51 protein-coding genes are annotated in these 56809 nt (G+C 68.5%); 30 read left to right on the top strand and 21 right to left on the bottom strand.

What is annotated here, in order from left to right:
- Positions 1-43 precede the first annotated feature (43 nt).
- From ACMV5O_RS11415 to dnaA, 12 genes are all read right to left on the bottom strand, one after another.
- Positions 44-1573 (bottom strand): N-6 DNA methylase, encoded by a 1530-nt coding sequence (locus tag ACMV5O_RS11415; RefSeq protein WP_416163588.1) that lies wholly within the window; start codon positions 1571-1573, stop codon positions 44-46.
- Positions 1574-1683: 110 nt separating this feature from the next.
- On the bottom strand, positions 1684-2352 hold the full coding sequence (locus ACMV5O_RS11410) for a hypothetical protein (protein ID WP_416163587.1): 669 nt from the start codon (positions 2350-2352) through the stop codon (positions 1684-1686).
- A gap of 2 nt (positions 2353-2354) precedes the next feature.
- Positions 2355-3749, bottom strand: coding sequence for an AAA family ATPase (locus tag ACMV5O_RS11405; protein ID WP_416163586.1), 1395 nt, complete (start codon positions 3747-3749; stop codon positions 2355-2357).
- Positions 3750-3842: 93 nt separating this feature from the next.
- A complete protein-coding gene (locus tag ACMV5O_RS11400; protein WP_416163585.1) occupies positions 3843-5051 on the bottom strand; it encodes a DUF3322 domain-containing protein in 1209 nt (402 codons plus the stop codon).
- Positions 5048-8476: an ATP-binding protein gene (locus ACMV5O_RS11395; RefSeq protein WP_416163584.1), complete on the bottom strand. Its 3429-nt coding sequence runs from the start codon at positions 8474-8476 to the stop codon at positions 5048-5050. Before ACMV5O_RS11395 ends, ACMV5O_RS11400 begins: the two co-directional genes overlap by 4 nt.
- Positions 8469-9137 carry a DUF4194 domain-containing protein gene (locus ACMV5O_RS11390; RefSeq protein ID WP_416163583.1) on the bottom strand — a complete coding sequence of 223 codons (669 nt, stop codon included), beginning with the start codon at positions 9135-9137 and terminating at the stop codon, positions 8469-8471. Before ACMV5O_RS11390 ends, ACMV5O_RS11395 begins: the two co-directional genes overlap by 8 nt.
- 23 nt (positions 9138-9160) lie before the next feature.
- Positions 9161-10615: a DUF3375 domain-containing protein gene (locus tag ACMV5O_RS11385; RefSeq protein WP_416163582.1), complete on the bottom strand. Its 1455-nt coding sequence runs from the start codon at positions 10613-10615 to the stop codon at positions 9161-9163.
- Between the two features lie 36 nt (positions 10616-10651).
- On the bottom strand, positions 10652-11038 hold the full coding sequence (locus ACMV5O_RS11380; protein WP_416163581.1) for a type II toxin-antitoxin system VapC family toxin: 387 nt from the start codon (positions 11036-11038) through the stop codon (positions 10652-10654).
- Positions 11035-11262 (bottom strand): DUF2281 domain-containing protein, encoded by a 228-nt coding sequence (locus ACMV5O_RS11375; protein WP_416163580.1) that lies wholly within the window; start codon positions 11260-11262, stop codon positions 11035-11037. The genes ACMV5O_RS11380 and ACMV5O_RS11375 overlap by 4 nt, the downstream gene beginning before the upstream one ends.
- A gap of 100 nt (positions 11263-11362) precedes the next feature.
- Positions 11363-13858, bottom strand: coding sequence for a DNA topoisomerase (ATP-hydrolyzing) subunit B (gene gyrB, locus ACMV5O_RS11370; RefSeq protein WP_416163579.1), 2496 nt, complete (start codon positions 13856-13858; stop codon positions 11363-11365).
- A gap of 53 nt (positions 13859-13911) precedes the next feature.
- Entirely contained in the window at positions 13912-15021 is a 1110-nt protein-coding gene (gene dnaN, locus ACMV5O_RS11365; protein ID WP_416163578.1) for a DNA polymerase III subunit beta, read from the bottom strand.
- Positions 15022-15066: 45 nt separating this feature from the next.
- Positions 15067-16587, bottom strand: a complete 1521-nt coding sequence (gene dnaA / locus ACMV5O_RS11360) for a chromosomal replication initiator protein DnaA (protein ID WP_416163577.1) — start codon at positions 16585-16587, stop codon at positions 15067-15069.
- A gap of 327 nt (positions 16588-16914) precedes the next feature.
- On the opposite strand from dnaA, the gene rpmH reads away from it, so the two are divergent.
- The 17 genes from rpmH to ACMV5O_RS11275 all read left to right on the top strand — a co-directional run bounded on the left by rpmH (position 16915) and on the right by ACMV5O_RS11275 (position 38094).
- A complete protein-coding gene (rpmH, locus tag ACMV5O_RS11355; protein ID WP_002926183.1) occupies positions 16915-17049 on the top strand; it encodes a 50S ribosomal protein L34 in 135 nt (44 codons plus the stop codon).
- 1 nt (position 17050) lies between these two features.
- Positions 17051-17413 (top strand): ribonuclease P protein component, encoded by a 363-nt coding sequence (gene rnpA / locus ACMV5O_RS11350; protein ID WP_416163576.1) that lies wholly within the window; start codon positions 17051-17053, stop codon positions 17411-17413.
- The gene (yidD, locus tag ACMV5O_RS11345; RefSeq protein ID WP_324539247.1) at positions 17410-17619 is read left to right on the top strand and encodes a membrane protein insertion efficiency factor YidD; all 210 of its coding nucleotides are present in this window, start codon (positions 17410-17412) and stop codon (positions 17617-17619) included. The genes rnpA and yidD overlap by 4 nt, the downstream gene beginning before the upstream one ends.
- A 20-nt stretch (positions 17620-17639) precedes the next feature.
- Positions 17640-19298 carry a membrane protein insertase YidC gene (gene yidC, locus ACMV5O_RS11340; RefSeq protein ID WP_416163575.1) on the top strand — a complete coding sequence of 553 codons (1659 nt, stop codon included), beginning with the start codon at positions 17640-17642 and terminating at the stop codon, positions 19296-19298.
- Positions 19270-20622 carry a tRNA uridine-5-carboxymethylaminomethyl(34) synthesis GTPase MnmE gene (mnmE, locus tag ACMV5O_RS11335; protein ID WP_416163574.1) on the top strand — a complete coding sequence of 451 codons (1353 nt, stop codon included), beginning with the start codon at positions 19270-19272 and terminating at the stop codon, positions 20620-20622. The genes yidC and mnmE overlap by 29 nt, the downstream gene beginning before the upstream one ends.
- Before the next feature lie 63 nt (positions 20623-20685).
- The gene (locus tag ACMV5O_RS11330) at positions 20686-21456 is read left to right on the top strand and encodes a sulfite exporter TauE/SafE family protein (RefSeq protein ID WP_416163573.1); all 771 of its coding nucleotides are present in this window, start codon (positions 20686-20688) and stop codon (positions 21454-21456) included.
- A gap of 112 nt (positions 21457-21568) precedes the next feature.
- Entirely contained in the window at positions 21569-21967 is a 399-nt protein-coding gene (speD, locus tag ACMV5O_RS11325; protein WP_416163572.1) for an adenosylmethionine decarboxylase, read from the top strand.
- A complete protein-coding gene (gene speE, locus ACMV5O_RS11320; RefSeq protein ID WP_416163571.1) occupies positions 21964-22848 on the top strand; it encodes a polyamine aminopropyltransferase in 885 nt (294 codons plus the stop codon). Before speD ends, speE begins: the two co-directional genes overlap by 4 nt.
- Positions 22849-23031: 183 nt before the next feature.
- Positions 23032-24282, top strand: coding sequence for a 16S rRNA (cytosine(967)-C(5))-methyltransferase RsmB (gene rsmB, locus ACMV5O_RS11315; RefSeq protein WP_416163570.1), 1251 nt, complete (start codon positions 23032-23034; stop codon positions 24280-24282).
- Positions 24233-24844, top strand: a complete 612-nt coding sequence (locus tag ACMV5O_RS11310; protein WP_416163569.1) for a DUF4390 domain-containing protein — start codon at positions 24233-24235, stop codon at positions 24842-24844. Before rsmB ends, ACMV5O_RS11310 begins: the two co-directional genes overlap by 50 nt.
- Positions 24841-26958: an ATP-binding protein gene (locus ACMV5O_RS11305; protein WP_416163568.1), complete on the top strand. Its 2118-nt coding sequence runs from the start codon at positions 24841-24843 to the stop codon at positions 26956-26958. Before ACMV5O_RS11310 ends, ACMV5O_RS11305 begins: the two co-directional genes overlap by 4 nt.
- Positions 26959-26966: 8 nt before the next feature.
- Entirely contained in the window at positions 26967-28214 is a 1248-nt protein-coding gene (locus tag ACMV5O_RS11300) for a sigma-54-dependent transcriptional regulator (protein WP_416163567.1), read from the top strand.
- Between the two features lie 116 nt (positions 28215-28330).
- Positions 28331-29734 carry a Trk system potassium transporter TrkA gene (gene trkA / locus ACMV5O_RS11295; RefSeq protein WP_416163566.1) on the top strand — a complete coding sequence of 468 codons (1404 nt, stop codon included), beginning with the start codon at positions 28331-28333 and terminating at the stop codon, positions 29732-29734.
- Positions 29735-29750: 16 nt separating this feature from the next.
- Entirely contained in the window at positions 29751-31208 is a 1458-nt protein-coding gene (locus tag ACMV5O_RS11290; RefSeq protein ID WP_416163565.1) for a TrkH family potassium uptake protein, read from the top strand.
- A gap of 87 nt (positions 31209-31295) precedes the next feature.
- The gene (hemE, locus tag ACMV5O_RS11285) at positions 31296-32366 is read left to right on the top strand and encodes a uroporphyrinogen decarboxylase (RefSeq protein ID WP_416163564.1); all 1071 of its coding nucleotides are present in this window, start codon (positions 31296-31298) and stop codon (positions 32364-32366) included.
- Between the two features lie 394 nt (positions 32367-32760).
- Positions 32761-34935 (top strand): primosomal protein N', encoded by a 2175-nt coding sequence (locus ACMV5O_RS11280; RefSeq protein WP_416163563.1) that lies wholly within the window; start codon positions 32761-32763, stop codon positions 34933-34935.
- Positions 34936-35097: 162 nt separating this feature from the next.
- On the top strand, positions 35098-38094 hold the full coding sequence (locus tag ACMV5O_RS11275; protein WP_416163562.1) for an HD domain-containing phosphohydrolase: 2997 nt from the start codon (positions 35098-35100) through the stop codon (positions 38092-38094).
- A 21-nt stretch (positions 38095-38115) separates the two neighbouring features.
- On the opposite strand, the gene can is transcribed toward ACMV5O_RS11275, so the two are convergent.
- Positions 38116-38763 carry a carbonate dehydratase gene (gene can, locus ACMV5O_RS11270; protein WP_416163561.1) on the bottom strand — a complete coding sequence of 216 codons (648 nt, stop codon included), beginning with the start codon at positions 38761-38763 and terminating at the stop codon, positions 38116-38118.
- 198 nt (positions 38764-38961) lie between these two features.
- Between can and ACMV5O_RS11265 the strand changes: the two genes are divergently transcribed.
- The 4 genes from ACMV5O_RS11265 to ACMV5O_RS11250 are packed head-to-tail and all read left to right on the top strand — an operon-like array spanning position 38962 to position 42360.
- Entirely contained in the window at positions 38962-39936 is a 975-nt protein-coding gene (locus tag ACMV5O_RS11265) for a YcjF family protein (protein ID WP_416163560.1), read from the top strand.
- Complete coding sequence (locus ACMV5O_RS11260) at positions 39933-40295, top strand: PepSY domain-containing protein (RefSeq protein ID WP_416163559.1); 363 nt, start codon at positions 39933-39935, stop codon at positions 40293-40295. The genes ACMV5O_RS11265 and ACMV5O_RS11260 overlap by 4 nt, the downstream gene beginning before the upstream one ends.
- Entirely contained in the window at positions 40295-40957 is a 663-nt protein-coding gene (locus ACMV5O_RS11255; RefSeq protein WP_416163558.1) for a response regulator transcription factor, read from the top strand. Before ACMV5O_RS11260 ends, ACMV5O_RS11255 begins: the two co-directional genes overlap by 1 nt.
- Positions 40945-42360 (top strand): sensor histidine kinase, encoded by a 1416-nt coding sequence (locus ACMV5O_RS11250; RefSeq protein ID WP_416163557.1) that lies wholly within the window; start codon positions 40945-40947, stop codon positions 42358-42360. Before ACMV5O_RS11255 ends, ACMV5O_RS11250 begins: the two co-directional genes overlap by 13 nt.
- A gap of 19 nt (positions 42361-42379) precedes the next feature.
- Here the strand turns inward: ACMV5O_RS11250 and ACMV5O_RS11245 are convergent, their stop codons facing one another.
- Genes ACMV5O_RS11245 through ACMV5O_RS11230 form a run of 4 tightly spaced genes read right to left on the bottom strand, consistent with a single transcriptional unit; the run spans position 42380 to position 45510 of the window.
- Positions 42380-43096 carry a uracil-DNA glycosylase family protein gene (locus tag ACMV5O_RS11245; protein WP_416163556.1) on the bottom strand — a complete coding sequence of 239 codons (717 nt, stop codon included), beginning with the start codon at positions 43094-43096 and terminating at the stop codon, positions 42380-42382.
- Positions 43093-43434, bottom strand: a complete 342-nt coding sequence (locus ACMV5O_RS11240) for an AzlD domain-containing protein (RefSeq protein WP_416163555.1) — start codon at positions 43432-43434, stop codon at positions 43093-43095. The genes ACMV5O_RS11245 and ACMV5O_RS11240 overlap by 4 nt, the downstream gene beginning before the upstream one ends.
- Positions 43431-44198: an AzlC family ABC transporter permease gene (locus tag ACMV5O_RS11235; protein WP_416163554.1), complete on the bottom strand. Its 768-nt coding sequence runs from the start codon at positions 44196-44198 to the stop codon at positions 43431-43433. Before ACMV5O_RS11235 ends, ACMV5O_RS11240 begins: the two co-directional genes overlap by 4 nt.
- A 7-nt stretch (positions 44199-44205) precedes the next feature.
- On the bottom strand, positions 44206-45510 hold the full coding sequence (locus tag ACMV5O_RS11230; RefSeq protein WP_416163553.1) for an AmpG family muropeptide MFS transporter: 1305 nt from the start codon (positions 45508-45510) through the stop codon (positions 44206-44208).
- A 150-nt stretch (positions 45511-45660) separates the two neighbouring features.
- On the opposite strand from ACMV5O_RS11230, the gene ACMV5O_RS11225 reads away from it, so the two are divergent.
- A complete protein-coding gene (locus ACMV5O_RS11225; RefSeq protein ID WP_416163552.1) occupies positions 45661-45978 on the top strand; it encodes a hypothetical protein in 318 nt (105 codons plus the stop codon).
- 40 nt (positions 45979-46018) lie between these two features.
- Here the strand turns inward: ACMV5O_RS11225 and ACMV5O_RS11220 are convergent, their stop codons facing one another.
- The 3 genes from ACMV5O_RS11220 to metX all read right to left on the bottom strand — a co-directional run bounded on the left by ACMV5O_RS11220 (position 46019) and on the right by metX (position 48580).
- Positions 46019-46747 carry a hypothetical protein gene (locus tag ACMV5O_RS11220; RefSeq protein WP_416163551.1) on the bottom strand — a complete coding sequence of 243 codons (729 nt, stop codon included), beginning with the start codon at positions 46745-46747 and terminating at the stop codon, positions 46019-46021.
- Positions 46748-46860: 113 nt separating this feature from the next.
- A complete protein-coding gene (metW, locus tag ACMV5O_RS11215; RefSeq protein ID WP_416163550.1) occupies positions 46861-47451 on the bottom strand; it encodes a methionine biosynthesis protein MetW in 591 nt (196 codons plus the stop codon).
- Position 47452: 1 nt separating this feature from the next.
- Positions 47453-48580, bottom strand: a complete 1128-nt coding sequence (metX, locus tag ACMV5O_RS11210) for a homoserine O-succinyltransferase MetX (protein ID WP_416163549.1) — start codon at positions 48578-48580, stop codon at positions 47453-47455.
- Positions 48581-48776: 196 nt separating this feature from the next.
- On the opposite strand from metX, the gene thiS reads away from it, so the two are divergent.
- The 8 genes from thiS (at position 48777) to ACMV5O_RS11170 (ending at position 56250) form a co-directional block, all read left to right on the top strand.
- On the top strand, positions 48777-48980 hold the full coding sequence (gene thiS, locus ACMV5O_RS11205) for a sulfur carrier protein ThiS (RefSeq protein ID WP_324539295.1): 204 nt from the start codon (positions 48777-48779) through the stop codon (positions 48978-48980).
- A gap of 71 nt (positions 48981-49051) precedes the next feature.
- Positions 49052-49837, top strand: a complete 786-nt coding sequence (locus tag ACMV5O_RS11200) for a thiazole synthase (protein WP_416163548.1) — start codon at positions 49052-49054, stop codon at positions 49835-49837.
- Positions 49834-50577, top strand: a complete 744-nt coding sequence (gene trmB, locus ACMV5O_RS11195) for a tRNA (guanosine(46)-N7)-methyltransferase TrmB (protein ID WP_416163547.1) — start codon at positions 49834-49836, stop codon at positions 50575-50577. The genes ACMV5O_RS11200 and trmB overlap by 4 nt, the downstream gene beginning before the upstream one ends.
- A gap of 42 nt (positions 50578-50619) precedes the next feature.
- Positions 50620-52470: a signal peptide peptidase SppA gene (gene sppA / locus ACMV5O_RS11190; RefSeq protein ID WP_416163546.1), complete on the top strand. Its 1851-nt coding sequence runs from the start codon at positions 50620-50622 to the stop codon at positions 52468-52470.
- A gap of 60 nt (positions 52471-52530) precedes the next feature.
- Positions 52531-53160 (top strand): YbhB/YbcL family Raf kinase inhibitor-like protein, encoded by a 630-nt coding sequence (locus ACMV5O_RS11185; protein ID WP_416163545.1) that lies wholly within the window; start codon positions 52531-52533, stop codon positions 53158-53160.
- 49 nt (positions 53161-53209) lie between these two features.
- Positions 53210-54145 carry a cobyrinic acid a,c-diamide synthase gene (locus ACMV5O_RS11180; protein ID WP_416163544.1) on the top strand — a complete coding sequence of 312 codons (936 nt, stop codon included), beginning with the start codon at positions 53210-53212 and terminating at the stop codon, positions 54143-54145.
- Positions 54146-54161: 16 nt separating this feature from the next.
- On the top strand, positions 54162-55319 hold the full coding sequence (locus tag ACMV5O_RS11175; protein WP_416163543.1) for a toxic anion resistance protein: 1158 nt from the start codon (positions 54162-54164) through the stop codon (positions 55317-55319).
- A 124-nt stretch (positions 55320-55443) separates the two neighbouring features.
- Positions 55444-56250, top strand: a complete 807-nt coding sequence (locus tag ACMV5O_RS11170) for an alpha/beta fold hydrolase (protein ID WP_416163542.1) — start codon at positions 55444-55446, stop codon at positions 56248-56250.
- On the opposite strand, the gene ACMV5O_RS11165 is transcribed toward ACMV5O_RS11170, so the two are convergent.
- Positions 56247-56603 (bottom strand): diacylglycerol kinase, encoded by a 357-nt coding sequence (locus tag ACMV5O_RS11165; RefSeq protein WP_416163541.1) that lies wholly within the window; start codon positions 56601-56603, stop codon positions 56247-56249. The two genes, ACMV5O_RS11170 and ACMV5O_RS11165, sit on opposite strands and share 4 nt — an antisense overlap.
- Between the last annotated feature and the right edge of the window lie 206 nt (positions 56604-56809).

Raw genomic sequence — 56809 nt, 5'->3', positions numbered from 1 at the left:
GGCGACCGTGACGTGGGGGCGCGGGACGAAAGTGGTTCCGGCGTTACCCTGACTGAGGATGCCCCCGCTCCTCGAACTTCGGCAATGCCGCCGCCACGTCGCGGAAGGCGGCCAGGGCGGCTTCGAGGTGCTCGATGATCTCCTGCTGCAGCACGTCCGGCGGGGGCAGGTCGTCGAGTTTGTCCAGGCTGTCGTCCTTCAGCCAGAACACGTCGAGGCTGGCCTTGTCGCGGGCGATCAGCTCGTCGTAGGCGAGGTAGCGGAAGCGTTCTGTCTCGGTGCGTTCGTGGCGGTTGTGCGGCTTGTAGCAGGCGACAAAGTCGCGCAGGTCTTCGAGCTTGAGCTGGTGGGTCTTGAGCGTGAAGTGCTGGTTGGTGCGCAGGTCGTAGAACCACACCCCCTTCGTATGCACGCGGCCGTCCTTGGGCGCGGCGTCGAAAAACACCACGTTGGCCTTCACCCCCTGGGCGTAGAAGATGCCGGTGGGCAGGCGCAGGATGGTGTGGACATCGCAGGTTTCCAGCAGCTTGCGGCGGATCTTCTCGCCGGCGCCGCCTTCGAACAGCACGTTGTCGGGCAGCACCACCGCGGCGCGGCCGTCCACCTTGAGCATGCTGACGATGTGCTGCAGGAAGTTGAGCTGCTTGTTCGAGGTCGTGGTCCAGAAGTCCTGGCGCTCGTAGATCAGCGCGTCGCGGTCTTCCTCGCCGTCCTCGTTGGTGAAGGTCATGCTGCTCTTCTTGCCGAAGGGGGGATTGGCCAGCACATAGTCCACCCGCCGCTTCGGTTCGGCGATCAGCGCGTCGGCGCGCTCGACCGAAGGCTCGCCTTCCAGCTCTCCGATGTTGTGCAGGAAGAGGTTCATCAGGCACAGGCGGCGGGTGGCCGCGACGATCTCGTTGCCGTGGAAGGTCTCGTCGCGCAGGAAGGCCTTCTGCGTGCGGGTGAGGCGCTGTGGCTCGTGGCCGAGCCAGTCGCCGTGCCTGCGGATCCATTCGCCGGTGCCGGTCAGCCACTCGTTGGCGGCGAGGAAGAAGCCGCCGGTGCCGCAGGCCGGGTCGGCGATGGTCTTCATCGGCTCGGGCCGCATGCAGGCCACCATGGCCTGGATCAGCGCGCGCGGGGTGAAGTACTGCCCCGCCCCGCTCTTGGTGTCCTCGGCGTTCTTCTGCAGCAGGCCTTCGTAGAGGTCGCCCTTGGCGTCGGTGTCCATGCCGACCCAGTTCTCGGCGTCGATCATCTGCACCAGACGCGCGAGCTTGGCCGGGTCCTGGATCTTGTTATGCGCCTTGAAGAAGATGGCGCCGAGCATGCCGGGCTGCTCGCCCAGCTTGTGCAGCGTGGCCAGGTAGTGCGCCTCCAGCGGTTCGCCTGTCTTGACGCGCAGTGCGGCCCAGTCGTAGCCGCGGGGGATGCGGCTCTCGCGCAGGTAGGGTTCCTGGGCGAACTCGTGCGCCATCTTCAGGAACAGCAGGTAGGTGAGCTGCTCCAAGTAGTCGCCATAGCCCACGCCGTCGTCCTTGAGGGTGTGGCAGAAGTTCCAGACTTTCTGGATGAGGGAGGAGGTGTTCATTTCTTCAGGCGGACTCGGCGCCGATGTGCGTTTATGCGCCGGCGTATAAATCAGGGTCTGGTGGACTCTGGTGGGGTTCAGGGGATTCGATCTTGATGCGAGGGAGCGCATCACCAGAGTATCCCGAGCACCTCCAATCCCTGGCGCAACTCGTGCTCAAGGGCCTGGAATCCCGGAAGAAGTCGAAGCCTCTCCAATGAAACGGACTCGCCGAGTGCGTTAAGCATGGGCGAAGCGCCCTGCCGTCTCTTCCTTGAGGTTGGATTGGTCTTGAGGAACGCGTCGTCCAGCGATTTCTTGGGATCCAGCATGGTTTCCACGCCCGCCGCATTGTGTGGCAAGCCGAGTTCATCATCAGATAGCCGCGTGCCAAACACCCGGCGAATTGCCTCTCCATCTGCAAGCGCCCACGACTCCGTTTCACGTATCGGGACCACCGCGACGCCGATGCCGTCATCGGGCATCTCTTGCGCGAGCCTGTCGATGGCGGGCTGGGTGCAGGTTGCGCGGGCCCGTTCCGCACTGCCCGCGCCATCGGTATGAATGAAAACGATGCGCCAGGCGCCCCGCGCTTCGCGGGCCGCTTCGACGATGCGTTCCTCGCGTGGGCCGCCCTTCATTCGTGCGGGTTCGTTCAGGGAGATGACTTCCTCGCCGAACTCCACGGACTGGTTCGCCTCGTTCAGGCAGATGTCTTCACACAGGCGCAGCAGCAAGGGTCGCAGGAAGTAGTAGTCGGTGGGGCCTTCGGCATACAGCGCCAGTCCGAGGTAATGCATCCTCAGCCCTCCGCCGCTACGGTATCGAGCACTTTGCGAACCTCGAGGTCGGAGACGATGCCTTGCGGATTGGCGTCGTCCCCGAACAGTGACGCCTGCGGTTTGGAGTGAACCGGCCGAAGGCGCGTCTTGCGGCGTTGTTCCTTGCGTTCGGGGTCGGTCACCACGGCCGTGTCGGCGAACAGCACCGCGCCATCAATAGGGCGCAGATTCACGTCGATCAGGGCGGACAAGACCACCGGCGAATGGCTGTTGAGCAGCAACTGGCTGAGCGGCGGGCCGCCCTCCGCTGCGTCGTACTGGGCTGGATCGGTGACGATGTCCCTCAGTTGCTGAACGAGCTGCTTGATGCGCCCGGGATGCACCCCGTTCTCCGGTTCCTCGAAGCAGATCAGGCCTCGATGGCGCGGGTCGTGCAGCAGGGTCAGCAGGGCGAGGATGCGCAGTGTGCCGTCCGAAATGACGCGCGAGGTGAAGGGCAGGCCGTCGCGCATCGTCAGTTCGATCCGGTATTCGCGGCTCGCCTCGTGCAGCTTGGCGTCGAGCTGGGCAATCCCCGGGATCAGGTAGTTCAGCTCCGCAGCGATGTCGCTCAGCACTCCATCCGGCTTGTCGGCACTTGCGGTTTCGGCCTTGAGTTGAGTCAGCACCGCGGCAAGGTTCGAGCCATCCGCATCCAGCATGTCCGATGCCGTCGCCGGGACGGGACGCCGCAGCAGTGCGGGGTCGAGCTGCAGCAGGCGCCAGTGGCGCATTTCCTCTCGCAAAGCGAAAAGGTGGGGAAACTCGGCATTGGTCACGCTGTACAACACGGTTGCTTCGGCCGCGCTTGCGGGTCGATTGCGCCCTTGCTTGCCGTCCTGATGGATGCTGAAAGCCAGACCTTCGTCGGTTTCGTCGGTCGTGAGCCATGGTTTCAGGCGTGTGTACTTCAGATAGGCCGCACGAAAATCCTTGGTCGGATTCACCGCCTTGGCCCAGCGGTCGTCCTTGCGCATGATGGGCGTCACGCACTCCCGCGCCACCTGAATCCGCTCGATCCCGGGCTTGGTCTGACGGCGCTCCAGCGTCACCTCATAGCGGAGCCGCGTGTGTGTGATCTTGACCTCGCTACCCCATGGGTCGCGCACCAGCGGGTCGACGAGCACCTCGGCGGCCATGCGGACTTGGGTGCTGCGGCCCGATGGCGTCAGGCGGAACAGCTCGAGCGGTTCGCCGCGCATGTCCTTGACGGCCTCGGCGACGTCACGCGTGGCGAGCAGCGAGAGCAGCCGAATCGCGTCGAACAGGTTGCTCTTGCCGGCGGCATTGCTGCCCAGTACGACGGTGAAGGGCAGAAAGTCGATGGCAAGGTTCTCGAAGGACTTGAAGCCGTCGATCTCGAGGCGGGTCAGCATGGTGCGGTCCTTCTTGGCGTGGATCTTGATCCGGGCGCTCGGGTGGGTCGTGTTGCGGCTTGTCGCCCGGATCGTAGCAAGAGCGGATGAAAATCAACCATCAGATGGCTGAAAATCATCCACCGCGTGGTCGATTTTCAGCGCCTTCTCCAGCCAGCCGAAGCCGATGTGCTCCTGCTCCAGGCGCAGCAACGGGCGGATGCGATGGTCGCGCAGGTCCTCGTACAGGCTGCACTCGGCGGCGGTGAGGCGGGCGAGGTCGGCCGGGCGCGGGCTGTCTTCCCGGCCCCACAGCGCCTCATGTGCGAGCAGGGTGGCGCGGTCCATCAGCAGGGATTCGACGTGGGCGAAGCGGGTGCGCAACTGGGCGAGGATGGCGAAGCCGTTGGTGTCGATGTCGCCCCAGTAGTGGATCGGGCAGTGTTGCAGCCAGGTGGCGCGCGCGAGCGCTTCCCAGCCGTAGCCGGAGCCGAAGATGACGATGGCCTTGTCGACTTGGGGAAAGGCGAGGAAGTTGGTCTCGTTTTCGGTGATGAAAATGCGCGCCACATTGAGCTGCAGGCGGGCGAAGCTGTCGGCGTCGAGGGCGAGGTCGGGGCAGGGCGCGCCGGGCAGCAGGTGCAGCGCCGGGTCGAGCACGCGCAGGCGCAGCAGCGCGGGCTTGTCGAGGAAGCCGTAGCGGGCGGCGAACTGCTGCGCGCCGGTGCGCGTCGGGTCGATCGCCGCGGCGGGCAGGGCGAGGTCGAGCAGCTCGGCGAGCACCCCGCGCTGGGATTCGATGAACTTGGTGTGGATGCCGGGCAGGTCGACCTGGCGCAGATACACGCCCGGCCGCGGGTGGGCCTGCAGCCAGGCGACCACGTCGAGCAGGCGCGACCAGTCGGCGGCGAGTTCCAGCACGCGCAGCGGGCGCTTTGTGAGCCAGGGCAGCAGCAGAGGCTGGCGGGTCTCGGTCTCGGCGTGCAGCGCGCGAAAGCGCGCCTGTTCGGCGCGCTTGCCGATCCAGGCCAGGGCGTCGTCGAGGCGCTCGACCCAGGCGCTCCCGGGCAGGCGCTGGCTGCCCTGCACGCGGTGGCGGGTTTCCTGCCATTCGAGGCGGACGTGGGGCGTGGCCGAGATCGCCGCGACCCAGGCGCGCACGGCGTCGAAGCGGCGGGTGATGTCGTCCGAGGTGGGTGTCTTCAGGCTGAGACGCAATGGGAAGCGGCTCGCGCCGGAACCCAGCCCCTCACGCAGCAGCTCGCCCCGCTCCCACAGCCGCATCACCTGCGCCCTCAGCTCCGGCGCCGTGCTCCAGCTCATGATGCGCCGCCGCCGCCGCCGCCGCCGCTCCGCGGCGCGGCCTGTGCCGCGGCCCGCATCGCGACCTTCTGCGCTCGGTAGTCCTCGATCGACAGGTTGCGCAGCTTCGAGGCGCTGCCGCCCTCGTTGTGCACGAAGCCGACGCTGGCGACGAAGGGTTCGATGATGTGGATCTTCTGCAGCGGGGTGACGATCAGCAACTGCAGGTTGAGCTGCTCGAACAGGCGCAGGCCGTATTGCGCGGACTCGTCCGAGCCGCGGCCGAAGGCCTCGTCGATGACGACGAAGCGGAACGAGCGCGAGCGCACCGCGCCCCACTCGAGGCCGAACTGGTAGGCGAGGCTGGCGGCGAGGATGGTGTAGGCGAGCTTCTCCTTCTGCCCGCCCGACTTGCCGCCGGAGTCCGAGTAGTGCTCGTGCTCGCTGTCGTCCTCGCGCCAGCGCTCGCTGGCGGCGAACAGGAACCAGTTGCGCACGTCGGTGACCTTGGCGGTCCACCGGCGGTCCTGGTCGGAGAGACCCTCGCGGCCGCGGAAGCGGTCGATGATGCCCTTGACGCGCAGGAACCGGTCTTCGGAATACTGCTCGTCGTCGCCCTCGCCCGCCCCGGTCAGCGCGCCCTCGGTGCAGGCACGCAGCTCCTGCTGGAAGTCGCGGATCTCGGCGTCGGGGCTGGCCTGCGATTCGAGCACGATGTAGCGCCCGGGGTTGTAGTCGATCTCGCCGAGCGACTTGTTGATGTGGGCGATGCGCTCCTTGATGGTCTCGCGCTCGCGTGCGAGCTGGGCGTTGAAGTTGGCGATTTCGTTGATCGTGTTGACGTTGAGCAGCTCCTTGAAGCGCGCGAGGAAGCGCGGCAGGTCGTCGCGATTCAATTGCGTCAGCAGGTTCTCGTACTCGAAACCGGCCTCCAGGCTGGCGTCGATCTCGGCGGTCTCGAGCGCGAACTGCTGCTTGAAGGCGGCCATCGCCTTGATGATCTTCTCGGCCAGACGTGCCAGCCTGCGATCCTCGGCGTCGATCTGCGCCTGCAGCGCGGTGCGCACGTCCTGCTCGCGGTTGTCGCAGGATTCGACCGTGAGCGGGTGCTCGCCGAGCACCTCGGCGCACAGGGCGTCGAGGCGGGGGACGAGCTCCGGGTCGATCGCCGCGGCCTCGACGAGGGCGAGCGTGGTCGCGCGCAGCGCCTCGGCGTCGGTCTGGCGCTGTTCGACCTTGGCGCGGCGTTCGCGCGCGGCGCCGAGCTCGCGCTCGGTGTCGCCGCGGATCTGCTGCAGGTCGGCGAGCTGGCGGTTGAGCGCCTGCAGGAGGTCGGAGGCGGCTTCGAGCGCACGGCGCTCGTCCTCCAGCGTGGCGATCTCGCCGGCGACGCTGTGCCAGTCGAGCTCGTCGAAGGCGGTGAATTCTTCCAGCCGGGTGAGGGCGTCTAGGCGGTCGGCGAGGGTGCGGCGCTCGGTGTCGATGCGGCCGATCTGGTTGCCGACCTCGCCGAGGCGGGCTTCGAGCTGGCGGCGCTGGGCTTCGAGGGCCTCGATCTTGGCGGTGTTGCTCCAGCCCAGCACGTAGCGGCTGCGATCCGCGATGGCGTGGCGGTCGTCCTTCTCGTGGCGGCCGCTGGGGTCCTTGATCTGGCCGGCGCGGGTGATCGCGCGCGTCTCGCGGCGAAACTGCTCCTGGGTGGCGCAGCAGGCGACGTCGAAGCGGTGGGCGAGCTCGCGCTCGAGCCAGTCGTAGTGCGGGCTGTCGGGCCTGATCGCGAGCTTGCGCACCAGCGAGTCGGGGTGCAGCGCGGGCAGCTCGCCGGTGCGCGGCGGGCGGACGTGGAAATACACGAGGCGGCCGCGCAGGTGGTTGCCGTCCACCCACTCGGCCACCGCCTTGTAGTGCGCGTCGGGCACCAGCAGGGCGAGGCCGAAGCCACGCAGCAGGCGCTCGGCAGCGCCTTCCCAGTCGCGCTCGTCCTCGCGCACTTGCAGCAGCTCGCCGGCGAAGGGCATGGCGTCCACATCGATGCCGAGCGCGCCGCACAGCGCGGCGCGGATCTGGATCTGGCGGTCGTCGATGTTGCTGCGCCGGCGCTTGAGGCTGTCGATCTCGGTGCTCAGCGTGTCGTGTTCGAGCTTGCCCTGGCGCAGGGTGACGGTGTGCTCGGTGAGCGTGTTCTGCAGCTCGGCGTCGCGGTTGCGCGCGTCCTCGCGGCCGGCGCCGAACTGCAGGCGCTGGGCGGCGAAGCTCTCGCCGTCGGTGGCGGCGGGGGTGCCGAGCACCGCAGCAAGCTCGGCATAGCGGCGCGACTTGGCCAGGCGCGCGTCGCGCACCTGCCCGAGCTTGCGGATCTCGGCGGCGAGGCGCTCCAGGCGGTCGCCGCCGTTGGCGTTGATCGCGTGCTTGAGCGCGTCGATGCGCACCGCCTGCTCCTCGCGCAGCGCGTCCAGGCGGGTGACCTGGGCGTCGGCGCGCGCCCACTCCTCGGCGGCGAGCGCCAGGCGGTGGTCGAGCAGGGCGAGCTTGCGCGCGGCGAAGTGCGGCTGCAGGGCCTCGCGGCAGCACCGCAGCGCGCCGATGTCGGCGGCGAGCGCGTCGTGGCGGTGGCAGTCGTCCACCAGCGGGGCGAGCAGCGACACCTGGCGCTGGGCTTTGAGCACCGCCTGGTGGGCGCGGTCGAGGTCGTCGAAGTGGCCGATCAGGGCCTGGATGCGCGGCCCGACCTCGAAGGGCTCGAGCATGTGGTGGCGCACGAAGTCGGTGAGGTTGCCGACCGACTTCATCGACACGGTCTGGTGGAAGAGCTCGAGCGCCTGCTCGTTGTCGATGCCGAAGCGGCGGCGGAACCAGGCGGCGTAGGGCGGGAAGCTGTCGAACACCTCCGCTCCCGCGCCGCGCAGGCGCTTGCGCAGCTGGGTGATGTCGGGGCCGAAGCCGGAGAAGTCCGCGGCGATCGACAGCGCATGCTCGGCGCCGAGGTAGAAGCGCGCGGGCTGGCCCTGCGCCTCCTTGAACCAGAACACCTGGGCCAGGCTCACGGTCTGGTCGTAGCCGGCGTTGTGAAACACGCCGAGGATCACCGAATAGCTGCCGGGCTCGCGCAGGCCGATCGGGCGCGCGGCGCCGGTGACCTCGTTGCGCTCGGACTTGTAGTGGCCGAGGACGTAGGAGCGCAGGCTGCGCTCGCGGGTGTCGGCGCCGGCGGCCTTGTTGTAGGCGATGCGGTGGGCGGGGACGAGCAGCGTGGTGATGGCGTCGACCAGGGTGGATTTGCCCGAGCCGATGTCGCCGGTGAGCAGCCCGTTGCGGCCGTCGAGCTGCAGCGTCCACACATGGCGGTCGAAGGTGCCCCAGTTGAGCACCTCCAGGCGCTGCAGGCGAAAGCCGGACAGGGTGTCGTCGGCGACGAAGTCGAGGCCGAGGGACAGGGGCTCATTCATCGCCTGTCTCCTTGCCAGCGGCGAGGGCGGCGCGGTAGCCGGCGAGGCGGGCGTCGAAGTCGGCCAGCCACTGCGCGTCGACGAAGGCCTTGAGGATGCGGCGCACTTCAAAGCTGGCGGGCGCCGCAGCGCTGGCGCTGGCAGGCTTGAGGCGGGCGAGGAAGCCGAGCTCGACGACCTTGTTGATGTGGGTCTCGATCTGGTCGATGAGTCGCGCCTCGTTGGGGCCTTCGGGCAGAAACACCCGAACGAGCTCGACGATGTCGTCGCGCCCGAGCACCAGGCGGGTGTCGCCGCCGCCGGCGTCGAACTCGGCGAGCTTCTTGCGCAGCAGGGCGAGCAGCAGGCTCACCGGGTAGGACAGTGGCCGGCGCGCCACCAGCCGCGGCAGTCGCGGCGCCGGGTCGTCGTCGGCGGGCTCGGGGCGGCCGCGCAGGAAGGCGTAGCCCTCGGCCTCGTCGAGCACCAGCTCGAGGTTGAGCACGGCCACGTATTCGCGCACCCGCGCCTGCAACTGCAGCAGGCTGGACCACTGGCGCTCGTCGGCTTCGCGGTAGAGCACGCCCTTGAGCAGGCCGATCAGCAGCACCGAGAGGTCGGGCGCCGGGGCGGGGGCCGCGGGCTCGGTCGGGCCGGGGGCGAGGTCTTCGTCGTCCATCATTGAGGTGTCCATCGTCTTGACGCTCAGCGCATGAAGATCACTCGCGGCAGGCGCGCCCTGCGGGTGACGGTGCCGCCGTCGGCGGCGCTCGCCTGCCATTCGATCGGCTCGGGCGTGGCCTCGTCGACGGTGGTGGTGAAGGCGTCGCTGCCGAGCTGCAGGTAGGCGATCAGCTCGGCCAGGCCCTGCTCGAGCGGCTGCGCGGCGACCAGTGTGGCGAGCGTGACCTGGGCGCGGTCCTGCAGGGCATGACGGATGTGGCGGGCGAGGCGCGCCTTGTCCACCGTGACCTGCTCGAAGAGCGCGTGCGGGTCGACGTCCTCGTCGCCGGCCTCGATGCGCAGCTCGGCGATCGCCGGCCGCGTGGGCGGGGTGTGCAGCGGGCGCTCCAGCGGCAGCTCGATCGCCGCGCCGGGCAGGGCGATCTCCATCGTCGTGCCCGGCGGCGGCGCGGCGCGCAGGGCCAGCGCCTTGCTCTCGATGCCGTGCAGCAGGTCCATGATGCGGCGGTTCTCCAGCCAGGCCTGGTCGTCGAGGAAGCGGCGCAGCTGCTGCGAGAGCTGCGCCACCGTGCGCTGGGTGTGCTCGCCCGCCTCCAGCCAGTCGTAATGCACGCGGCGGGTGCGGGCGTCGGGGTTCAGCTCGGCCACTGCCGGTAGCGCCAGCACCTGGTCGAGCAGGTCGCTGAGCTCTTCCTGGCGCCGGCTTGACAGCAGGAAGTCCCAGAAGGCGCGGAAGCTGCGGCCCTGGTCGGAGTCGGCGATGGCATCGCGCTCGCCCATGATCTGCTCGAGCAGCGCGCCCTTGCTGCCCTCCCACAGCGCGATGCGCTCGCGCACTCGGCGGTCGAGTTGGCGGAAGTTGTGCTCGACCTCGCGGAAGTCGGCGAGCAGCTCGCGCGCGCCCTGCATGAACTGCTGGAAGCGGTCCTTGATCGCGGTGTCGTCGAGCAGCGGGATGTCGCCGGCGAGCACGCGCGCCATCTCGGCGTCGATCTCGTCGCGCTTGCGCTGCAGCTCGGCGATGCGCCGCGCGGGGTCGGTCTCGCTGCCCTCGCCCATCTGCTTGAGCAGCGCGAAGAGGGTGAGCAGGCGCGACTCGGTGCCCACGAACTGGCGTTCGCTCAACTGCGCCAGCCAGGCCAGCGCCTTCTCGGTGGCCGGGGTGAGGTCGAACTGGGCTTCGTCGGTGCCGGGCTTGTAGTACTTGCGCAGCCAGCCCTTGTCGGCCGCGGCCCAGTCGTTCAGGTAGTCGATCGCCGGCTTGGGGAAGGCGTCCTCGCCGCGGGTGAGGCGTAGCGCGTAGAGCTCGTCCTCCAGCGCCTCGGCGAGGTCCGCCGCCGGCATGCCACGCACGTTGGGGGTGACGAAGGCCCGATGCAGGAAGCCCGCCACCAGCGGCGCATGGTCCGAGCGCAGCAGGCGCCAGGCGGGGTGGTGGCTGCGCAGGGCGTCGAGGGTGGCGAAGTCGAGGGGCACAGGCCAGGTGCGCTCAGCGCGAACAGTCGGCGTCGATCACCAGACGCGTTGAGCTCCGTCGCGGTCCATGACCGGGTCGGCGCTCAACAGCAGCATCGCGTCTTCCAAGGCCTGCGCGACGATCAGGCGATCGAACGGATCGCGGTGATGGAAGGGCAGGCGTGCGACGCGATCGGCGTGGCGGACCGAAATGGGGAGGATGTTGAAGCGATTGCGGGCCAGCTCGCGATCCATGAACGCTGCAAGCGGTTCGGGCAGGCGGTACTTGCCGATGCTGATCTTGATCGCGATTTCCCAGTAGCAGGCCGGGCTGATCAGCACCTCTGTCTCCGGATTGCGGATCAGCTCACGCGCAGTGCCCGACAAGGCCGGGTCGTCGAGAAGAAACCACAGTAAGGCATGGGTGTCGAGCAGGACCTTCAAGGCATGTAGTCCTTGAAGTCGGCCAGGTGGTCGTCATCGTCGGCGACAATCTCGAGCTTGCCGCGGGCGCTGCCCGGTTCGCGAAACTCGCGCGGAGCAGCGGCGGTTTCAGCAGATTTCACGCCATAGCGCTGTTCGAGAAACTCGATGAAGTCCAGCGCCTCGCGAGCCGCTTCGTCCGGCAGGCGCTGGCTGTGTCGATAGATGGCTTCTGCAAGGTTCATGTCCCACCCTCCCGAGCTTTGACCGAAGGTCAATTGCTACGCGATGCCTGCCGGCGTGTGTCCGCCACGCAGTGTCGCGCAGTGTTCGGTTGACATGAAATCACACATCGATGTTCTGCGCATACAGCGCGTTGCCCTCGATGAACGCCCTTCTCGGCTCGACGTTATCCCCCATCAGCGTGGTGAAGATCTCGTCCGCGGCGATGGCGTCGTCGATCTGCACGCGCAGCAGGCGGCGCACGGCGGGGTCCATGGTGGTTTCCCACAGCTGCTCGGGGTTCATCTCGCCCAAGCCCTTGTAGCGCTGCTTGCTGATGCCGCGTTCGACGTCGGCCAGCATCCACTTGATGGCGTCGGCGAAGCGGGTGACGGTCTGGCGCTTTTCGCCGCGGCGGATCTCGGCGCCGGGGCCGATGAGGCCGCTGATGGCTTCGGCGGCGTTGCGGATGGCGCGGTAGTCGCCGGACACCAGGAAGTCGTGCTCGACCCAGCCGAACTTGCGGTTGCCGTGGTGCAGGCGCTCGATGGTGAGGCGCCAGGCTTCGGATTCGTCGTGGAATTCGGCGTAGATCTGCAGGCCGTCGGGCAGGTGGGGCTGGATGCGCTCGGCCGAGGCGCGGGCGGCGGCCTCGTCGTCGAGGCTGACCTCGATGTCGTGCGCCAGCATGACCTGCAGCACTTCTGGGTCGATGTAGCTGGCCAGGCGGCGGGTGACGGCTTCGGCGAGCAGGTAGGTGCGCGCCAGGCCGCCGAGGGCTTCATCGCCGATCGGGTCGGCGCCTTCGCGCGGGACCAGCACGGCGCCGTCGAGGGCGAGGCGCAGCAGGTGATTCGACAGCTCGTTGTCGTCCTTGATGTACATCTCGCTCTTGCCGTGCTTGATCTTGTACAGCGGCGGCTGGGCGATGTAGATGTGGCCGCGCTCGACCAGCTCGGGCATCTGGCGGTAGAAGAAGGTGAGCAGCAGGGTGCGGATGTGCGCGCCGTCGACGTCGGCGTCGGTCATCAGGATGATGCGGTGGTAGCGCAGCTTCTCGGGCTTGTAGTCGTCCTTGCCGATGCTGGTGCCCAGCGCAGTGATCAGGGTGGCGATCTCCTGGCTCTGCAGCAGCTTGTCGAAGCGCGCCTTCTCGACGTTGAGGATCTTGCCCTTCAGGGGAAGGATCGCCTGGAACTTGCGGTCGCGGCCCTGCTTGGCCGAGCCGCCGGCGGAATCGCCCTCGACCAGGTAGAGCTCGCACAGCGCGGGGTCCTTTTCCTGGCAGTCGGCAAGCTTGCCGGGGAGCCCCACGCCGTCGAGCACGCCCTTGCGGCGCGTCATCTCGCGCGCCTTGCGGGCGGCGTCGCGGGCGCGGGCGGCCTCGACGATCTTGTTGCAGATGGTCTTGGCGTCGATCGGGTTTTCGAGCAGGAAATCGCCGAGCTTGCTGGCGACGACTTCTTCGACCGCCGGGCGGGCTTCGGAGGACACCAGCTTCATCTTGGTCTGGCTGGCGAACTTGGGGTCGGGCATCTTGACCGACAACACGCAGGCGAGGCCCTCGCGCATGTCGTCACCGGTGATGTCCACCTTGGCCTTCTTGGCGATCTCGTTTTCTTCGATGTACTTGTTGATGACGCGCGTCATCGCCGCGCGCAGGCCGGTGAGGTGGGTGCCGCCGTCAGCCTGCGGGATGTTGTTGGTGTAGCACAGCACCTGTTCCTGGTAGCTGTCGTTCCACTGCATCGCGACTTCGACCGCGAGCTCGGCGTCGTGGCCGTGGCCGGTGGGGATGCGGGTGGTGCCGGTGGCGTAGAAGACGTTGGGGTGCAGCACCGTCTTGGCGCGGTTGATGTACTCGACGAAGCCCTTGACGCCGCCAGCGAAGGCGAAGTCCTCTTCCTTGCCTGTGCGCTGATCAACCAGCCGGATCTTGACGCCATTGTTGAGGAAGGAGAGTTCGCGCAGGCGCTTGGCGAGGATGTCGTAGTGGTACTCGACGGTGCCGAAGATGTCGTCGTCGGCGAGGTAATGCACCTTGGTGCCGCGCTTGGTGGTCTCGCCGATGACGCGCGGCGGGCTGACCTCGACGCCGTCGACGACCTCGATGACGCGGTTCTGCGGCTTGCCGCGCTCGAACTCGAGCAGGTGGCGCTTGCCGTCGCGGGCGACGGTGACGTGCATCCACTTCGACAGCGCATTGACGCAGGACACGCCCACGCCGTGCAGGCCGCCGGAAACCTTGTAGCTGTTCTGGTTGAACTTGCCGCCGGCGTGCAGCACGCACATGACGATCTCGGCCGCGCTGCGCTTGGGTTCGTGCTTGTCGTCCATCTTGACGCCGACCGGGATGCCGCGGCCGTTGTCGGTGACCGAGATCGAGTTGTCGGCGTGGATGGTGATGACGATGTCGTCGCAATGGCCGGCCAGGGCCTCGTCGATCGAGTTGTCGACCACCTCGAACACCATGTGGTGCAGGCCGGTGCCGTCGGAGGTGTCGCCGATGTACATGCCGGGGCGCTTGCGCACGGCCTCCAGCCCTTCGAGCTGCTGGATGCTGGATTCGTCGTAGTCGTTGCCCGCTTGCGGGGCCGGCGTGTTTTGCGGTTCGGACATGGTCATCTCGGTGATTCGTAAAGAACGGGTGCTGCGGTAAGGCGGCTGCTTGCTCAGATGCGCATCGGCATCACAACGTACTTGAACTTGTCGTTGCCCGGCAGGGTGATGAGGGCGCTCGAGTTGCCGTCATTGAAGCGCCAGTCAACCGTCTCGGAGGCCAGGTTGTTGAGCACGTCGAGCAGATAGGTGACGTTGAAGCCGATGTCGAGCTTGTCGCCCTGGTAGTCGATCTCGAGCTCGTCCATGGCCTCTTCCTGCTCGGCGTTGGTGGACACGATCTTGAGCAGGCCGTCCTCGAGCACCATGCGCACGCCGCGGAATTTCTCGTTGGTCAGGATGGCGGCGCGCTGCAGCGCGGCGAGCAGCGGCTGACGCTCGAAGCTGACGAGCTTGGGGTGGGCCTGCGGGATGACGCGCTCGTAGTCCGGGAACTTGCCGTCGATGAGCTTGGTGACGAGCTCGATCGAGCCGAAGCGGAACACGGCCTGGTTGCCGGCGAGCAGGATCTCGAGCGGGTCGTCGTTGTCGGCCAGCTGGCGGGCGAGTTCGAGCACGGTCTTGCGCGGCAGGATGGCTTCGCTGCGCTGTTCCACCGGCGCGTCGAGGTCGGACGCGGCGTAGGCGAGGCGGTGGCCGTCGGTGGCGACCATGCGCAGCTCGCCGCCGTCGGCGATGATCAGCAGGCCGTTGAGGTAGTAGCGGATGTCCTGCTGCGCCATCGCGTACGACACCTGGGCGAGCTGGCGCTTGAAGGCGCGCTGACCGATCGACAGGCGCGCGGTGGCGTCGACCGGCGGGTTCAGGCTGGGGTAGTCGGCGGCGGGCAGGGTCTGGAGCTGGAAGCGGCTGCGGCCGGCCTTGACGGTGAGGCGCTTGTCGTCGAGCGTGAGGCTGATCTCGGCCGAGTCGGGCAGGGCGCGCAGGATGTCCTGCAGCTTGCGCGCGCCGACAGTGATCGCGGCGTCCTCGCCGCCGATGTGGCCGCCGGTGGTGGTGCGGATCTGGATCTCGATGTCGGTGGCGAGCATCGTGAGCTGGTCGCCATGCTTCTCGATCAGCACATTGGACAGGATCGGCAGCGTGTGGCGCTTTTCGACGATGCCGGCAACCGACTGCAGCGGGGCCAGGAGCGCATCGCGGGTGGTGGTGAGCAGGAGCATGGCGTCAGATCAGGTCGTTGGGTTGATCGGAGGTGGGATGCGCGCTCAGCCCCGCAGGACCTGGGTGAGCACGTGGACGTCGTGGTTGAGCTGGTGGTCGCCAAGCCGCAGCTCGGTGATGGTGCGGCAGGCGTGCAGCACGGTGGTGTGGTCGCGGCCGCCGAAAGCCTCGCCGATCGCCGGCAGCGACATCGGCGTGAGCTCCTTGGCCAGCCACATCGCCACCTGGCGCGGGCGCGCGATCACGCGGGTGCGCTTCTTGGAGTGCATGTCGGCGACCTTGATCTTGTAGTAGTCGGCGACGGTCTTCTGGATGTGCTCGATCGAGAGCTGGCGGTTGTGCGCGTGCAGCAGGTCCTTGAGCGCCTCCTTGGCCACCTCGAGTCCGATCTGGCGGCCGTGGAAGCGGGCGTAGGCGACCACCTTGTTGAGCGCGCCCTCGAGCTCGCGCACGTTCGAGCGCAGGTTCTTGGCGATCAGGAAGGCGACGTCGTCGTCGACCGCCACACGCAGCGCCTCGGCCTTCTTCTTCAGGATGGCGACGCGCATCTCGAGCTCGGGCGGCTCGATCTGCACGGTCAGACCCCAGTCGAAGCGCGAGATCAGGCGGTCTTCCAGGCCCTGGATGTCCTTCGGATAGGTGTCGCAGGTGATGACGATCTGCTTGCGCGCTTCGGTGAGGGCGTTGAAGGCGTGGAAGAACTCTTCCTGCGTCCGGTTCTTGTTATTGAAGAACTGGATGTCGTCGATGATCAGCATGTCGAGCGAGCGGTAGTAGCGCTTGAAGGCGTCGAAGCTCTTCTGCTGATAGGCGCGCACCACGTCGGCGTAGTAGTCCTCGACGTGCACGTAGCGGATGACCGCACGCGGATTGTGCTTGAACACCGCGTTGCCGATGGCGTGCACCAGGTGGGTCTTGCCCAGGCCGACGCCGCCGTAGACGAACAGCGGGTTGTAGGACGTGCCCGGATTCTGCGACACCTGCATGGCCGCGGCGCGGGCGAGGTCGTTGGCGCGACCGGTGACCAGGGTGTCGAAGGTGAAGTCCGGGTTGAGGCGGGTCTTCTCGTAGGCGAGCTCGATGCCGCTGAGCGAGCCGCTGTCATTGGCCTGCGCGCTACTGGCGGCGACGCGGCGCGCGCGTGGCGCGGCGGTGGTAGCCGAGGATGTCTCGGCAACAGGCTCGGCGAAAGCGGCCGGGGCAGATCCGGCCTGTGCCGGCGTGGTGGCTTCTGCGGCGGCAGCGAGGGCCGGCGGCGGCGCGCTGACTGCGGTGCTGCTTGATGCGGCAGGCTTGCTGCTGCGGGCCGCGCGGGGGCTGCCGACCGCCGGCAGTTGCAGTTCGACCTGTAGCGGAATCCCGGCAAACTCCTCGCCAAGTTCGAGGATGCGGCGCAGGTAGCGCTCGCGCACCCACTGCAGCACGAAGCGGTTGGGCGCGACCAGCCGCCAGCCGCCCGCCTCACCGACTTCGGCCTGCAGCGTCTTGATCCAGGTGCTGAACTGCTGTTGCGGCAGTTCCTGCTCGAGGCGTGACAGGCAGAAGGACCAGAAATCTTGACTCACGGCGGGATGGGCTTGGCTGGGCGGGGTCTGGGTCAGGGGCAAAGTGGGGCAGGCAGCAGCGATGTCGAGGGTGGCGCAGCCGCCGCTGCGCATACGCGAAAGGCGGTCGGTGGCGGGCATTCTGGGGGCGAGGTGCCTTCTTTGCGCTCGAGCGGCGACATTTGCCGGGCCGCAGGCGATACACTGCGGCTCGGGCGGGAGGCACGTAAGCCCCGCATTCTAACCGCCGCGGACAGACTTATCCACAGGGTCTGGCAAAAATTCTTATTGACAAACATGGGATTATCCATTTAACTCTCGCGTTTGACCTAACACTGGCAGTCGATCATGAAACGCACTTATCAGCCCTCCGTTGTCCGTCGCAAGCGCACCCACGGCTTTCTGGTCCGCATGAAGACCCGTGGCGGCCGTGCGGTCATCCGCGCACGTCGTGCCAAGGGTCGTCATCGCCTCGCTGTCTGAGGTGACGCTGCCCACGGGCGCTGACCAGGGTTTCCGCAGCGCTCACAGATTGCACAAAACGGATGAGTACTCATCCGTTTTTGCTTTTCGGCGGGCACTGCGCGGGCGCTTCTACATGCTGCATTACCGCCCCAACGCGCTCGATACGGCCCGCCTCGGCGTGGTCGTGGCGAAAAAACTGGCCAAGCGCGCCAATGTGCGCAATCTGGTCAAGCGCATTGCGCGTGAAATCTTCAGGCGCCATCGTGAGGCCCTGCCGCCGATGGACCTGGTCGTGCGCCTGCACGCGCCGGTCGCCAAGGCGACGCGTGCCGAGCTGCACCTCGACCTGCTTGCTTTGCTGCAAAGGCTGCCCCGGCAATGAAGACCCTGATGCTCGCCCTGCTGCGGTTCTATCGCTACGCGATCAGTCCCATGCTGGGCCGCAATTGCCGGTTTCATCCGACCTGTTCCGAATACGCGATCGAGGCGATCCAACGCCACGGTGCGCTACGTGGCGGCTGGCTTGCCGCCAGACGGGTGGGACGCTGTCACCCCTTCAATCCGGGCGGGTATGATCCCGTTCCCTGACCTGAGACAGAACGAATCCGATGGATCAACGCCGCCTCATCCTCTTCCTGGTTTTCTCCTTCGCCCTCGTGATGCTGTGGGATGGCTGGATCAAGCACAACCAGCCCGCGCCCGTGGCGCAACAGCCGGTCGCCGGCGCCGCCGCACCCACTGATGGCGCGGTGCCGACGCCGTCCGCGAGCCTTAGTCCGGGTCAGGTTGCCGTACCGGGCGAGCAGCAGGCGAGCGCAGCGACGGCGGCGGCCCGCGTGGTCGTCGAGACCGACCTGCTGCGCGCCGAGGTGTCGGCCCAGGGCGGCGACATCGTGCGTCTCGAGCTCAAGAACCACCGCGCCAGCGGCCAGAGCGACAACAACTTCGTGCTGCTCGACGACGGCTCGCGCCACCAGTACGCGGCCCAGTCCGGTCTGATCGGCGAGGGTCTGCCGACGCACAAGACCCTGTTCGAGCTGCCGGCAAGCGAGCTGCGCCTGAAGGATGGCGAGGATCGCGTCGAGCTGCGCCTGCAGGCGCCGGCGCAAAATGGCCTGCGGGTGACCAAGGTCATGAGCTTCCACCGCGGCAGCTATCTGATCGACGTCGCCTACGAGATCGTCAACGAGAGCGGTCAGGCGGTGTCGCCGCACGCCTACTTCCAGCTCACCCGCGACGGCGTCGCGGCCGAGCAGGTCGAGGCCTTCGGCGTGCACACCTTCACCGGCCCGGCCTTCTTCACCGAAGCGGGCAAGTTCCAGAAGGTCGATTTCGAGGACCTTGACAGCGGCAAGGGTAAGGTGCCGCCGCCCGCCAGCGACGGCTGGGTGGCGATGGTGCAGCATTACTTCGTCAGTGCCTGGCTGCCCGAGCAGGGCGTGCAGCGCGAATACTTCGCGCGCCCGATCGGGGGCGGCCTGTACTCGGCGGGCGTCATCGTGCCGGTGTCGACGATCGAGCCGGGGGCGACGGCGACGATCGGTTCGCGTCTGTATTCGGGTCCGCAGGAGCAGGACAAGCTCGAAGGCATCGCGCCAGGGCTCGACCTCGTGGTCGACTACGGCTGGCTGACGGTGATTGCCGCGCCGCTGTTCTGGGTGCTGTCGTGGTTCCACAGCCTGACCGGCAACTGGGGCTGGGCGATCATCCTGGTCACGGTGGCGATCAAGCTGGTCTTCTTCCCGCTGTCGGCCGCCAGCTACAAGTCGATGGCCAAGATGCGGGTGCTCGGCCCGCGTCTGCAGCGCATGAAGGAGCTGTACGGCAACGACAAGGCCAAGATGCAGCAGGAGATGATGAATCTCTACCGCACCGAGAAGATCAACCCGCTCGGCGGCTGCCTGCCGATCCTGGTCCAGATCCCGGTGTTCATTGCGCTGTACTGGGTGCTGCTCGGCAGCGTCGAGATGCGCCACGCGCCTTGGCTGGGCTGGATCACCGACCTGTCGGCGAAGGACCCCTACTTCATCCTGCCGATCATCATGGGGGCCTCCATGCTGGTGCAGATGAAGCTCAACCCGACCCCGCCGGATCCGATCCAGGCCAAGGTGATGATGGCGATGCCGATCATCTTCACCTTCATGTTCCTGTGGTTCCCGTCCGGCCTGGTGCTGTACTGGGTGGTGAACAACCTGCTGTCGATTGCGCAGCAGTGGCAGATCACGCGGATGATCGAGAGTGGAAAGGCAGTCGGCAAGAGCGCCTGATACCATCGCCGCGATCGCGACGGCGCCGGGCCGTGGAGGCATCGGCGTCGTTCGCGTATCGGGTGCGGCGCTGGGCGCCTTTGCCGAGGCCTTGTGTGGCCGGCGCCCGCAAGCGCGCAAGGCGCATTTCACCCGCTTCGTCGATGCGGCAGACCGAATCATCGATGAAGGCATCCTGCTGTATTTCCCCGCACCGGCTTCGTTCACCGGCGAAGACATCCTCGAGTTGCAGGGCCATGGCGGCCCGGTGGTGATGCAGTTGCTGCTCGAGCGCTGCATCGAGCTGGGGGCTCGCCTGGCCGAGCCCGGGGAGTTCACCCGGCGCGCCTTCCTCAATGGCAAGCTCGACCTGGCGCAGGCCGAGAGCGTCGCCGACCTGATCGAGGCTTCGACGGCAGCGGCGGCGCGTTCGGCGGTGCGCTCGCTGTCGGGGCGCTTCTCCGAAGAAGTCCATCGCATCGTCGACCGCCTGGTCGATTTGCGCATGCTGGTCGAGGCGACGCTCGACTTTCCTGAAGAAGAGATCGAGTTCCTCGAGCGCGCGCGGGCCCTGCCGCGGCTGGAGGGCATTCGCGCCGAGCTCGAGATCCTGCTCGACCGGGCGCGGCAAGGGGCGCTGCTGCGCAGTGGCCTGAACGTGGTGCTCGTCGGCGCGCCGAACGTGGGCAAGTCGAGTCTGCTCAACCGGCTTGCCGGCGAGGAGCGGGCGATCGTGACCGACATCGCCGGCACCACGCGCGACGCGGTGCGCGAGACCATCCAGATCGAAGGCATTCCACTGCACGTCATCGATACCGCGGGCCTGCGCGAGACGGCGGATACCGTCGAGCGCCTCGGCATCGAGCGTACCTGGCGCGAGATCGAGCGTGCGGACGTGATCCTGCATCTGCTCGAGGCCGGGGCGGGCAGCGGGGGCGAGGATGGGATCGACGCGCGGCTGCCGGCGGGGGTGGAGCGCATCACCGTCATCAACAAGATCGACCTGTGCGACGGCCCGGCCTTGCGTGATGAGAACGAAGGTGGCGTGCGCCTGCATGTCTCGGCGCGCACCGGCGAGGGCATTGATCTGCTGCGGGCCGAGCTGCTGCGCGTGGCCGGCTGGCATGCCCATGGCGAGGACGTCGTGCTCGCGCGCGAGCGCCACCTGCAGGCGCTGCGCCGCGCGCTGGAGCATGTGTGCGGGGCCGCGGGACAGGTCGGCGCGCTGGAGCTTTTCGCCGAGGAGCTGCGCCTGGCTCAGGAGTGTCTGGGCGAGATCACCGGCGAATTTGGCGCAGACGATCTGCTTGGCGTGATCTTCTCGCGCTTCTGCATCGGCAAGTAATCCCGCCTGAGGTCGAGGTGCGCCCAGCGCCCGGGCTTTCTTGTTCCACGTGAAACATTGCCGATGGATATCGAGTTTCTCTTTCTTGTGCTGGGCCTGGCGGCGCTGTTCGCGGGCTTCGTTGATTCCATCGTCGGGGGCGGGGGGCTGATCCAGCTGCCAGCGCTGTTCACCGCCTTTCCGCACAGTGCGCCCGCCACCCTGTTCGGTACCAACAAGCTCGCCAGCATCATCGGCACCGGGAGTGCCGCCATCCAGTACAGCCGGCGGGTGGCGATTCCCTGGCGGGTTGCTGGGCCGGGGGCACTCGCGGCACTGGTGGGTTCCTGGTATGGCGCGAAGGCGGTGGCCTATCTCGATCCAGCCATCCTGCGTCCGCTGATCCTGCTGTTGCTGGTGCTGGTGGCCATCTACACCTTCGTGCGCAAGGATCTGGGCTCGGTGTCGGTCGAGCGCGAGCATGGCCGGCGCTCGGTGCTGCTTGCCCTGGCGATCGGCGGCTCGATCGGCTTCTATGACGGGTTCTTCGGCCCCGGCACCGGCAGCTTTCTGATCTTCCTCTTCATCCGCTTGCTGGGGATGGACTTCCTGCGCGCCTCGGTGTCGGCGAAGATACTCAATGTCGCGACCAATGCCGCCGCCATTGCGTTCTTTGTCGGCAATGTCGAGTTGATGTGGAAGCTCGCCGCCGTCATGGCGGCCTGCAACCTGACCGGGGCGATCCTGGGCTCCCGTATGGCGCTGAAACACGGGGTCGGCTTTGTGCGCAAGATGTTTCTTGGGGTGGTTGTGATCCTGATTGCCCGCCTCAGCTACGACACCTTCCTGCGCTGAGCTTGTCCGATGTTTCACGTGAAACATCGCCGCAAATATCTTTGCAAGAATATTGCATTAGCCGCTCATGATAAAATGCGGGTCTCACTCATGAATCAACAAGATCGGGGAAATGAACGGACTCCATCTCATCGCGGATATCTATTCCTGCCAGTCAGAGCCGGAATTGCTCGTCGAGCGTGATCGGCTCGAGGCCCTGTGTGTGGCCCAATGCAGCGAGGCGGGCCTCACGCCACTGGGGGCATATTTCTATCAGTTCGTGGATGAACAGGGGGAGGCCGCTGGGGTGACCGGTACCGTGGTGCTGGCGGAGTCTCATCTGGCCATCCACACCTGGCCCGAGACCGGCGACGCCACGCTTGACGTCTACGTCTGCAACTTCTCGCGTGATAACAGCGATCGCGCCCGCCAGGTGTTCCAGCGCGTGATCGGTGCCCTGGCGCCGCAGGAGGTCGTCCGCCACGAGGTCATCCGCGGGCGCTTGCCGGTGAATGAGGCCGTCGCGTCATGAGCACCACGGTGAGTGGCCTCCCGGACGGTGTGTTGTCCGAGTTTCTGTCCGCGGATGCCGGTTACTTCCTGCAGGCAGGCCGCCTGCTTGAGCGCGGGGAGTCGGAGTGGCAGTCCTACGAGGTGTGGGATACGCCGCGCTTCGGCAGGTTGTTTCGCCTCGATGGCTGCTTCATGACCTCGGAGCGCGACGAGTTCTACTATCACGAGAACATCATCCACGTGCCCGGGCTCGCCCATGCGGGTCCCCGCCGTGCCCTGATCATCGGCGGCGGCGATGGCGGCTCAGCCGAGGAGTTGCTGAAGTATCCGGGCATGGAGAAGGTGGTGATCGCCGAACTCGATGCCAAGGTGATCGACATCGCACGCCGCTACTTCGATGCCGTGCATCACGGCGCGCTCGACGATCCGCGGGTGGAGATCCGCATCGGCGACGGCATGAAGTACGTGCATGAGGACGGGCCGGCGGCAGGCGATCGCTATGACCTGATCGTGCTCGATCTCACCGACCCGGTCGGTCCGGCCGAGGCACTGTACGCCGAGGACTTCTTCCGCGCCTGCCGTGCTCTGCTGGCCGCGGGGGGCGCGCTGAGCCTGCACATCGGTTCGCCGGTGTTCCAGCCTGAGCGGGTGAGGGCGCTGGTCGAGCGCCTGCGCCAGGTGTTCGCCTGCGTGCGGCCCTATTTCCTGTACATTCCGCTCTACGGCAGCCTGTGGGGGCTGGCGACCGCATCCGATTCGCTCGATCCGCTGAGCCTCGACGAAGCCGAGATCGATCGCCGTCTCGCCGCCCGCGGCATCGCCCGCCTGCAGCATCTGAACGCGGCCGTTTACCGCGCGCAGTTTGCCTTACCCAACCACTTGCGTGCCTTGCTCGCCTGATCAGCGCGGGCGCGGCGACGCTTCCCCGGACCCCGCATCGTGACTTCCTCTCCCAAGCCGGGTCGGCGCGCCGTCTCGGCAGCGCCCCGTCAAACCGCCACCCCTCGTGCCGCGCGGCCGGCAGTGCGGCGTCCCGCCGCGGCGCCCGCGGCTGTACTGCCTGAGGACAGCCTGGCCCTCGCCATGGTCCGCGCCGCTTCCCTGGTGGCAGCAGTGCTCGGGGGCGGCAACCTCACCGATGCCTTCGAGCGCCTGATGGCTGCGCATCCGGCCTGGTCCGACGCGTCACGCGGTGCCGTCCGCGACCTGGCATGGTCCACGCTTCGCGACTATGGGCGCGGCGATGTCGTGCTCGACCGTCTGTTGCGCTCGCCCCCGCCCACGGTGATCCATGCGCTGCTGCTGGTGGCGCTGCGGCGGCTGCGCCAGCGGCCGGAGCAGGCGCACACGGTGGTGGATCAGGCGGTGCAGGCAGCCGCGGTGTCGATGCCTGCGCTCAAGAACATGGTCAATGGCGTGCTGCGCAACGCCCTGCGCCAGCAGGCGCAATGGGCGCAGTGGACGCAGGCCGACGAGGAGGCCCATCACGGCTTCCCGGCGTGGTGGATCGCGCGCGTGCGCGCGACGGCCGGCGAGGGCTGGGCGGCCGTGCTCGCCAGCGGCAATGAGCGCCCGCCGATGGCCGTACGCGCGAACGCACGGCGCAGCACGCCCGAGAAGGTGTTGGCCGAGCTCGAGGCTGCAGGGATCGCTGGCCGGCGGCTCGACCACGATGCCATCCTGCTCGAGCACCCGGTGGCGGTCGCCCGCCTGCCCGGCTTCGCCGAGGGACGGGTGTCGGTGCAGGATGCCGGCGCGCAATGGGCCGCGCGCCTGCTCGCGCCGCAGGCGGGCGAGCGGGTCCTCGACGCCTGCGCCGCGCCGGGCGGCAAGACCGCCCACCTGCTCGAGTCGGCCGACATCGAGCTGCTGGCGCTCGAACTCGACCCGGGGCGTGCCCAAGGTATCGAGCGCAATCTCGCGCGCCTCGGTCTCCGCGCACAGATCAAGGTCGCCGACTGTCGTCAGCTCTCGCGCTGGTGGGATGGGCGCCCCTTCAATCGTATCCTCGCCGACGTGCCCTGTTCGGCCTCGGGCGTGGTGCGCCGCCACCCCGACATCAAGTGGCTGCGCCGCGAGACGGATATCGTGCAGTTTGCCGCACAGCAGGCGCAAATTCTCGACGCGCTTTGGCAGACCCTCGCCCCGGGTGGCACAATGCTCTACGTCACCTGTTCGGTCTTCGACGAGGAAAACGCCGGACAGATCGCCCGGTTCTGCGCCCGCCATGCGGACGCGGAACGCCTTGCGCCATGCGGCCATCCCGATCTGAAGCTGCTCCCCAATGCCGAACATGACGGCTTCTACTACGCCCTTCTGCGCAAGCAGGCTTGAACGTCTGCTGCGTCATGTCGCCTTCGTCCTGCTGACCTGCTTCGCCGTCCTCGTTCGCGCCGATGACGGGGCGATTCGCAGCGCCGAGATCGTGCGCGGGGAGGGGGGTTACGTGCTCAACGCCGACATCGACATCGAGCTCAACTCGCGCCTGGTCGATGCCGTGTCGCGCGGCGTGTCGCTGTACTTCACCACCGAGCTCGTCATCGAGCGTCCGCGCTGGTACTGGTTCAATCGGGTGGTCGTCGATCGCAGCCTCGAGTACCGGCTGTACTACCACGCGATCACGCGCAGCTACCGGCTGTCGATCGGCAGTTTTCATCAGAGCTTCGATTCGCTCGAAGCGGCCGTGATGACGATGCGGCGGGTGCGCAACTGGCAGGTCGCCGACCTCGCCACCCTGGAGGCGGGCGTCTCCCACCAGGTGGCGGTGCGCTTCCGGCTCGACACCAGCCAGCTGCCCAAGCCCTTCCAGGTTACGGCCATCGGTAGCCGAGACTGGAACCTGGGCACAGACTGGCTGCACTGGACCTTCCTGCCCGGGGCGCCCGGTTTCCAATGAAGCGCATCTACCTCGTCGTGGTCGCCGCCCTGGCGGGGATCTCGCTCTTCCTGCTGACCTCGGCCAGCGCCAACACCGAGCTGTTTGCCGCCAGCTATCCCTTTCTGCTCGCGCTCAACGGGGCGGTCGTGGTGGCCATGGCCGGCCTGGTGGGTGTGCAGTTGCGCCAGCTGCGGCGGGAGTACCGCCGCCGTGAATTCGGCTCGCGCCTCAAGTTCCGCCTCGTGCTGATGTTCGCGTTGATGGGTGTGGTGCCCGGCGTGCTGGTGTATGCGGTGTCGCTGCAGTTCATGGTGCGCAGCATCGAGTCGTGGTTCGACGTGCGCGTCGACTCCGCCCTCGAAGGCGGCATCGCACTCGGTCAGAACGCCCTCGACTACCTCGCCAGCCAGGTACGCGACAAGGCCGACGACATGGTGCTGGAACTCGAGGGCGTGGGGCCGGGCGCGGCCAGCCTGCTCAACCGCCTGCGCGAGCAGGCCGGCATCAGCAGCGCCACGATCCTCACCGGCAACGGCCAGGTGCTGGCCACTGCGGCGGACCAGGCCGCGGGCTTGATCCCCGAGCTGCCGTCGTCGGCCGAATTGCGTCAGGCGCGCCAGAGCCGCCACCTGCAGACCGTCGAGAGCCGACCCGATGGGCGTCTGCAGATCCGCGTGATCGCGCCGATTCCGCTGCGCACGTTGGCGGGCGAACCCAATCTGCTGATCCTGACGCAGCCGGTGCCGGAGTCCTTCGGACGCAACGCCGAAGCGGTGCAGGAGGCCTACCGCGACTACCAGCAGCTCACGCTCGGACGCAGCGGCCTGAAGCGCATCTACACCATCACCCTCAGCCTGACCCTGTTGCTCGCGCTGCTGACCGCGCTCGCCGTGGCCTTCCTGATTGCCCGCCGCCTGGCCGCGCCGCTGCTCATCCTGGCAGAGGGCACGCAGGCGGTGGCCGAGGGCGACTACAGCCCGCGCCAGGCCTTGCCGGCGCGCGACGAGCTCGGCGTGCTGACGCAGTCCTTCAATCGCATGATCCACCAGCTCCAGGATGCCCGTGCGGCCGCCGACCGCAGCCGTGCCGAGGTGGAGGCCGCCCGCGCCTACCTCGAGAGCGTGCTCGCCAACCTCTCCACCGGGGTGCTCGCCTTCTCGGCCGACGGTCATCTGCGCGCGGCCAACCACGGCGCCCTGCAGATCCTCGACGACGACCTCGCCGGCTTCGAGGACCTCAGGCTGACCGAATGGCCGCGCCTGGAGGCGTTCCGCGAAACCCTGCTCGACGGCTTCGCCACCCATGATGGCGACTGGAAGATGCAGGTCGAGCTGCCGGTGAAGGACAGCTCGCCGCTCAGCCTGCTGATCCACGGCTCGCGCTTGCCGGCGGCGACGGGCGGCGGCCTGGTGGTGGTGTTCGACGACATCTCCAGCCTGGTCGCAGCGCAGCGCACCGCGGCCTGGGGCGAGGTGGCGCGCCGTCTCGCGCACGAGATCAAGAACCCCCTGACGCCGATCCAGCTCTCGGCCGAGCGGCTCGCCTTCAAGCTTGCCGACCGCCTCGACGACAATGGCCGCGAGATGCTCGAGCGCGCGACCACCACCATCGTCAATCAGGTCGAGGCGATGAAGAATCTGGTCAATGCCTTCCGCGACTATGCGCGGCTGCCCGCGCCGACGCTGGTGGCGCTCGATGTCAATGCGCTGATTCGCGAGGTTCTGCACCTGTACGAGAGCTCGGCGGTACATGTGCGCACCGAGCTCGCCGCCGACCTGCCGCTGGTGCAGGGCGACCCCAGCCAACTCCGACAGGTGATCCACAACATGCTGCAGAATGCGCAGGACGCGCTGGCGGGTATGGACGAGGGCGAGGTCCGGGTGCTGACCCGGCGCGAGGGCGAGCGCGCGGTGCTGCTGTTCCGCGACAACGGACCGGGCTTCCCGGCCGAGGTGCTGGCGCGCGCCTTCGAGCCCTATTTCACCACTAAGTCACGCGGTACCGGTCTGGGGCTGGCAATGGTGAAGAAGATCGTGGACGAGCACGGGGGTGACGTCCGCCTGACCAATCGCGATGGCGGTGGTGCGGAAGTCCGCATCCGCCTGCGGCTGGCCGAACACACGGAAGTTTGACGAACGCAATGGCAAAAATACTGATCGTTGACGATGAGATCGGGATCCGCGAGCTGCTCTCAGAGATCCTGCGCGACGAGGGGCACGACATCCTGCTCGCCGAGAACGCCGCCGCGGCGCGTGCGGCGCGCAATGCGGTGCGGCCGGACATGGTGCTGCTCGATATCTGGATGCCCGATACCGATGGCATCACCTTGCTCAAGGAGTGGGCCGCCAACGGCCAGCTCAACATGCCGGTGGTGATGATGTCCGGCCATGGCACCATCGACACCGCGGTCGAAGCGACGCGCATCGGCGCGATCGACTACCTGGAGAAGCCGATTGCGCTGCAGAAGCTGCTCGCCGCGGTCAAGCGCGGGCTGCAGCGGCCGCAGGCACCCGGCACGCCGGCACCGCTGACGCTGGCCGCGTTCACCCGCTCGGTGCCGCTGCGCGAACTCAAGCGCCGGCTCGAGCAGATCAGCAACAGCTCGCGCGTGCTGTTGCTGCGCGTCGGCCCGGGCAGCCTGGCCGAGCTGGTGGGGCGCAGTGTTCAGGCTGCCAACGCGCCCTGGCTCGATCTGGCGAGCGTGAGCGCACCGCTCGACATCGGCCAGCTGCAGGCGGCCCAGGGCGGCGTGCTGTTCGTCGGCGAGCTGGCGCGCCTGTCGCGCGCGCAGCAGAAGAATCTCGCCTTCGCCCTCGACCGCCTCGAGCGTTATGACCTGCGCCTGGTGGTGGCGACCGATCGTAGCCTCGATGGCCTGGTGGGCGAAGGCTGGGAGGAGGGGCTGCTGAGCCGCCTGTTCGAAGTCAGCCTGGCGCCGCCGTCGGTGGCCGATGTGCGTGACGACCTGCCGGAACTTGCCAGCCAGCTCTTGCTGCATCTGGTCGAAGCGGGCGAGGTCCCGCTGCGCCGGTTCTCCACGGCGGCACTCAACCAGTTGCGCAACCTGCCCTGGCCGGGCGGCTATGCCGAGCTGCGCGCGGCGGTAAAGTCGCTCGCCCTGGGCACGCTGGAAGAGGAAATCGGCGCCGGCGAGGTGCGGCGCCTGCTGCCGCCCGACCTCGCCGCGGGCGCCTGCGGGGTGTCGCTCGATCAGCCCCTGCGCGAGGCGCGCGAGGCCTTCGAGCGCATGTACTTCGAGCACCACCTGCGCCTGGAGGGCGGCAACATGACCCGCCTGGCCGAGAAGACCGGACTCGAGCGCACCCACCTGTATCGCAAGCTCAAGCAGCTTGGCCTGCAGGCCGGGCGGCGGCACGAAGAGAACTGAAGCGCGCGCGGGTCGAGTGCGCGTCAGCATGCTGGGTTGTTGCGATGCAGCATGCGCTGTCGGCTGCTTCTTCCCGAGCGTAGAATCAGCTCCTTACAAAGAGTCGGGAATTCAGGGTGAAGATCATCATTCTCGGTGCCGGCCAGGTGGGCACGTCGGTGGCCGAAAACCTGGTCTCGGAGGCGAACGACATCACGCTCGTCGATACCAGCGAGGAGTACCTCGACGTCCTGCGCGATCGTCTCGAGGTGCGCACCGTATGCGGTAACGCCGCCTCGCCGCGGGTGTTGCGGGAAGCCGGTGCGGAGGACGCCGACCTGCTCATCGCCGTCACCCAGTCCGACCAGACCAACCTGTGCGCCTGCCGCATCGCCAAGGTGCTGTACAACCTGCCGACGCGCATTGCCCGCCTGCGCTCGACCGACTACGTCGATTACCCGGAACTGCTCGACGACAGCAACTTCGCGGTCGATTTCTCGATCTGCCCCGAACAGGTCGTCACCGACTACATCAAGCGCCTGATCGCCTTCCCCGAGGCCTTGCAGGTGCTCGAGTTCGCCGAAGGGGTGGTCAGCCTGATCTGCGTGCGCGCCTTCGAGGGCGGGCCGCTGGTCGGCCACCCGCTGAAGGCGCTGCGGTTTCACCTGCCCAACGTCGAGGTACGCATCGCCGCGATCTACCGTGACGGCCTGCCCATCATCCCCGAAGGCGACACCGTCATCCTGCCGGGCGACGAGGTCTTCTGCCTGGCGGCGACGGTGCATATCCGCAAGGTGATGGGCGAACTGCGCCGTTCCGACCGGCCGATGCGCCGCATCATGATCGCCGGCGGCGGCAACATCGGCTTTCGCCTCGCGCAGTCGATCGAGGAGAACTACCACGTCAAGATCCTCGAGCTCAACCGCGGCCGCGCCGACATGCTGGCCTCGCACCTGTCGCATGCGCTGGTGCTGCGTGGCGACTCCACCGACGAGAAGCTGCTCGAGAGCGAGGGCATCGACGAGACCGACCTGTTCGTCGCCCTGACCAACGACGAGGAAGACAACATCATGTCGGCCTCGCTCGCCAAGCGCATGGGTGCGCGGCGCACGCTGGCGCTGATCAACCGCAAGAGCTATGTCGATCTGGTGCAGGGCGGACCGATCGACATCGCCATCTCGCCGGCCCACACCTCGATCGGCACCCTGCTCGCCCACGTGCGCCGCGGCGACGTGGTAGCGGTGCACAGCCTGCGCCGCGGTGCGGCCGAAGCGCTCGAGATCATTGCCCACGGCAACCGCAAGGATTCCAAGGTCGTGGGCCGCCCGATCGAGGACATCGCGCTGCCCAAGGGGGCGACCATCGGCGTCGTCGTGCGCAACATCAGGAACGACGAAGGCCGCGTGCTGCGACGCGAGGTGATCATGCCCCACCACGACACCGTGATCGAGGAGGACGACCACGTGATCGTGTTCTGCACCAACAAGCGGCTCGTGCGTAAGGTCGAGAAGCTGTTCCAGGTCGGCTTCACCTTCCTCTGACTCCCGGATCCTCCCCATGCGTGCTTACCATCCCACGCTGAACGCGCTCGGCCTGATCATCATGATCTTCGGCCTCCTGATGGGATGCCCGTTGACCGTCTCGGTGGTGCTCGACGACGGTGCGACCCTGGCCTACGACCAGGCCATCTTCGTCACCTTCATCGCCGGCCTGCTGCTGTGGGCCGCCACCCGCGCCAATCGACGCGACCTGCGCGTGCACGACGGCTTCCTGCTGGTGGCCTCGACCTGGGTCGTGCTGCCGCTGTTCGGCGCCCTGCCCCTGCTCGCCTACATCCCCGAGCTGCGCTTCACCGACGCCTACTTCGAAGCCGTCTCCGGCCTCACGGCGACCGGCGCCACCGTGCTCAGCGGGCTCGACGACCTGCCCGTGTCGATCAACCTGTGGCGCACCTTCATGCACTGGATCGGCGGCATGGGCGTGATCGTGCTGGTGGTGGCGATCTTGCCCCTGCTCGGCATCGGCGGGCGCCAGCTGTACAAGGCCGAGGTGCCGACGCCGATGAAGGACTCCAGTCTCACGCCGCGCATTGCCGAGACCGCGAAAGGCCTGTGGGTGACCTACGTGCTGCTCACCATCGCCTGCGGCCTGTCACTGTGGTGGGCCGGCCTGGAGGGCTGGGATGCGGTGATCCACGCCTTCACCATCGCCGGCCTCGGTGGCTTTTCGAACAAGGATGCCTCGCTCGGCCACTTTGCCAATCTCAACGTCGAGATCGTCACCATTGTCTTTGCCCTGCTCGCCGGCCTGAATTACGCCACGCATTACTTGGCGCTCGTGCGCCGCTCGTACCGCCCCTATCTGCGCGACCCCGAGATCCCCTTCTACTTCGCCGTGCTGGCGGTGAGCACGCTGCTGCTGACGGGCTACCTGATGCAATTCGAGGCGCATGCCGACCTCGGGACGACGCTGCGCTATGTCGCCTTCCATGTGGTGTCGATCTCGACCTCGCTCGGGCTGTCGACCCACGACTACACGCTGTGGCCGATGTTCGCGCAGATCTGGATCCTGTTCCTGGGCAGCTTCATTGCCTGCTCGGGTTCGACCGGGGGCGGCATCAAGATGATGCGCGCGATGATCCTGTACAAGCAGGTGTTCCGCGAGATCGTGCGCAGCCTCCACCCGCATGCGGTGCGTCCGGTGCGCCTCGGGCGCAAGCCGGTGCCGGAGACCATCCTGCATGCGGTGCTGGGCTTCAGCTTCATGTACATGGTGTCGATCGTGAGCCTGACGCTGATCCTGTCGGCCAGCGGCCTGGAGTTGGTCACCGCGTTCTCGGCGGTTGTCGCCTGCCTCAACAATACCGGCCCCGGGCTCGGTCTGGTTGGCCCGGCCTCCAATTACCAGGGGCTCGAGGACATCCACAAGTGGGTGTTGTCGTTCACGATGATTCTCGGCCGCCTCGAGATCTTCACCTTCCTCGTCGTGCTCACGCCCACCTTCTGGCGGCGCTGAGGCCCCTTGATCGCCGACAACCCCCTTGTGGCGCGGGACAGGCGATAATCACGCCTTGACCCTGATTGCCCGCCAAGAGGACTCGACGTGAGCCGACTCAAGAACGACACTTTCCTGCGCGCCCTGCTGCGCCAGCCGACCGACTACACCCCCCTGTGGCTGATGCGCCAGGCTGGCCGCTACCTGCCCGAGTATTGCGAGACCCGTCGACGTGCCGGCAACTTCCTGAACCTGTGCAAGAGCCCGGCGATGGCCTGCGAAGTCACGCTGCAGCCGCTGGCGCGCTACGACCTCGACGCCGCGATCCTGTTCTCCGACATCCTCACCGTGCCCGACGCCATGGGCCTGGGCCTGTACTTTGCCGAGGGCGAGGGGCCGCGCTTCGAGCGCCCGCTCAAGGACGAGTGGGAGATCCGCAACCTGAGCGCGCCCGACCCGCATGCCGAGCTGCAGTACGTGATGGATGCGGTGAGCGAGATCCGTCGCGCGCTCGACGGCAGCGTGCCGCTGATCGGCTTTTCCGGCAGTCCGTGGACGCTGGCCTGCTACATGGTCGAGGGCGGCTCGTCCGACGACTACCGCAAGGTCAAGAGCCTGGCCTACAGCCGCCCCGACCTCATGCACCACATCCTCGAGGTCACCGCGCAGGCGGTGGTGAAATACCTCAACGCGCAGATCGAGGCTGGCGCGCAGGCGGTGATGGTGTTCGACTCCTGGGGCGGCGTGCTGTCCGAGGCCGCCTACCGCGAGTTCTCGCTGCACTACCTCGAGCAGGTGATCGCCGGCCTGATCCGCGAGCGTAACGGCCAGCGCGTGCCCAACATCGTGTTCACCAAGGGCGGTGGCCTGTGGCTCGAGTCGATCGCGGCCATCGGCAGCGATGCGGTCGGTCTCGACTGGACGATGGACATCGGCCGGGCGCGCCGCCTGGTTGGCGACAAGGTGGCCCTGCAGGGCAACCTCGATCCGAATGTGCTGTTCGCCCCGCCCGAGGTGATCGCCGCCGAGACCCGGCGTGTGCTCGACGCCTTCGGCAACCATCCGGGCCATGTCTTCAACCTCGGCCACGGTATCTCGCAGTACACCCCGCCCGAGAGCGTCACCGTGCTGGTGGATACGGTGCACGAGCACAGCCGCAAGCTGCGCGCGCAAGGCTGAGCGAGTAAACCCTGAGGCGGCCGACTGCCGGGCGGCCGCTGCGGTCTGTCAAGCCAAAAATTGCCTCATCGGGGCTTGACTTATGCACAAGCGGCCGTTCCACGGTCCCGATTGCCCAGGACGGGGCGGCTTATGCATCAAATACTATAAGTTATTGAAAATAAAAAGAATATATTTTGCGCAATGTTAAGGCAATGTGACTAAAAGCCTGATTCTGCGCCGCTTTGAGGGCGATTCACCCAGCTTGCCCACAAACTTATCCACAGGTTTTGTGGACAAGCTGACAGCCGCATTTCAGTCCAGAGGCTTGGCGCCGATTTTCTCGGGCCAATCTCAGCAGAACCCGCCAAGTCTCTGACTTTTCGGCACTTCCTCGCCACCTACCCATTTCCGTATGGCCATCGTCCGCGTCGCCCTGCCCATCCCCTTGCCGCAAGTGTTTGATTACGCGGCGGCAGATGCGTCCGAGGCGGACATCGGCCGCTGCGTGAAGGTGCCCTTCGGGCGCGGCGAGCGCACCGGCTTGATCGTCGCCCTGGCCGAGGCCGCGGAGGTCGACGCGACGCGTGTGAAGACCGTGCATCACATCCAGCGTGCCGTGCCGGCGCTGCCAGCCGACTGGCTGGAGCTCGTCGGCTTCGTCGCACGCTATTACCACGCCCCGATCGGCGAGGTCGTGGCCCTTGCCCTGCCGCCTGGCCTGCGTCGTGCCGACGGGGTCAGCGCCGAGGATGAGGATCCGCTGCTCGCGCTTGCCGCCGCGGGTCGCGAGGCGCTCGCCGCGCCGCGCCGTCCGAGCAAGGCCTTGACGCTGCTGCGGGCGCTCGCGGTCGGGCCCGGGCCATGGCGGCGGGCGGTGGTGCGTGAGATGGCGGGCGGCGAGGCGGTGGGCGAGCTCCTGCGCCGCGGCTGGCTGGCGGTGGTCACCGATGGCGGCGATCCTCATGCCACCGGCGCCCTGCCGGCCCTGACCGCCGAGCAGGCCGCAGCGGTGGACGCCGTCCATCAGGCCGGCCCCGGCTTCCGGACCTGGCTGCTGCATGGCGTCACCGGCAGCGGCAAGACCGAGGTCTATCTGCGCCTGGCCGCAAACATGCTGGCGCAGGGCCGGCAGGTGCTGATGCTGGTGCCCGAGATCGCCCTCACCCCCCAGCTGGAGGCGCGGGTGGCGCAGCGCTTTGCCGCCGCCAACGTCGTCAGCCTGCATTCCGGCCTCGCCGATGGCGCGCGCTCGCGCGGCTTCGTGCAGGCGCTCACCGGTCGCGCCGACATCGTGCTCGGTACGCGGCTGGCGGTGTTCGCGCCCTTGCCGCGACTCGGCCTGATCCTGGTCGACGAGGAGCATGACGCCTCCTACAAGCAGCAGGAGGGGGTGCGCTATTCGGCGCGCGACGTCGCCGTGTGGCGGGCCCGCCAGCGCGACGTGCCGATCGTGCTCGGTTCGGCGACGCCCTCGCTCGAGACCTGGTACCACGCCAGGCGCGAGCACTATGCGCTGCAGACCCTGAGCCAGCGCGCGCTCGCCGCCAGCCTGCCGGTCGTGCGCTGCATCGACACCCGTCGCCTGAAGCTCGACGAGGGCCTCAGCCCCGCGCTGCAGGCCGCGCTCGCGCAGCGTCTGGCGCGCGGCGAGCAGAGCCTGGTGTTCCTCAACCGCCGCGGCTATGCGCCGGTGCTGTCCTGCACCGCCTGTGGCTGGGTCAGCCGCTGTCCGCATTGTTCGGCCAACCTGGTCGTGCACCTCGCCGATCGCCGCCTGCGCTGCCACCATTGCGGCTGCGACGGCCCCATCCCGCCTGCCTGCCCGAGCTGCGGCAACCAGGACATCCAGCCCTTCGGTCGCGGTACGCAGCGCATCGAGGCCCGGCTGGCCGAGCTCTTTCCGCAGGCGCGCGTGCTGCGTGTCGACCGCGACGCGGCACGCACCCGCAAGCAGTGGGAAGCGTTGCTCGACACCATCGCCGCGGGCGAGGCTGACATCCTCGTCGGCACCCAGATGATGGCCAAGGGCCACGACTTCCCCAAGCTGACGCTGGTCGGCGTGATCGCGGCCGACGCGTCCCTGCATGCGGCCGATTTCCGCGCCCCGGAGCGCCTGTTCCAGCAGCTCATGCAGGTCGGTGGCCGCGCCGGGCGCGGTGAGCTGGCGGGCGAGGTGCTGATCCAGACCGAGTATCCCGCCCACCCGCTCTACCAGCATCTGGCCCGCCACGACTTCGACGCCTTCGCCCGCATGGCGCTGCAGGAGCGCCGCAGCGCGGGCTTCCCGCCCTTAACCTACCAGGCCATGTTGCGCGCCGATGCGCCCGCGCTCGATGATGCGGTCGAGTTCCTGCGCCATGCCCGCCGCCTGGCGCAGGAGCGCGCGCCCGAGGGGCTGCGCATCTTCGACCCGGTGCCGATGCGCATGACGCGCCTGGCACGGCGCGAGCGCGCGCAGCTGCTCGTCGAGGCCGACCAGCGCGGCCCGCTGCAGATCTTCCTCGCCGACTGGCTGGCGCTGCTGTACCGCCAGCGGACCGCACGCGAGCTGCGCTGGCAGATCGACGTCGACCCGCTCGAGGTGTGACCGCCCGGCGCGATTCGGCCCGCGCTGCCTGGACAAGGCCCCAGCCTGGGCTACCCATCGTGGGCGCTGATGCGGCATGATGCCGCCCAGGAGGCGCTGCCCGGGCCGTCCGCTTGCGGTGACAGCCGGGGCCCATCGAACGCCGTGAACGGAGAGCCATCCATGCGCCGAGCTTTTCCGCTACACCTGCATGTCGTGGCGCTTGCCCTCGGCCTCATCCTGCTCGTCGGCGGGATGCTGGCCGTCATCGGCCAGCACCTGACGCGCAACATGATGGCCGCCGTGGCCGAGGACCTGTCGCTGCGCATCAACCGCGAGGTGCGCGGCAGCCTGCACCGGCTCGTGCTGCCGGCGGACATGGCGCTCAGGCTGCTGCAGCAGGACGTGCTCGCCCAGGCCGCGACCCTCGAGCAGCGCCTGCAGCGCCTGCCGGCGGTGCGTGCCGTGCTGCAGGGCTCGACGGCCCTGTCGTCGATCTACGTCGGCTATGGCGACGGCCAGTTCTTCTTCACCCGCCGCCTCGGCGGCGACGCGGAGCGGGCACGCTTCGACGCGCCGCCGCAGGCCGCCTACCTGGTGCAGAGCATCGACCGCGACGGCGCCGGGCTGCACGGCCGCTATCTGTTCTTCGACGCCGAGCTCGGCCTCCTCGCCGAGGTGGCGCAGCCGCAGTATCCGGTCGAGTTCGATCCGCGCCGCCGCGACTGGCACCGCGATGCCCCGCGCAGCGGCGAAGTGCTGGTCACGCCGCCCTATCCCTTCTTCTCCGACCACCAGGTCGGCGTCACGCTGGCGCGACGGGTCGTTGGCAGCGAGGTGGTGATCGGTGCCGACATCCGCCTGCATACCCTGGGCGAGGGCCTGGCGCGACAGAAGGTCACGCCGGGCACGCGCCTGGCGCTGGTCGACGCCGCGGGGCGGGTGGTGGCGCAGGATGACCCCGACCTGCCGTCCGCCTTGCTCGACGAGGACGGCGCCCCCAGCCTGCTGAGCCTGGCGGCCTCGGCGCACCCGGCCTTTGCCGGCCAGGATGGCCTCATCGCCGCGGCCCTGGCCGCCCCCGAGCGCTCGATCGTGCGCACCGTCCTTGCCGGCGGCGAGACCTGGCTGGTCAGTGCCGCGGCGCTGCGGGTGGACGATGCCCTCTCGCAGCTCATCGTGATGGCGATCCCCGAGCAGGAACTGATGGCGGCCGCCCACCGTCAGCGCGATGCCGCGCTCGCGGTCACTGCCCTCGTGCTGTGCATCGCGGTGCCGCTGGCGTGGCTGCTGGCGCGCCAGATCGCCAGTCCGCTGCGCGTGCTCGCGGGCGAGGCAGATGCGATTCGGCGCTTCAACTTCGGCCAGGTCGGGGTGACCCGATCCTATATTCGCGAGGTGGCGCTGCTGGGCGACACCATGGACGCCATGCGGCGCACCATCCGTCGCTTTCTCGAACTCAACACGGCGGTGGCCGGCGAGGCGGACTTCGACCGTCTGCTGCCGCGCCTGCTGGGCGAGACCCTGTCGGTCACCCAGGCCCTGGGCGGCGTGCTCTACCTCGCCAGCGACGGTCACCTGGCGCCGGTGGCGACGCTCGATGGCGAGGGCCGGCCGCTGCCCGATACCGCGCCGTGGGCCGCAACCGACGCCGAGGCCGGGCAGTGGCAGCGCGCGCCTGTCCCCGGTCAGCAGGCCCATGCGGCGCGTCCGCTCGACGCGCTGGGGCCGTTGCTGGGCGCCGCGCTCGCCGCTGGAGACGTGCGCACGGCGGCGCTGACCGAGGCCGACCTTGCCGCGCTCGGCCTGCAGGTGCAGGCCGGCGCGCTCGGGGCATCGCACGCCATCGGCGTGCCCTTGCTCAACCGTCAGGATGAACTCGTCGGCGCGATGCTGCTGCTGCTCGATGCGCCGGCCGATGCGGACCGCCTGGCCTTCGTCGGCGCGCTGTCCGGCTCGGCGGCGGTGACGCTCGAGGCGCGCGCGCTGATCGCGGCGCAGAAGACCTTGTTCGAGGCCTTGATACGCATGATCGCCGGCGCCATCGATGCCAAGAGCGAGCACACCGGCGGCCATTGCGCGCGCGTTCCGGAGCTCGCCCGCCTGCTCGCCCAGGCCGCCTGCGAGGCGAAAAGCGGGCCCTTCGCCGACTTCACGCTCGACGACGACGGCTGGGAGACCCTGCGCGTCGCCGCCTGGATGCATGACTGCGGCAAGATCACCACGCCCGAGTACGTCGTCGACAAGGCGACCAAGCTGCAGGCCTTGTACGACCGCATCCACGAGGTGCGGATGCGCTTCGAGGTCCTCAAGCGCGAGACCGAGCTGCGCTGCCTGCAGGACATCCTGGACGGGGCCGAGGCGAGTGCGCGCGAGCAGGTGCGCGATGCCGAGCTTGCCGCGCTGGACGAGGATTTCGCCTTCATCGCGCGCTGCAACCAGGGCAGCGAGTCGATGGCCGAGGCCGACGTCGAGCGCCTGCAGCGCATCGCCGCACGGACCTGGACGCGTACCCTGGACGACCGCATCGGCCTGTCGCACGAGGAAGCGGCACGCAAGGCCAGCGTCCCGGCGCCCGCGCTGCCGCACCCCGAGCCCGTGCTGGCCGATCGCCCCGAACACCGCTTCCCGCGCCGCGCCGAGGACTGCTTCGACGCCGACAACCCGTGGGGCTTCCGCATGAAGGTGCCGCGCTGGAAGCAGGACCTCGGCGAGCTGCACAACCTTGGCGTGCGCTACGGCACGCTGACCGACGAAGAGCGCTACCTGATTAACGCCCACATCATCCAGACCGAGATCATGCTGCGCCAGCTACCCTTTCCGCGCCATCTGGTCACGGTGCCCGAAGTGGCCGCCTCCCACCACGAGAAGATGGACGGCAGCGGCTATCCCAAGGGCCTGACTGCCGATCAGATGAGCCCGCTGGCACGCATGATGGCGATCGCCGACATCTTCGAGGCGCTGACCGCGCGCGACCGCCCCTACAAACGCGGCAAGACCCTGTCCGAATCGCTCGCCATCATGGCGCGCATGGCGCGCGAGGGCCATGTCGATCCGGATCTGTTCGCCCTGTTCGTGCGCTCCGAAGCCTACCTCGCCTATGCGCAGCGCTTCATGGAGCCGACCCAGATCGACGCGGTCGACGCGGACGCGCTGCTTGCCGGCAACCCGGCCGGCTGAGGACGCCGGCGCCCGGCAGGATCAGCCGATGCGGTCGGCGGCGTCGCGGTACAGGTCCATCGCTTCCTCGCGGCTGCCGGCGCTGACGCCCAGGTCGCGCACCAGGCCGTCGTGCAGGCTGTAGCACCAGCCATGCACGGTGACGTGCTGCCCGCGCTGCCAGGCCTCGCGCAGGATCGAGGTCTGGCACACATTGACCACCTGATGCATGGCGTTGAGCTCGCACAGGCGGTCCAGCCGTGCGCTGGCGTCCTCGAGGCGGTCGAGGCGTTCGAGGTGACGGTCGCGCACGTCCTGGATGTGACGCAGCCAGTTGTCGGTGAGGCCGGTGCGATTGTCGTTGAGCGCCGCCTTCACGCCGCCGCAGCCGTAGTGGCCGACCACCAGGATGTGCTTGACGCGCAGGAACTCGACCGCGTAGTGGATCACCGACAGCGCGTTGAGGTCGGTGTGCACGACCACGTTGGCGATGTTGCGATGGACGAAGATCTCGCCCGGCGCCAGGCCGACGATCTGGTTCGCCGGCACCCGGCTGTCCGAGCAGCCGATCCACAGATATTGCGGCGACTGCTGGTTGACGAGGCGGGCGAAGAACTCGGGGTCCTCGGCGTGCATGCGCTCTGACCAGTTCTTGTTGTTGGTGAAGAGGTGCTCGATCGACTGGGACATGGTGGGCTTGGCTGCGCGGGGCTTGAACTCAGGGGCGCCAATTATGAACAGTCGTCTCTGCCCTTGCCAGCGCGGTCGCGGGCGCTGCGTTCATGTCGCGTTCAGCCCTTTCGTGGAAGAATCGCATTGCATCCGGCGCACGGCTGCCCGCTGCGCCACCAATCCGCCACTGACCGCATTGCCTGCAGAGAGACCCGCATGAGCCCCGAACAGCAACAAGCCATCCTCGCCATCGGCCTACTTGCCGCCTTCGCCGACGGCGCCCACGATGCGCGCGAGCGCGAACAGATCCGTCAGCTGGCCGAGTCGCTCGTCGGCGATGCCGGCGCTGCCGGTCTCGCCGGCCTGTACCAGCAGGTGCTGCTCAAGCGCTTGCGGCTGCAGGACGCGGTCGCGCCGCTGACCGATCCGGCCCACCGCCAGCTCGCCTATGAGATGGCGGTGTGCGTCTGCGATGCGGACGGCCACCTGAGCGCTGCGGAGCGGGACTTCCTCGACACGCTGGCGTCCGCCCTCGGCCTGGGCGCCGCGCTCACCGCGCCGATCGAAGAGCAGGCCGGGGAGATGGCCGAACTCGCCGAGACCGCCGCGCCGGCCAGCGTCGCCAGCCTCCCCCCGGCGCCCCTCGAACCGCCGCCGGCGCCCGCGGCGCCGCCCGCCGATGCCGAAACCGAGCGCCGCATCCTCAACCAGGCCATCCTGTGCGGCGCGCTCGAGCTGCTGCCGCAGTCGTGGGCATCGATGGCGATCATTCCGCTGCAGATCCGTCTCGTGTACACGATCGGCAAGGCGCATGGCTACGAGCTCGATCAGGGCCATATCCGCGAGCTGCTGGCCACCGTCGGTGTCGGCATGGGCTCGCAATACCTCGAGCAGTTCGGCCGCAAGCTGATCGGAGGCCTACTCGGCAAGATCGGCGGCGGCCTCGGCCGCGGCGTCGGTCGCGCCGCCACCGGCATGGCGTTCTCGTTCGCCACCACCTATGCGCTCGGCCAGGTCGCGCGGCGCTACTACGGCGGCGGTCGACAGATGAGCACCGCCTTGCTCAAGGACAGCTATGCCGAACTGCTCGGACGCGCCAAGGGCATGCAGAGCCAGTACCTGCCTCAGATCGAGGACAGGGCGCGCACGCTCGACATGCAGCAGGTGATCGGGATGGTGCGCGGATCATGACCGCTCTGGAGCTCGGGCGCCGCTGGAGGGGGGGGCTGTGCCTGCTGGCCGCGGTCCTCGCCCTGGGCCTCTCGGGCGCGGCGCCGGCAGGCGATCGCGGCGACCATGAGCGCGCGCGCCAGGCGCTCGAGTCGGGCGAGATCCTGCCGCTGCGAACGGTGCTCGAGCGCGTCGAGCGCGATTTTCCGGGGCAGCTGGTCGAGGTCGAGCTCGAGCGTGACGACGGCCAGTGGCTGTACGAGATCAAGCTCATCCGCAGCGGTGGCGAGATCCTGAAGCTCGAGGTCGACGCCCGCGACGGCACGCTGCTCGGCCTGGAAGGACGGGTCGGCAAGGATGGCAGAAAGGAGCGCGACTGATGCGCATCCTGGTCGTCGAGGACGAGCCCGCGCTGGCGGTGCAGCTCGATCAGGCACTCGCCGCCGCCGGCTATGCGGTCGATCTGGCCGACAATGGCCGCGACGCCTGCCATCTGGGCGAGCAGGAACCCTTCGATGCGGTGGTGCTCGACATCGGCCTGCCGCTGATGGATGGCATCAGCGTGCTCAAGCGCTGGCGTGCGGCCGGACGCTCGATGCCGGTGCTGATCCTGACCGCTCGCGGGGAGTGGCATGAGAAGGTCGCCGGCATCGATGCCGGCGCCGACGACTACCTGACCAAGCCCTTCCACATGGAGGAGCTGCTCGCGCGCCTGCGTGCGCTGATCCGGCGCGCCGCCGGCCAGGCCAGCGCCGAGCTGCGCTGCGGCCCGCTGGTGCTCGACACCCGCGGCGGCCGGGCGATGGCGGACGGCCAGGCGCTGGCCCTCACCAGCCACGAGTTGCGCGTGCTGTCCTATCTGATGCATCACGCGGGCGAGGTGGTGTCGCGCAGCACGCTGACCGAGCACATCTACGCTCAGGACTACGACCGCGACTCCAACACCATCGAGGTTTTCGTCGCCCGCCTGCGCAAGAAGCTGCCGCCCGGCCTGATCGAGACGGTGCGCGGCCTGGGGTACCGGCTGTCGTGCCCGGACTGAAGCCCCGTGCCGACGATCGCGCCGTCGCGCCCGCCGGCGCAGGAGGGTCGCTGCGCCGGCGCCTGCTGCTCGGCACCCTGGCCTGGATCCTGGCCTCGCTGCTGATCGCTGGCTGGGGCCTGGGCCGGCTGTTCCAGCAGCACGTCGAACGCCAGCTCGATGCCGAGCTCGGCATCCACCTCAACCAGCTTGCCGCCGCGCTGGCGCTCGATGCCGATGGCCGGCCGCTGTACACGCCGGCGCTCAGCGATCCGCGCTTCGCCCGGCCCTATTCCGGCCTGTACTGGCAGATCGACCGCCTCGCCGCGCCCGGCGAACTCGCTGCCCAGCCCGCGCTGCTGCGCTCGCGTTCGCTGTGGGACGCCGTGCTGAGCGTGCCCGTCGATGCGCTCGCCGACGGCGAGCTCCATGTGCACCGCGTCGAGGGCCCGGACGGCCAGGCGCTGCGCATGATCGAGCGCGTACTGCGCCCGGCCGAACGTCCCGAACAGGCCTTGCGCCTGATCCTCGCCGCCAACGAAGCCCTGGTCGACGCGCCGGTGGCACGCCTGCACGGCGTGCTGGTGCTGGCGCTCGGCGTGCTTGCCGCCGGGCTGGCGAGCGCGGCGGTGGTGCAGCTGCGCCTCGGGCTGGCGCCGCTCGCCCGCCTGCGCGACGCCCTGGCGGCGGTTCATCACGGGCGGCGCAGCGCCATCGAGGGCCGCTTCCCGTCCGAGATCCAGCCCCTGGTCGACGAGTTCAACGCCGTGCTGGCGCGCAATGCCGAAGTCGTCGAGCGCGCCCGCACCCAGGCCGGCAACCTCGCCCATGCGCTGAAGACGCCGTTGAGCGTGCTCGCCAACGCCGCGGCGCGTGACGACGGGGCGCTGGCGAAGCTGGTCACCGAGCAGGTCGGGCTGGCGCGCACCCAGGTCGACTACCACCTCGCGCGTGCGCGCGCCGCCGCCGCGGCCGGCCTGCCGGGCCAGCGCACGCCGCTGCGGCCGGTGCTGGAGGGCCTGCTGCGGCTGATGGACAAGGTCCACGCCGAGCGCGGGCTGCAGCTTCGCATCGTCGACTGCGCACCGACGCTCGCCTTCCGCGGCGAGGTCCAGGACCTGCAGGAGCTGCTCGGCAACCTGCTCGACAACGCCTGCAAGTGGGCCGCGACCACGGTCGAGCTGCGCTGCCAGCAGGCCGGCGAGCAACTGTGCGTGCTCATCGACGACGACGGCCGCGGTCTGCCGGAAACGGCACGCGAGGCCGTCTTCGCGCGCGGCGCCCGCGCCGACGAGCGCGCCCCGGGCTCCGGGCTCGGCCTGGCGATCGTGCGTGAGCTGGCCGAGCTCTACGGCGGCAGCGTTGCCCTCGAAGCCTCGCCGCTGGGCGGCGTGCGCGCCGCGCTGCGCCTACCCGCCGGTTGAGCGTGGCGCCATGCGGCGCTCACCAGATACCGATCGCCTCGAGCTGGCGTGTCGCCGCCTCGGCCCAGCCACGGTTGGCGGCGGGGCTGGCCGGGCTGGGGTGCAGGATGCGGCCGAACCTCAGCCCGGCAGTCCCGGCCAGGGCCTCGCTGGCGCGCTTCTCTGCCCAGTTGCCGATGCCGATCACCCATTCGGGTTGCAGGGCCCCGACCAGGCTGCGCAGGTGGGCGTCACAGGCCTCGAGCAGGGGCCGCTGCTCGGCGACCGGCAGCTTGTCGGGGGTCAGGTTACGACCGCCCTCGAAGAAGGCGAGCGGGCAGTAGTTGGCGACGAAGTGGTCGGCGAAGAAGGCTTCCGGGGTGCCGAAGCGGGCGCGGAACAGGCCCCACAGGCGCTGACCGCTGACCTCGGCGCGGGCGCAGGCGAAGCCTTCCACCGGGCGCTTGGGGTTGCTCTCGCGCGGCTGGCCGACCGGGCCTTCCAGCCCGAGCCAGTCGCGTGCGCTGGCGATCTCGCCGAAGGGCACGCCGATCTGCGCCATGCCGAAGGGGCCAGGGTTCATGCCGACGAAGACGACGCGCTTGCGCCCGGCGCCGAAGCGCTCGAGGTAGCGCAGGTGCACCGCCCAGGCGTAGTCGAGCGGGTTGTAGACATGGGTGACGGGCGGGGCGAAGCGCATCGCGTCCACCTGCGTGGACAGGGTGCGCGCGGCGTCGATCAGGGTCTGGGTGGTCATGGCGCAAGCACGAGGCTGAACACGAACTTGATGAGGTAGAGCGCGGCCATGCCGGCGCCGATGGTGGCGAGCACATTGCGCGTGCGCCAGGCCACCAGCACCGCGATCAGCGCCGCCCACGGGCGGGGGCTGGCGACGGCGAGCACGACCTCGCCGCCGGCCACGAACAGCGCGCTCGCGGTCAGCGCGGCAAAGCTCGCCGGCGCGATGTGGCGGCACAGCGCGTGCAGCCAGCCGGGCAGGCTGCGGCTGGCGAAGAGGCCGATCATGGCGTAACGGTAGAGGTAGGTCAGGGCGCCGACCACGACCAGCAGCAGGAGCAGGGTGGTCGTGCTCATCGCACCCGCTCCAGCCGGCGCACGGTCCACGCGCCCGCGAGCAGGCCGAGCACGATCGCCGCCACCAGGCCGAGCTTGTAGGGCAGGGCGGCGAACACCAGCGCGCCGACGGCGGCAACGAGCGCAGCGGCCTGGCCGGCGTGCTCGCGCAGCAGCAGGGTCAGCAGCGCGATGAAGGTCAGCGGCACGGCGAAATCGAGCTCCCACTCGGCCGGGATGGTGGCGCCGAACAGCAGGCCGGCCGCGGTGGACAGCTGCCAGCCTGCCCACAGCGTGAAGCCGGCGCCGAGGAAGTACCAGTGGCGATGGTCGGGCGCTTCTGCGGCCTCGGTGGCGCCGGAGTCGGTCGGTGGTGCGCTGCCGGCTTCGGCCTCGTGGCGGCGCTGGTAGCGCAGCACCGCCACCGCGTAGGCCTCGTCGGTCAGCACATAGGCCAGCAGCAGGCGCCAGCGCCGCGGCAGGTGGCGCACGTAGGCCGCCATCGACGCGCTGTAGAGCACATGGCGCAGATTGAGCAGGCCGGAGGTAAGCGCGATCGGCATGAAGCCCGCGCCGGCGGCCAGCATCTGCACGATGACCAGTTGCGCGGCGCCGGCGAAGACCACCGCCGAGGCCAGCTGCGCGATCCAGGCCGGCACGCCGGCGGCGAGCGCGGCGATGCCGTAGATCATGCCGAAGGGCGCCACGCCCAGCAGCAGCGGCGATTCGTCACGACAGCCGGCGAGGAACTCGCCGCGACGGGAGGGGAGGCGTACGGACGTCACGGCGGCTTCAGGCAGTGGCGGCTTCCGTGCGCGGGGTGCGATCGCCGTGCCAGGGCGCGACCTTGAACAACAGCAGCATGCCCGGCACCGCGAGCGCGAAGCACAGCCAGAAGAAATTGGTCCAGCCGAGCGCTTCGACCAGCCAGCCGGCGGTGGCGTTGATGAAGGTGCGCGGCACCGCCATCAGGCTGGTGAATAGCGCGAGCTGGGTGGCGGTGTAGGCCGGGTGGGTGCTGCGCGCCATGAAGGCGACGAAGGCGGTGGTGCCCAGGCCGGCGCCGATCGCCTCGCCAGCGATCACGGTGGCGAGCACCACCAGCCGTGCCGGGGTGGACTCGCCGGGGCCCAGCCAGGCCATCCAGACGAAGCCGAGGATGGTGACGAACTGCACCACGCCGAAGATCCACAGCGCACGGTTGATGCCGAGCTTGAGCATCCAGATGCCGCCGAGGATGCCGCCGATCACCATCGGCCACAGCCCGGCGTTCTTGGCGATGACGCCGATCTCGGTCTTGCTGTAGCCCATGTCGAGGTAGAAGGGCGTGGCGAGCGCGGTGCACAGCGAGTCGCCGAGCTTGTAGAAGAACAGGAAGGCCAGCACCAGCAGCGCCGACTGCACGCCGTGGCGGCCGAAGAACTCGCGGAAGGGCTCGACCACCGCGTCGCGCAGGGTGCGCGGCGTGCCGGCGGCGGCGAGCGGCTCCTTCACCCGCAGCGTCATTGCCAGGCCGGGGAGCATGAACGCCGCGGTGATCACGAACACCTGGCTCCACGGCAGGTGGTCGGCCAGGATCAGCGACAGCGAGCCGGGCACCAGGCCGGCGATGCGGTAGGCGTTGACGTGGATCGCGTTGCCCAGACCGAGTTCGGCATCAGGCAGGATCTCGCGGCGGAAGGCGTCGAGCGCGATGTCCTGGGTCGCCGACAGCAGGGCCAGCGCGGCGGTGAGGCCGACCACCAGCGCCAGATGGTCGACCGGGGAGAGCTGGCCGAGCCAGGCGATGGACGCGAGCAGGCCGAGCTGGGAGACGAACATCCAGCTGCGCCGTCGCCCCAGCCAGGGCAGGATGCCGTAGCGGTCGAGCAGCGGCGCCCACAGGAACTTCCAGGTGTAGGGGAACTGGATCAGCGCGAAGGCGCCGATCGCCTTCAGCGACAGGCCCTCTGTCTTGAGCCAGGCCGGCACCAGGTTGAGCAGCAGGTAGAGCGGCAGGCCGGAAGCGAAACCGGTGAAGATGCAGATCAGCATCCGGCGGTTGAGCAGGGCGGCGAGCCAGGCGGGTGTCCGGGGGGGGGAAAGGCTCGTGGACAAGTCGGTTGGGGCGGCGTTGCGTGGAGGCGCATTATCGCAGATCATCGGCGCCCCGCTGGTTTACACAATTCGCTACGTTGCTTGCGTCCGGCGCCAACTGCGCCAACAATGCGTGAAAAGCAAATTTCCCCTTCCAGGAGCTCGTTTTTTATGTCCTACACGGTGACCGTCGTTTTCGGTGTCGATCGCGAGTACGAGTTTTCGCTGCACGACAGCGAGGTGGCCTCCCTGACCAAGGATCAGGCGCGTAGTTGGCTGGCGCGCGAATTCGAGGAACTCGAATGCACGCCGTCGAACCCGATGGGCAAGGTGCTGGTGCTCGACATGATCCTCAATGTCGCCAAGTACGGTGGAGAAGGCCGCTTCGAGCAGGGGACCGACTGGGCGAAGAAGTTTGCCGCGGTCACCGCCGCGGCGCTCGACCGTCCCGCCATTCGTGTCGACGTCGCCGCCTTCGTGGTCGGCTGAGTTCTTTCTCCTGCTGCGCCCGGGTCGCACGGCCGGGCGCTCACCCAGCGGCACGCACCAGGGCCCCGAGCAGGGCCGGTAGGGTGTGCGAGCCCGCGTCCTCGATGACCTGCAGCCGCAGCGCGCCGGTACGACGGTTGGGCGAGTCGGTGCGCGTCTGTCGCCACAGCGTCTCGAGCGTGGCTTCCATGAAGGTGCGGTTGGTGCGAGTGTCGATCAGCAGGACCCGCTTCCTCGCCGGCACGAAATCGAGCAGCTGCTGCCGTTCGTAGCGGCAGCCCTGGTGCTGCGGTGAGAAGCTGCGCAGGTCCATCAGGATGGCGTCGGCCTTGCGCGTCAGTGCCCAGGCGGCGAAAGCCAGCAGCAGGATGAGGGAGGCCATGCCCACGGCGAGGCGCTGGGCTGGCGTGACGGCGACGAGGAGGCCGATGGTGAGCGCGGTCGGCCATGCGCAACAGGACAGCAGCCACAGCAGGCGCGCCAGCGCGAAACCGCCTTCGGCCCCGGCGAAGTGCATCCAGGCGCCGCTCAAGGTCAGTGCATGGAGCAGCCCGGCGACGATGTGCACGGTGCGCAGCGCCCACAGGGATCGGCGCATGCCGGCGGCGATCGGCGCCGCGCCGCTGGTGCGCGCCATCGAGCGCAGCACGGCGCGCCGATAGAGCGCCAGCGACAGCCACGAAACCGGCAACGTGAGGACCGCGCCGAGCAGGATCAGGAAGGGCAGCGCACCGGTGCCGATGAGTACCGCTTGTCCGCCGTCTTCCATGCCGCTCCGCCTCCAGCCGGTGATGCGGCGTGCCGGCGGCGCCAGCACGCCTCGGGTCGGTATAGAGGCTGCCGGTTCGAGCACTGCGCGGCCATCCGGGGCCGCGGTGTGGTTCAGGCGCTGCGTCCCAGCCGATACACCGCCACGCTGGCGAGGAAGTTGGGTTCCTCGAGCATCAGCTTGCCTTCGTCGAAAGCCAGCCGCTCGCGCACCGCGATGCCGTTCATCTCGCACAAGGCGTCGAAGTCGGCGATGGTGAAGAAGCGCACGTTGGGCGTGTTGTACCACTGGTGTGGCAGGCTCTCGGACACCGGCATGCGGCCGTTGAGGATGCTCTGGCGGTGGCGCCAGTAGCCGAAGTTGGGGAAGCTCACCACCGCCTCGCGGCCCACGCGCAGCATCTCGTGCAGGATGCCCTGGGTGTTGTGCATGGCCTGCAGCGACAGGCTCATGATGACGTGGTCGAAGAAGCCGTCTTCCAGCCCCACCAGACCTTTCTCCAGGTCCATCTGGATCACGTTGACGCCGTTCCTGACGCTCGCCAGCAGCTTGTCGGGGTCGTTCTCGACGCCGTAGCCCTGGACCTGGCGCACCTCCATCAGGTGGCGTAGCAGGTCGCCGTCGCCGCAGCCGAGGTCGAGCACCTTCTCGCCGGGCTCGATCCACTGGGTGATCACTTCATAGTCGTAGCGGTAGGCACTCATCTCATACCTCGATGCGGTCGAACCAGGCCGACAGCAGCTTGTGATAGCGCGTCTCGTCGAGCAGGAAGGAGTCGTGGCCGGCCGGGCAGTCGATCTCGGCGTAGCTGACGTTGCGCTTGTTGTGCAGCAGCGCATAGACGATCTCGCGCGAACGTTCGGGCGAGAAGCGCCAGTCGGTGGTGAAGGACACCACCAGGAAGTCGGCCGTGGCGCGCGCCAGCGCGGCGGACAGATTGCCGCCGTACTCGAAGGCGGGGTCGAAGTAGTCGAGCGCCTTGGTCGTCAGCAGGTAGGTGTTGGCGTCGAAGTAGCCGGCGAACTTGTCGCCCTGGTAGCGCAGGTAGGACTCGATCTCGAACTCGACGTCGTAGCTGTAGGTGTTGCGGCCGTGGCGCAGGCTGCGGCCGAATTTCTCCGCCATCGAGTCGTCGGACAGGTAGGTGATGTGGCCCACCATGCGCGCCAGCTTGAGGCCGCGTGCCGGCACCACGCCATGCTCGTAGAAGTGGCCGCCGTGAAAGTCGGGGTCGGTGAGGATGGCCTGGCGTGCGACCTCGTTGAAGGCGATGTTCTGTGCGGTGAGCTTGGGCGCGGCGGCGATCACCGCGACGTTGCGCACGCGCTCGGGATACTGCAGCGCCCACGACATCGCCTGCATACCGCCCAGGCTGCCGCCGACGATGGCGGCGAAGCTGTCGATGCCGAGCCGGTCGGCGAGGCGCGCGTGCGACTCGACCCAGTCCTCGACGGTGACGAAGGGGAAGTCCGCCCCCCACAGCCTGCCGGTCGCGGGATTCATCTGGTTGGGACCGGACGAGCCGTAGCAGCCGCCGAGGTTGTTGACGCCGATGACGAAGAACTTGCGCGTGTCGAGCGGCTTGCCCGGGCCGATCAGGTTGTCCCACCAGCCGACGTTATGCGGCGCGTCGGCGTAGGTGCCGGCGACGTGATGCGAGCCCGACAGCGCATGGCACACCAGCACCGCATTGCTGCGCGCGGCGTTGAGGGTGCCGTAGGTCTCGTACACCAGGTGGTAGTTGTCCAGCGTGCCGCCGCTGCGCAGCGCGAGTGGCTGCGCAAACTCGGCCCGCTGCGGCGTGACCATGCCGACCGATTGGGGTTGGATCATTTTCGTCATGTACAAAACAAAAAACCCAGCCGGCTGGAAACGCGGACTGGGTGCCCTCGCTTTAGCCGTATTTGTTGAGCGCCCGCAAGCTGTTGGTCAAATCGGCGCTAGGTGTGCGGAACTTAGCGCCCGCTCGCGGAAAAGTCAAACCCGCGGGCGTGATAAGATTTTCGCCCGATCCTCTTCCATCAAGGCCATGATCCAGGTCATTCTCAACGGCCAGTCCGAATCGCTGCCGCCCGATCTTTCCGTCCTCGCCCTGCTCGAAGCCCGTGGGCTCGCAGGCAAGCGTCTGGCGGTCGAACGCAACGGCGAGATCGTGCCCAAGGCGCGCCATGCCGAGGTCAAGCTCGCCGACGGCGATCGGCTCGAGATCGTCGTCGCCGTCGGCGGCGGCTGAGCACCGGCCGCCGGCCGCTGCGCCCCCGTCCCTTAGTTTTCCACCCCATCAGCACAGAACAGGCTTCCATCATGAACGACCCCCTGGTCATTGCCGGCAAGGCCTACAACTCCCGCCTCCTCGTCGGCACCGGCAAGTACAAGGACTTCGCCGAGACCCGCGCGGCGATCGACGCCAGTGGCGCCGAGATCGTCACCGTCGCCATCCGCCGCACCAACATCGGCCAGAACCCGGACGAGCCCAACCTGCTCGAGGTGCTGCCGCCGGAGAGATTCACCATCCTGCCCAACACCGCCGGCTGTTATAACGCTGACGACGCGGTGCGCACGCTGCGCCTGGCGCGCGAACTGCTCGACGGCCACGCGCTGGTCAAGCTCGAGGTGCTCGGCGACCCCAAGAGCCTTTTCCCCAACATGCCCGAGACGCTCAAGGCCGCCGAGACCCTGGTCAAGGACGGTTTCGACGTCATGGTGTACTGCGCCGACGACCCGATCCAGGCGAAGATGCTGGAAGACATCGGCTGCTGCGCGATCATGCCGCTGGCCTCGCTGATCGGCTCCGGCATGGGCATCCTCAACCCGTGGAACCTGCGCCTGATCATCGACAACGCCAAGGTGCCGGTGCTGGTCGATGCCGGCGTGGGCACGGCGTCGGACGCCGCGATCGCGATGGAGCTGGGCTGCGACGGCGTGTTGATGAACACCGCGATCGCCGCCGCCGGCCGTCCGGTGCTGATGGCGAGTGCGATGCGTAAGGCGGTCGAGGCCGGGCGCGAAGCCTTCCTCGCCGGGCGCATGCCGCGCAAGTTCTATTCGGCCGACCCGAGCTCGCCGACGCAGGGGCTGATCGGTTCATGAGCGAAGTACGCGACGAAGCCGTGGCCGGCGTCGAGATCATCGGCCGCGACAGCCCCGAGCATCGCTTCTCCAGCCGCAGCATCCGCAGCTTCGTGCTGCGCCAGGGGCGCATGTCGGAAGCGCAGCAGCGCTATCTTGATGACATGCTGCCGAAGATCGGCATCGACTACCGCGTCGCCCCGCTCGACCTCGACGCCGCCTTCGGCCGCCAGGCGCCGAAGATCCTCGAGATCGGTTTCGGCATGGGCGAGACCACGGCGAAGATCGCCGCCGCGATGCCCGACCACGACTTCCTCGGCATCGAGGTGCACACGCCCGGTGTGGGCGCGCTGTGCAAGCTGATCGCCGAGGGCAATCTCACCAACCTGCGCATCATGCAGCACGACGCGGTCGAGGTGATGCGCGACATGATCGCCGACGGTGCCCTCGCCGGCGTGCATCTGTTCTTCCCCGACCCGTGGCGCAAGAAGCGCCACTTCAAGCGTCGCATCGTGCAGGCCGACTTCGTCGCCCTGGTGGCGCAGAAGTTGGCCCCCGGCGGCTACTTCCACTGCGCCACCGACTGGGAGGACTACGCCCACTGGATGCTCGAGATCCTGTCCGCCGAGCCCCTGCTGCAGAACACCGCCGACGGCTTTGCGCCGCGCCCCGACTACCGGCCGCTGACGAAATTCGAAAACCGTGGTCTGAGGCTGGGTCACGGCGTGTGGGACCTGGTGTTCCGCCGCCGCGCGGCCTGACCCTGAGCCGTTCGATGTGGACCCGACCAAGGACCTGAAGGCGTGATTCGAGGCCTGTTCCGTTTTCTCTTCAACGTGCTGCGCATGTTCGTGCGCCTGCTCGATCTCATCGTGCGCGGCGCCTTCTATGCGCTGATGATCTTCGGCATCGGCGTCCTCGTCGCCTTCTTCTTCAGCCCCGAGCCCGAGGTGCAGCCCGGTTCGGCGCTGGTGCTGCGGCCGGTGGGCGCGATCGTCGAGCAGCCCGCGCTCGAGCCGCCGCTGGCGCTGCTGCGTGCCGGTGGCGCGCCGGCCGGGCAGGTCAGGCTGGCCGACCTGGTCGAGGCGGTGCATGCCGCGCGCGACGACAGCCGCATCGGCGCGCTGGTGATCGAGACTGACGAGCTGATCGGCGGTGGCCTGTCCAAGCTCGCCGAGCTGCGTGCCGCGATCGCCGACTTCAAGACCTCGGGCAAGCCGGTGCTGGCGCGTGGCGAGCGCTTCACGCAGTCGCAGTACTACCTCGCCTCGGTGGCCGACGAAGTGCACCTGTCGGCCGACGGCTTCGTGCTGCTGCGCGGGCTGGCGCGCTACGGCACCTACTTCAAGGGCGCGCTCGACCACCTGGGGATCAAGGTGCATGTGTTCCGGGTCGGCCAGTACAAGTCCTTTTCCGAGCCCTTCACCCGCAGCGACATGTCGGAAGAGGACCGCGAGTCCTCTCGCGACCTGCTCGACGGCCTGTGGCGGGTGATGCGCGACGATATCGCCGCCGGGCGCAAGCTGACGCCGGAAGCGGTCGATGCGCACGTGAACGGCATCCGCGACGCGCTCGCCGCCAGCGCTGGTGATGCCGCCCGGGCCGCGCTCGAGGCCGGGCTCATCGATCGCCTGAGCACGCGCGACGAGTGGCGTGCGCGCCTGATCGAGGCGGTCGGCACCGCCGCCGGCGATGACGAGGTGCGCCGCATCGCCGTCGACCGCTACCTCGCCCTCATCGGCCAGGAAGCGGACGCGGCGGGTGCGCGCGTGGCGGTGATCGTGGCTCAGGGCACCATTGTCGATGGCATGGAGCCGACCGGCGTGGTGGCCGGCGACACCTTCGCGCGCCTGATCCGCTCGGTGCGCGAGGACGACAGCGTGAAGGCCGTGGTGATGCGCATCGACAGCCCCGGCGGCAGCGCCTGGGCCTCCGAGCTGATCCGCCACGAGCTCGAGCTCACCCGCCAGGCGGGCAAGCCGGTCATCGCCTCGATGAGCTCGGTGGCCGCCTCGGGCGGCTACTGGATCGCTGCCGGCGCCGACGAGATCTGGGCTGCGCCGGCCACCGTGACCGGCTCGATCGGCATCTTCGGCATGTTCCCCGAGTTCTCCGAGCCGCTGCGCCGGATGGGCATCGGCGTCGATGGCGTGGCCACCGCGCCGCTGGCGGGCGCGCTCGACCCGCGCCGCCCGCTCGACCCGGTGGCGGCCGAGGCGATGCAATTGAGCATCGAGCACGGCTATCGCCGCTTCCTGCAGACGGTGGCGAGCGCGCGCAACATGTCGATCGACGAGGTCGACGAGGTCGCGCGCGGCCGCGTGTGGACCGGCGCCGCGGCGGCCGAACTGGGCCTGGTGGACCACCTCGGCGGCTTGCGCGAGGCCGTCGCTGCCGCCGCCCAGCGCGCCGGCGTGGTCGACTACGAGGTGGTGTGGCCCGAGGCGCGCGAGTCCTTCGAGCAACGCCTGGTGCGCCGCCTGCTGCGCGCAGGCGAGGACCTGGGCCTCGATCTCGCCGGCTGGCGTGGCGCCGCTGCGCACACCGGCGCGCTCGCCAGCCTGGTCGGCGAGGTGCAGCGCTCGGCGGCCGAGCTGCTGCGCTGGAACGACCCGCAACACCTGTATCTGCACTGCCTGTGTGATACGCCCTGACACGCGTCCCTGACCTCGGCCCCTGACCCCAGCCTGCCTTCAACCCGCGAGGAGACCGCCTTGAAACTGACCAGCCAGAGCTTTACCGACGGCGCCGCCATTCCCGGCGAGTTCGCCTTCTGCATCCCGGCCGAGGAAGGCCACGTCTGCCTCGGCGCCAATCGCAACCCGCAGCTTGCGTGGTCGGACGTACCTGCGGGCACCAAGTCCTTCGTGCTGATCTGCCACGACCCCGACGTGCCGAGCAAGGGCGACGACGTGAACCAGGAAGGGCGCAGCGTGCCCGCCAGCCTGCCACGGGTCGATTTCTTCCACTGGGTGGTGGTGGACCTGCCCGCCGAGCTGCGTGCGATCGATGCCGGCCACTTCTCGGGCGAGGTCACGCCCGGCGGCAAGCCCGGCCCCGAGACGGCGCTCGGCGCGCGCCACGGGGTCAACGACTACACCGCCTGGTTCGCCGGCGACGAGGCGATGAAGGGCGACTACCACGGCTACGACGGCCCCTGCCCGCCGTGGAACGACGAGATCGTGCACCACTACGTGTTCACGCTGTATGCGCTGGACGTGCCGCGCTGCGCGCTGGAGGGGCGCTTCACCGGGCAGGACGTGCGCGCCGCGATCGCCGGTCATGTGCTCGCCGAGGCCAAGCTCACCGGCACCTACACGCTCAACCCGGCCCTGCGGGCTTGAGCCGATGGCGGCTGCTGTCGGGCCTTAGTCCAGGCGAACGGAGATCCTGATGTTCGATTTCCTGCAGGGCTTCGCCTTTGGCCTGCTGTTGTCCTTCGTGCCCTGGTTCGTGACCGGGCTGTACGACCCGCGGCTGGTCGTGCCCGAGGAGCTGGCCTCGCGCTGGCAGGTGATCCTGCGCTACGCGGTGGCGATGCCCGCGGTGGCGATGCTGCTGTTCCTGACCTCGCTGTGGGGCGGCTTTGGCGCCAGCCTCGGCGGCTGGCTGGCCGGGCTGGCGGCGGTGCCGGTGGAGCTGTTCATCGAGCGGCGCTGGCGGCGCTGGCGTGCCGCGCGCGCCGGGCGCGATCGCGCCGCCGCCCGTGAGCGGCAGCGCCACGAGCTGGCCCAGGCGCGGCGCGAGCGCGACCTGCTGAGCCTGGACCCGGCGCTCGCGCCCACCGATGCTGACGCGGTCGTGCTGCAACTGTGGGAGGTCAAGCGCGAGCTGGTGGACCTGCGCCGGCCCGACCTCGCGGTGCAGGCCGACCGCCTGTTCACCCGCTACCACCGCGCGCTCGACGTGCTCGACGACAAGTTCGACGCGCGCGAAGTCACCTACGAGCGCGCCCGCGGCCTGGTCGGCGAGGTCAGCCGCGAGGCCGCCGCCGGGCTGGGCGCGATGGTCGAGCTAGTGCAGGGCAGCGCCGGCCTGGATGCCGACTTCGTCCGCGAACGGTTGGAGCGCGAGGCCGCACGGCTCAACCCCACCGAGCGCGAGGCCCTGCGCCGCCGGCTGGCGATCGCCGACGAGACCGAGCGCCGCCTGGCCGAGATCGCCGCCGGCAACGAGGCCGCGCTGACTGCGCTCGACGACGTCGCGGTTGCGGTCGCCCGTATCGATACCGGCCGCAGCCAGGGCGCCGCGGCCGGCAACATGGAGCAGGCGCTGCAGGAACTGCGCCGCTTTGCCGAGCGCGCCGGCCTGTACGACCGAAAGCCGTAACCCGAGGAGTGCTGCAATGACTTTGTCCCTGCCCCCGATCGAGGAGATCGCGCGCCAAGCGGTTCCGCCCCAGCCCGCGGACGCGCCCGAAGACCCCGAGCTCGCCGTCACCGCCGACGCCTTCGTGCGTGATGCCCTCGCCGCCGACGAGGCGGCGCTGCACCGCCAGCGCGAGGCGGTCGACAGCATGGGCGTCGAGCTGCAGCGTCAGGCGGCCTGGCGCAGCGAGATGCTGCAGGCGCCGATCCGCAAGCTCGCCCACCAGGGCGACGAGGGCGGCCCGGTCGCCCAGGCCCTGATCGCGCTGCGCGACAAGATGCAGGAGCTCGACCCCGCCCGCCAGAAGCTGAGCGGCGAAGGTCTGTCGCGCGCGCTGTCCTTCATCCCCGGTGTCGGCAAGCCCATGCAGCGCTACTTCCAGAAGTACGAGAAGGCGCAAGACGCGCTCGACGCCATCATCCGCGACCTGCAGGGCGGCGCCGACATGCTGCGCCGCGACAACCTCACCCTGGCCGACGACCAGCAGTCCTTGCGCGCCATCCTCGCCCAGCTCGAACGCCAGGTCGAACTCGGCCGCATGATCGACCGACGGCTGGCCCGCGAGGCCGCCTCGGCGAGCCTGCCCGCGCCGCGCCGCGCCTTCGTCGAGGAAGAGCTGCTGTTTCCGCTGCGCCAGCGCATCGTCGACCTGCAGCAGCAGGTGGCGGTGAGCCAGCAGGGCGTGCTCGCGCTCGAGGTCGTCATTCGCAACAATCGCGAGCTGGTGCGCGGCGTGGATCGCGCGATCAACGTCACCGTGTCGGCGCTCAACGTCGCCGTCACGGTGGCGCTCGGCCTGGCCAACCAGCGCCTGGTGCTCGACCGTGTCGCCGCGCTCAATGAGACCACCTCGGCGCTGATCGCCGGCACCGCCCAGGCGCTGCGCACCCAGGGCGTTGACATCCAGACCCGCGCCGCGTCGGCCATGCTCGACATGGGCCAGCTCGAGCAGGCCTTCGCCGACGTGATCGGCGCCATCGACGACCTGTCGCGCTACCGCCGCGAGGCCTTGCCCAGGCTCGACGCCCAGATCGATCGCCTCGCCGCATTGGCCAGCCAGGGCGAGCAGGCGATTCGCCGCATGGACGAAGGCAATCGCGCCGAGCCGGGGGCGCCGCTCCGCGACGGGCAATGAAGACGGGGCGGCGGATCGGCGGTGCAGTCGCGCAAGATGTGCGACAAGGTGTTGACGTTAACGTCAACGACCTGTTGAATGCAGGGCTGACCCCGCCAAAGCCCCGAACTGTCAAAGCCCACGCATGAGCACAGCCATTCAACCTACCACCGTGCGCGACGACTGGATTGCAGGCCGCCGTGGCCGCCTGTTCGTTCGCACCTGGTCGCCCGCGTCCCCCTCCAGCCTGGCGCCGATCGTGCTGCTGCACGACTCGCTGGGCTGCGTCGAGCTGTGGCGCGATTTTCCCGCCGCGCTGTGCGAGGCCACCGGCCGCCAGGTGATCGCCTACGACCGCCTCGGCTTCGGGCGCTCGGAGGCCTATCCCGGCGCGTTGGCGCTGGACTTTGTCGCCGCCGAGGCCGAAGGCGACTTTGCCGCGCTCACGCGCCAGCTCGGGCTCGAACGCTTCATCGTCTTCGGCCACAGCGTGGGTGGCGGCATGGCGGTGCACTGTGCCGCGCGCTTCCCCGATGCCTGCGTCGCACTGGTCACCGAGTCCGCCCAGGGCTTTGTCGAGGACCGCACCGTGCAGGGGATCGAGGACGCACGCCAGCTCTTCAAGGAACCGGGCGCCGTCGATCGCCTCAAGAAGTACCACGGCGAGAAGGCGCAATGGGTGCTGGATGCCTGGGTCAATTCCTGGCTGCATCCGGCCTTTGCGGACTGGTCGCTGCGGCCGGTCCTTCCCCAGGTGCAATGCCCGACCCTGGTCATTCACGGCATCGATGACGAGTACGGGTCGTCACGCCATCCCGAGATGATCGCAGCGCTGAGCGGAGGACCGGCGCAGCTCGAGCTCATGGCTGACACACGCCATGTGCCGCACCGGGAGAAGGCAGGCGAAGTGATCTGGATGCTCAGGCAGTTCAGCGACGGCCTGGCCGGCTAGGCCGCGAGCGTCGCGTACAGGGCCAGCACGGCGACGACGGCCGCGCCGGCGCTCATCACCAGCACCATGCCGGCGAGCATGTCCTTGACCTTGCCGATGGTGGGGTGGATCTCCGGATGCAGGTGGTCGGCCAGCGCCTCGATGGCCGAGTTCGCCAGCTCGGCGGCGAGCACCAGGGCCACGCACAGCGCGATCAGGCCCCACCACAGCGCCGCGGGCTGGACGATGGCGAACACGACCAGGGTGAGGATGCCGAGCCCGACCTCGATGCGAAAGTTGCGCTCGGCCGCCCACGCCCAATGGATGCCGGTGAAGGCGTTGCGGAGTTTTCTGGCAAAGGTCTGGTTCTTCATGGCTTCGGGCTGGCTGTATCGCGCGGTCGCGGCGCTCGCTCGACGCGGGCAAGCGCACCACGCTGGATTTTATCGTCGGCGCCGCCTAGCAGCCTGTCGGACTTGAAGCGGGCGGACGGCGTACCGGCCGGCGGGTTTTCATGATGTGAAAAATAATCGGCATTTCAGAGCCGAAAGGGCCTTCTTTTACGCGAAATCGTCATGCT

It is taken from the genome of Thauera sp. WH-1 (genome assembly GCF_047806685.1).
Lineage (GTDB): Bacteria > Pseudomonadota > Gammaproteobacteria > Burkholderiales > Rhodocyclaceae > Thauera.
Note: the sequence above shows the minus strand (reverse complement) of the source record. Positions and strands in the feature narration are given on the sequence as shown.

Excerpts from the sequence above, each read along its gene's own strand:
- ACMV5O_RS11280 (WP_416163563.1), top strand. The coding sequence starts at position 32,761 with ATGGCCATCGTCCGCGTCGCCCTGCCCATCCCCTTGCCGCAAGTGTTT.
- ACMV5O_RS11390 (WP_416163583.1), bottom strand. The coding sequence starts at position 9,137 with ATGATGGACGACGAAGACCTCGCCCCCGGCCCGACCGAGCCCGCGGCC.
- can (WP_416163561.1), bottom strand. The coding sequence starts at position 38,763 with ATGTCCCAGTCGATCGAGCACCTCTTCACCAACAACAAGAACTGGTCA.
- ACMV5O_RS11305 (WP_416163568.1), top strand. The coding sequence starts at position 24,841 with ATGAAGCGCATCTACCTCGTCGTGGTCGCCGCCCTGGCGGGGATCTCG.
- dnaN (WP_416163578.1), bottom strand. The coding sequence starts at position 15,021 with ATGCTCCTGCTCACCACCACCCGCGATGCGCTCCTGGCCCCGCTGCAG.
- ACMV5O_RS11240 (WP_416163555.1), bottom strand. The coding sequence starts at position 43,434 with ATGAGCACGACCACCCTGCTCCTGCTGCTGGTCGTGGTCGGCGCCCTG.
- rsmB (WP_416163570.1), top strand. The coding sequence starts at position 23,032 with ATGGTCCGCGCCGCTTCCCTGGTGGCAGCAGTGCTCGGGGGCGGCAAC.
- ACMV5O_RS11395 (WP_416163584.1), bottom strand. The coding sequence starts at position 8,476 with ATGAATGAGCCCCTGTCCCTCGGCCTCGACTTCGTCGCCGACGACACC.
- speE (WP_416163571.1), top strand. The coding sequence starts at position 21,964 with ATGAGCACCACGGTGAGTGGCCTCCCGGACGGTGTGTTGTCCGAGTTT.
- ACMV5O_RS11310 (WP_416163569.1), top strand. The coding sequence starts at position 24,233 with ATGCCGAACATGACGGCTTCTACTACGCCCTTCTGCGCAAGCAGGCTT.
- ACMV5O_RS11300 (WP_416163567.1), top strand. The coding sequence starts at position 26,967 with ATGGCAAAAATACTGATCGTTGACGATGAGATCGGGATCCGCGAGCTG.
- ACMV5O_RS11275 (WP_416163562.1), top strand. The coding sequence starts at position 35,098 with ATGCGCCGAGCTTTTCCGCTACACCTGCATGTCGTGGCGCTTGCCCTC.
- ACMV5O_RS11260 (WP_416163559.1), top strand. The coding sequence starts at position 39,933 with ATGACCGCTCTGGAGCTCGGGCGCCGCTGGAGGGGGGGGCTGTGCCTG.
- trmB (WP_416163547.1), top strand. The coding sequence starts at position 49,834 with ATGAGCGAAGTACGCGACGAAGCCGTGGCCGGCGTCGAGATCATCGGC.
- ACMV5O_RS11400 (WP_416163585.1), bottom strand. The coding sequence starts at position 5,051 with ATGAGCTGGAGCACGGCGCCGGAGCTGAGGGCGCAGGTGATGCGGCTG.
- ACMV5O_RS11175 (WP_416163543.1), top strand. The coding sequence starts at position 54,162 with ATGACTTTGTCCCTGCCCCCGATCGAGGAGATCGCGCGCCAAGCGGTT.
- ACMV5O_RS11200 (WP_416163548.1), top strand. The coding sequence starts at position 49,052 with ATGAACGACCCCCTGGTCATTGCCGGCAAGGCCTACAACTCCCGCCTC.
- ACMV5O_RS11180 (WP_416163544.1), top strand. The coding sequence starts at position 53,210 with ATGTTCGATTTCCTGCAGGGCTTCGCCTTTGGCCTGCTGTTGTCCTTC.
- ACMV5O_RS11290 (WP_416163565.1), top strand. The coding sequence starts at position 29,751 with ATGCGTGCTTACCATCCCACGCTGAACGCGCTCGGCCTGATCATCATG.
- ACMV5O_RS11375 (WP_416163580.1), bottom strand. The coding sequence starts at position 11,262 with ATGAACCTTGCAGAAGCCATCTATCGACACAGCCAGCGCCTGCCGGAC.
- ACMV5O_RS11265 (WP_416163560.1), top strand. The coding sequence starts at position 38,962 with ATGAGCCCCGAACAGCAACAAGCCATCCTCGCCATCGGCCTACTTGCC.
- gyrB (WP_416163579.1), bottom strand. The coding sequence starts at position 13,858 with ATGTCCGAACCGCAAAACACGCCGGCCCCGCAAGCGGGCAACGACTAC.
- rpmH (WP_002926183.1), top strand. The coding sequence starts at position 16,915 with ATGAAACGCACTTATCAGCCCTCCGTTGTCCGTCGCAAGCGCACCCAC.
- ACMV5O_RS11170 (WP_416163542.1), top strand. The coding sequence starts at position 55,444 with ATGAGCACAGCCATTCAACCTACCACCGTGCGCGACGACTGGATTGCA.
- ACMV5O_RS11410 (WP_416163587.1), bottom strand. The coding sequence starts at position 2,352 with ATGCATTACCTCGGACTGGCGCTGTATGCCGAAGGCCCCACCGACTAC.
- ACMV5O_RS11415 (WP_416163588.1), bottom strand. The coding sequence starts at position 1,573 with ATGAACACCTCCTCCCTCATCCAGAAAGTCTGGAACTTCTGCCACACC.
- thiS (WP_324539295.1), top strand. The coding sequence starts at position 48,777 with ATGATCCAGGTCATTCTCAACGGCCAGTCCGAATCGCTGCCGCCCGAT.
- ACMV5O_RS11220 (WP_416163551.1), bottom strand. The coding sequence starts at position 46,747 with ATGGAAGACGGCGGACAAGCGGTACTCATCGGCACCGGTGCGCTGCCC.
- ACMV5O_RS11255 (WP_416163558.1), top strand. The coding sequence starts at position 40,295 with ATGCGCATCCTGGTCGTCGAGGACGAGCCCGCGCTGGCGGTGCAGCTC.
- ACMV5O_RS11225 (WP_416163552.1), top strand. The coding sequence starts at position 45,661 with ATGTCCTACACGGTGACCGTCGTTTTCGGTGTCGATCGCGAGTACGAG.
- ACMV5O_RS11330 (WP_416163573.1), top strand. The coding sequence starts at position 20,686 with ATGGATATCGAGTTTCTCTTTCTTGTGCTGGGCCTGGCGGCGCTGTTC.
- ACMV5O_RS11405 (WP_416163586.1), bottom strand. The coding sequence starts at position 3,749 with ATGCTGACCCGCCTCGAGATCGACGGCTTCAAGTCCTTCGAGAACCTT.
- ACMV5O_RS11245 (WP_416163556.1), bottom strand. The coding sequence starts at position 43,096 with ATGACCACCCAGACCCTGATCGACGCCGCGCGCACCCTGTCCACGCAG.
- yidD (WP_324539247.1), top strand. The coding sequence starts at position 17,410 with ATGAAGACCCTGATGCTCGCCCTGCTGCGGTTCTATCGCTACGCGATC.
- speD (WP_416163572.1), top strand. The coding sequence starts at position 21,569 with ATGAACGGACTCCATCTCATCGCGGATATCTATTCCTGCCAGTCAGAG.
- metW (WP_416163550.1), bottom strand. The coding sequence starts at position 47,451 with ATGAGTGCCTACCGCTACGACTATGAAGTGATCACCCAGTGGATCGAG.
- metX (WP_416163549.1), bottom strand. The coding sequence starts at position 48,580 with ATGATCCAACCCCAATCGGTCGGCATGGTCACGCCGCAGCGGGCCGAG.
- ACMV5O_RS11165 (WP_416163541.1), bottom strand. The coding sequence starts at position 56,603 with ATGAAGAACCAGACCTTTGCCAGAAAACTCCGCAACGCCTTCACCGGC.
- yidC (WP_416163575.1), top strand. The coding sequence starts at position 17,640 with ATGGATCAACGCCGCCTCATCCTCTTCCTGGTTTTCTCCTTCGCCCTC.